The organism is Thermodesulfobium sp. 4217-1, assembly GCF_039822205.1.
Taxonomy (GTDB): domain Bacteria; phylum Thermodesulfobiota; class Thermodesulfobiia; order Thermodesulfobiales; family Thermodesulfobiaceae; genus Thermodesulfobium.
Map to the genome: position 1 here is coordinate 1 of NZ_JBAGBW010000001.1, position 57,671 is coordinate 57,671.

Below are 57,671 nucleotides of genomic sequence, written 5' to 3' on the forward strand. Positions count from 1 at the left end.
CTGCTAAAAGGGCTCTATTGACAAAATAATAAACTTATATAACAATAAACATTGTAATAATTACTGCTAAAAACTAATATTTAGGGGGTAAAAATGTTCAAAAACATGTCTTTGCAAGCCAAGCTAATTTTAGCTTCCACGCTATCATTCGTAGTTATCGGTCTTTTAGTTATTTGTATAGTATCCTTCCAGATGAACAGCTACAATCAAACTATGATGCAAAAAGTTACTATTCTTTCTGACAGAATGATAGACAAGGATGTAGGCGGAATTGAAAATTATGTAAGAGGCTTAACAAAAGACGTTGCAAATACTCAAAGGATCAAGGCAGATATACAGTCAAACAACATGAATGCCCTATCAACCCTCGTAAATTCATTTTTAGATTTAAAAGAAAATCCAGATTTCTTTTGCATAGTTACCGATCAAACTGGCAAAGTAATATATACCACTCTTGGACAAAATTTTGTTGGAACCGATCTTAGCGCTCAACCCCCGATAAAGGCAGCTCTGTCAGGAAAGTCGGGAGCAGGCTTTGAAACTGCAAAACTAGTAAAGCTAGCAATAAGGGCTTATGATCCTATTTACGACGACAGCGGAAAACTTATAGGAACAATACACATAGGCAGAAAGATTTCTGACTCTAATCTATTCGTAGACCAGCTAAAAAAAGATACCGGTTCAGATGTAACCTGGTTTCTGGGAGATGAAAGGGTAGCCACTACTTTTGAAGACATTAAAGTAGGCACGAAACAAGAGAGTCAGAAAATAATAGAAGAAGTCTTGAAAAAGGGCGAAAGTCCTATTGTAAAAACTGAACATGGCGGCAAGAGCTACCTTACACGCTTTGGGCCCATTAAGGATACAAGCGGTAATATAATAGGTATGAATTCTACTTCAATAAACACTGCAGAATACGATAATTATTTTAGAAATATAGTTCTGTCGTTAATTGGCGCAATAATTTTAGTATGTATCGTCTTGATAGGCATTTTCTTCGCTTTTATAAAGAGATCTATAGCAAAGCCTATCAACTCTCTTACCAAGGGCATAGAGGATCTTTCTACTGGCGACTTTACGCTTAAGCTCCCTGAGATGAACAAAGACGAGCTGGGAAGGATAAAGGATGCCACAGAAAAGTTAAGGCTTTATCTGGTAGAGATACTGTCAAAGATAAACGTAATACAAAGCGAAATACATTCGTCTAGTAAGGATATGCTGGTATCTTCGAACTCTTCCAAGCTCGCAGCAGGAGAAAGCAAGAAGGCAAGCGAGAATATGGCAGATGCAGCTACCAATCTGTCTCAGAGCGCTCAGGAAATATCAAATCAGGTTCAGCAGCTTCTGAGTGCAATAGACTCTATCGCATCAGGTTCTGAGTCACTGGCAAAGAGCGCCACAAACCTGTCAGAAAAGACAGGCGCAATAGCTGACAGATCTGAGCAGATTGCAACAGATGCAAAGGCAGTAGACGATCTTACCAACAACGTAAATAAGGACGCAAGAGAGGGCGCAAAGATAATTCAGGAGACACAAAACACTATGAACGCTATAGTCAATTCTGTAGAGAATCTCTCAAGCGTGATGAACGGCCTCAAAGAGAGGTCTCTTGAAATAGGCAAGATTGTGGACGTGATATCAGGAATAGCAGAGCAGACAAATCTACTTGCCCTAAACGCAGCAATTGAGGCAGCAAGGGCTGGAGATGCGGGAAGAGGCTTTGCAGTGGTAGCTGACGAGGTTAGAAAATTAGCTGAAGAGTCACAAAGAGCAGCAGTTGAAATTGGAAATATGATAAATCAGACGATAAAAGAGACAGAGAAGGCTGCAAGCTCCATGAACGAAACGAAAGAAGGCGTCCTAAGAGGATCGTCAATGAGCGATAGAACAAGCGAGGCATTTAAGAATATATTAAACGCAATAGAGAGACTCTCTGAAAAGATAGATATGACAACACAAAATATAACTACTATTACCAAGGGAGTACAGGAAATTGAAACAGAGGTATCAAACCTTGCAGCACTTTCAGAAGAAAACAGCGCATCAAGCGAAGAGATGGCGGCAGCGGCCAAAGAGATATCCACAAACGTAGAAGGAATTGCAGCTACCAGCGAAGAGATGGCGGCATCCAGCGAAGAGGTGGCGGCATCTGCTCAGGAGAGCGAAACAATGGCAGAGCAAATTGACACCGAAGTAAATAAGCTGACTGAAAGAGCAAAAGAATTAAAGAGCGAGTTAGACAGGTATAAGTTTTAATTAAAGATACTATTGCCACGAGACAAAATACTTGTCTCGTGGCAATTTTTTACTTTGGAACGAATTCCTTACAAGCCTTTCTTGATGGAAGAAAAATTCTGTCATTCTTCATACAAAGTCCCGCATCTGCCCTAGTGCTGCCGTATGCAGAGCTCAATACAGTAAAGCCTGGAAAGGTTTTCTCAAATTTCCCAGGATCGTTCATAAAAAAAGAACACTTGGAACAATTTTGCAAACTTTTCATTATTTTAAAACGCTCCAGAAACCATAAAACACCTGTGTAGACATAAACCATCCAAGGAACACGTTTACCACAACTCCTATTGAAAATGCAGCAGTGGCAGCCCATCCAACCGACTTAAGATCCTTGAATCTGGTAGTCAGACCTATGCTTGCAAAACAAAATATAAAGGTCCATGTTCTAAGAGAAGAAATAGGAGCTATCAAGTTAGGGTTAACGTTCTTAGCGAACTCTGCAGCCGAATATCCTGATGTAACCAAAGTCATTATGATAGATGCCACAAAAAACCCTATAACGAACTTCGGAAAGCGCCACCATATCTCCATTGGAGAAGGGGCTACTCCACACTCTTCCTTTTCCCACTTCATACATGCTATAAGTGCAAAAACAAATGACCAGATACCTATCCACATATCTCTACCTATAACCTTCATCAAGGTAAAGGCATGTAGAGCCGAAGTTTCATTACCAACCATGTGACCATAGGATACTGCAGCAGCAAAGCCCGCTGCATCAGCAAACTCCGAAGTTCCAATCCATGCGCCCGCAACACCAGCAGGTAAACCAAGCGCCTTCGATACAAATGGAAGCACGATGATCATTATCAATGCAGCTATAACAACCAAAGTGACCGTAGAGTAAAGGTGTTCCTTCTTCGCTCCAACTGCACTAGCTCCAGCCATAGCGGCCGAGACGCCGCATATTGCACCGCCCATGCCTAAAATTGTTGCAAATCTCTTGTCGAGCTTAAAATACTTTGTCCCAACAAAAAATATAGTTAAACAGGTTATCACAGAGATTACTGTAGCCTGCGTCAACGCAACAGGCCCAGCAGAGACAACAAGCGCGATAGGAAATGTAGCGCCAAGAAGGACTATACCAGTCTTAATATAGTATTCAACCCTAAAGCCATCGTCCAGCCAACGTGGGATGGGCAAAACGTTTGCAAGGAGAAGACCCAGAACAAGGGCAACTAACGGGGGCTCAAGGTTGAAATATTGTGCATATTTCCAGCCACCAATAGCAAAAATTATAATAGAAAAGATATAAAGAAGGGTAAAAGATGGTATAAATTTGGAAGGCTTAACCCCCATAATTGCTGTAGAAATGGTAAAAAAGATCAACCAAAATACATACTGCATAATATACTGAGGAGCGTTTGCTCCAAGGTGTGCAAAGATCTGACCTACATTGTCCCACTTTAGACCCCCTGGATTAATAGCAATTGCTTTTACAAAAGAACTCCCCGAAGTAAAAGCAAAATATGCAGCCAAAACAACAAAAAGCCCAAGCCAAATAGCCCACCAATCTTCTTTTAGGTAAAGATCGGTCCATCTTGATTTTGGCGGAGCACTTTGTACAACATCATCTTTACTGTTTGACATGTTGAGACCTCCATCTAGATTAAGTAATAATTTAATCGCTGCAACAAAAAACATACAAACCCGATCACTCTAACATCTGCATCTATTCTAAAGCGCATAAAACCAGAATAAATTCTATAATCCACCACCTCCTAAATTACAAACATAAGTCAATTAGATGTTTATAATAAGTATATTGTATATCTTATAAAATTGATAAGTCAAATATATTTATATAAATATAGTTATATGCCCAATATAGAAATGTAGGCTATTTGTTGAGTTATTTGACCATATATAAAGAAAGTTGATATACTCATAAGAAATTGATATGTACAAATCCCAATCTAAAATATAAACTTAAATTAAGACAATCAAAACCAAGGGGTGAACATTTTGTACGAGAAGATTTCTGTCAATTCTTTAGGCACTAAATGGCACGATCTATTTAATAGATACGCAGACGATCTTTATCCTGGGAGATACACTCTGGAGATGTGCAGAGATCTTGCAGATATTTATTCAGAGATAAATGAACTAAAGAACAAAAAAGATTCTGCAATACTCTCTCACAACTACCTTTATCCTGAGTTTCATGAAATTTCAGATAGCATAGGCGACTCCTTAGGGCTGAGTCTGTTCGTAAAAGAAAGACAGTGCAAAAGAGTGGATTTTCAGGGAGTTTTTTTTATGGGCTCAAACAGCAAGATTGTAGTAGGAGAAGAAAAAAGACTATTTGTGCCAGATAGACCAGAGAATTTAGGCTGCTCGCTTGTAGATTCAATCGACATATCGTATATAAAGAGGTGGAAAGAAAAATATGATGGCATCGTAATAAGCTACATTAATAGCGACATATATACGAAATCTTTAAGTGACTATATATGTACGTCTCGAAATGCTGACATGGTAATTATAAACGCTATAAAGAGATTCAACGGGAAAAGGATATTGATACTGCCAGATAGGAATCTGGGAAGGGTAATGAAGGCAAGGGCGATAGACATATTGCAGGGAGAAGGCATAGATGTAGATCCAGATATCATAGACGTCTATGACTTGGAAAAATCATATTGCCACGTACATGAGAAAATAGATCTAAACTATATCTTAAAAGCAATAGAAAAGCACCCAGAAAGCGACTTCTTAATACACCCTGAGTCTAGTTGCAGTTTTGACCTATACAATATGACAAAAAAAGACAAAAACCTTCAAAAGAGGGTTTACATAGTTTCCACCGAACAGATGATATCATCTGCAAAAAATTCTTCAGCGAAAAACTTTGTCGTGGGCACTGAAAAGGGGATGATATATAGACTTAGGAAAGAGGTTCCAGAAAAAGGATTTTTGCCAATAGATTTCGCAGAATGCGAATATATGAAAGCGAATACATTTGAGAAACTCCTTGAATCCCTGAAAGATGACAAATATGAAATCCTAATTTCAGATACAGAAGAAACAGAAATTAAAGAAAATGTCATATACCTGCCTCAGAAAATCGCCGAAAAAGCAAGAATTGCAATAATGAGGATGTTAGAAATAAAATGAGCACAATTGAATGCGAAATTTTAATAATAGGAGCAGGTATTGCAGGCCTTACGTGCGCAATAAAACTGGCAGACAGAGGTAAGAATGTAGTAGTAATCAATCGCTCAGAGGATCCAGAAGAGTCTAACACCAAATATGCGCAAGGAGGCATAGTTTGGTGGGGAGAAGACGACTCGGTCGAACTAATAGAAACAGATATTGAGGAGGCAGGAGACGAGGTTGGAAGAGAAAGCGCTATAAAGATTATCGCAGAAGATGGCCCTGTACTGGTTAAATATCTTTTGATAGACAGGCTTAGGATAAATTTCGATAAGGACTCGTTTGGCAATCTTCACAAAACACTTGAAGGAGGCCACTCAAAAAATAGAATTATACATGTGGCAGATCAAACAGGACTTGCCATACAAAAAGCGCTTTTTCAAGAGGCAAAAAAGCATCCAAATATAAATATACTCTCGTCAACTACCGCCATAGATCTGATAAGCACAACCCACCATTCAAAAAATAGAGATGCGATATATCAAGGCACAAAAATTCTTGGAGCATACATCCTTGAGAGAGGTTCTAAAAAGATAAGCAAGGTGCTCGCTTCATATACGATCATCGCAAGTGGCGGAGTTGGAGCGGTTTACGAATACACTACCAACCCTGAAGGCGCCAGAGGCGATGGGATCGTAATGGCAAAAAGAGCAGGAGCTCACGTAATCAATATGGAATACATTCAATTTCATCCAACAGCCTTTAAGAAAGACAGCTGCAAATCATTTCTCATATCAGAATCTGTTAGAGGAGAGGGTGCAATACTGTTAAATGATAAAAAGGAAAGGTTTGTAGAGTCTGAGCTCTTGCCCAGGGACGAGCTAACCAGGCTCATATATAAAGAGATGAAAAAAGGCGGCACAAAAAATGTCTGGCTCTCATGCGAACCAATTATGAAAAGGGGCATAAAGCTCGAAGAGAGATTCCCAAAGATATTTTCTGACTGTCTTGAATGCGGGATTGACATAAGAAAAGACCTAATACCAGTAGCGCCAGCATCTCATTACCTGTGCGGCGGCATAAGGGTCGATGAATGGGGAAAAACTAATTTAGCAAGGCTTTATGCTATAGGAGAGGCATCGTGCACAGGACTTCACGGAGCAAACAGGCTCGCCTCCACCTCTCTTCTGGAAGGTCTTGTCTGGGGGATAAGATCTGCCGAGAACATCATTGGCAACTTCTCCAAAGAAGATATAGAATCCTTTCAAATATCGGATTGGGACGAAAGATTTATTTTAAAAGAGCCAGACTTTACACTAATTGACGAATATCTTTCAAAAATAAAAAATATAATGTGGGAAAGAGTAGGCATTGTTCGCTCTGAAACAGAGCTTCTAAAAGCAATGAGGGCTCTGATGATGCTTTCTGTAGAGATAGTGGAAATGTACAGAACGTCAAAACTTTCTGACGAGCTAATCGGTCTGAGAAATACTATTGAGATAGCAATAGAGATCACGTCTTGCGCAAGAAGAAATAGACTGAGCAAAGGAGCGCATTATAGGGAGGACACTTTATGAACTTCAAGGATGTTCTGAAAGAGAGAATACATCACGACTTAGGTTTTGATTTTTATAGAAAAGATGGCTATCCATATTCAAAATTTGAAATAATCTTCAAAGAGAACGCATTGATTGCAGGGACTATATTCATACCTACAATTATAAAAATTGTTGAAGAGGGATTTTTTCTTGAAGGTTTCGAGGAGTCTGAAAGTTATAAATTTGACATTATAAAAAGAGATGGAGAGAAGACTTCTTCCAGAGAGACCATTATGTACGTATCTGGAAACGCAAACGTACTTTTAAAGGCTGAAAGAACAATTTGTAATATTTTATCTGAACTGTCAGGAATAGCCACTCACGTAAACGAGGTTCTGTCAGACTCAGACCGAAGCGTATTCTTGCTCGATACAAGAAAAAACGACCCATTGTTTAGGCCAGAGCACAAGTATGCCATAAATCTTGCAGGAGGAAGAAATCATAGATCTGGTTTTTTTGACGGGATACTTATAAAGGACAACGATATAGCTATATTTGGTTCAATCAAATCTGCTATTGATAACTCGCTAAAAACATCAAAGCTCTTAACCAAAATCGAGATAGAGGTTGGCAATATTGAAGACCTGAAAGCTGTTTTGTCAGATGGCAGAGTGGACGCGATATTGTTAGACAATATGTCGGCACAGGAGCTAAAGGTTGCAACCGAGATCATATCCCAATCGAAAAAAAGGTATCTTGTTGAGGCATCAGGAATAAAGGAAGAGGATATCAAAGACGTGTCTAAAACAGGAGTAGAATTTATATCTATGTCATCTCTTATTAGAAGGGCAAGATATATAGACATATCAATGAAAGTCTTAATTTAATTTTGATAATCTTAATGTTAAAATATAAATAATTACTAATATAGCTTTAAGGAGGTATTTTATGCCAAAAATTTTAATCTTAACGGGCGATTGCGCAGAGGACTATGAAGTAAAAGTCCCCCAACAGGCCTTGATGCTCTTGGGCTATGACGTAGAAATTAGCGCCCCAAACAAGAAGGCAGGAGACACGCTTCAGCTTGTAGTGCACGACTTTACAAACCTTGATACCTACATTGAGTTAACAGGCCACAGGATACCAGTGGACATAGCCACAAAGGATGTCAAGGTAGAAGATTATTTAGGATTGGTAATACCTGGAGGAAGGGCCCCTGAGTACATCAGAAGGTACAGCGAAGTTGTAGAGGTTACAAAAAAATTCTTTAGCTTGGACAAACCAGTTGCATCTATCTGCCACGGTTCCCAACTATTAGCCGCTTGCGGTGTATTGGCTGGCAGAAAGATTACCAGCTATCCAGCATGTGCTACTGAATGTATGATTGCAGGCGCCAATTGGGTTGATCAGGACGTAGTGATAGACAAGAATCTTGTAACAGCTCAAGCATGGCCAAACCACCCGCTTTGGCTTAGAGAATTCGTCAAACTGCTCGGAGCAAAAATAGAAATTTAATATGTATCAACACAGTAAGAGGGCACAAATTATTTTTTGCGCCCTCTTATCCATAATTTCATACTAAAAAAGCAAGTGATGGCAATCCATGCCATCTGAAAGGTGGATGTGGCTCAAGTAGTGCAAAAAAGAGACCTAAACCATTCCATAGCCTACCTCCACATATTTGATAATTATAATAATTCTAACATATCAAAATTGCAAAACGATTAAATACTTCTTAAATTCTTATACAATTCTTCGTGTCCTTTTGCCTGATCGTTCAAGGTCTTCTTTGCATCTATGACAAGATCCATAACTGACGGCAACAGTATTTTATAAAAAACTTTTTGGCCATCTTTTCTGGAATCTATAATGCCTTGCTTTTTAAGAATCCTAAGGTGCTGGGACAGATTTGACTGCTCTACACCTATCTCTCTTAAGAGCTCGCATACGCACCTTTCTTGTTCACTTAACGTTAACAATATCTGAATTCTGAGGGGGTGAGCCAAAGTCTTAAAAACTTCAGATATCATTTGGTATGCCAAAACCTTCTTCATGCTATCCTCCTAACATAATATTCATAGATTTTAAGAAAAAAAATTCCAAATATTTATATTATTATATTATAAATTCTCAGAATTTAGAATAGACTTTACAATGTTTACATAGCAATTTAAATCTGTTAAACTTTCAAATGAATATATTTTCTTACGGAGGTGATTTGCATGGATGATATACCAGATTTATGCTGTTTAAAATTCTTTGAATTTGAATTTTGCAAATCACCAAAATGTAAGGAGGTATATTGTGTCTTATGTGAAACTTATTTCAGAATTTTATCTAAGCACACAGATCAATCAATCTATATTTGATAAAGATAAAAAGAAAGTTGCCAATCTTAGAGATATAGCTATTTGTTGGGACAAAAATATCCCGATTGGAAGAGGCATCAAGTTTTTAAAAGGTTCTAATAAGCTAATAAACATAAACCACATAAAAGAGTGGACTAAAGATTCAATAATTCTTGATACTACCCTTGAAAAGGCAGCTGACATCGTGGCAAGAGATGAAGACATCTACATAGTAAAGTGGATACTTGACAAACAGCTCATAAACCTTAAAGGAAAGAAAATAGTCAGGGTAAATGACATAAAAGTTTCTTTTTTTGTCAAGGGTTTAGAAAAAAAATTGATACTCCTTGCGATCGATATAGGTTTTTCAGGGATTCTAAGAAGACTGGGTATAAATTTTTTAGAAAATAAGGTCAGGCCTCAACTGATTAGCTGGAGCTATCTTGCTCCAATCAGCAAAAGGACATCGAGTCTGCAGCTATCTACTGAATACAAAGGGCTAAAGGACCTTCACCCTGCTGATATTGCCGATATTATTGAAGACCTTAGCCAGACAGATAGGGACAAAATAATAGAAAGTCTTGACATAGAAAGCGCTGCAGAGGTATTGGCAGAGGCTGATATTGAAACTCAGGTAAACGTCATTGACTCTCTTGACGCAGAGAGGGCTGCAGATATCTTGGAAGAGATGCCATCTGATGACGCAGCAGACATTTTGAGCGAGTTAGATGAAGAGAAATCTCAAGAAATACTCGAACATATGGATCCAGAGGAAGCAAATGAAGTAATAGAACTGATGAACTATGAAGACGAAGACGTAGGATCGTTGATGACAAAAGACTATATAACCCTTACTGGAGATGAGACTTCAGAAGAGGCACTAAACAAAATTAAAAAAATAGCAGAAGAAGTAGAAACCATCTATGTTTCATACGTAGTTGACAGCGAGGAAAGACTCATAGGGGTAGTATCTTTAAGAGAGATATTGATCTGTAGGCCAGACGAAAAAATAAAAGATGTTATGCAAAAAAACATTATAAGTCTTAATCATTTCGATCATCACGACAAAGCTCTTGAAATATTCGCTAAATATAATCTATTTACAATGCCTGTGGTAGATAACGAAAACAAACTTCTCGGAATGATTACGGTAGATGATGTGCTGAGACTTCTTATGCCCGATAGAAGCGATGCTGACACCTTCTCAAGGTTTGACTCACTGAAAAAGTTTTTGCGAGAAGGAGGGGAATAAGATGGAGAACAAGCTCTCAATTTTTAAAAGAATACTGCTATTTTTAGCCATAATGGGTCCTGGGATAATTACGGCAAACGTAGACAACGACGCTGGTGGAATAGCTACCTATTCTATAGCTGGTGCTACAACAGGCTATAAGCTTCTCTGGGTATTAATCCCTATGACAATCGCACTTATAGTAGTTCAGGAAATGGCTGCAAGAATGGGTGCGGTAACTCGAAAGGGATTAGCGGACCTGATTCGTGAAAACTTTGGCGTAAAAATGACCTTCTTGATACTCATAGGGATACTAGTAGCCGACTTTGGAAACACCATATCTGAATTTGCAGGCATTGCTGCAAGTATGGAAATCTTTAATATAAGCAAATACATTTCAATTCCTATTTGCGCAATATTTGTATGGTGGACGGTTTTAAAAGGCTCGTATAGATTTGTAGAGAGAATATTTTTATTTGCATGTCTTATATATCTTTGTTATATACCATCTGCCTTTATGGCGAATCCACCTTGGGGAGAGGTTGCCAGAAATATGGTTACGCCTCATATCGAATTTAGCGCCTCGTTCTTATCTATACTTATAGGCTTTATAGGAACTACCATTACCCCCTGGATGCAATTCTATATTCAATCTGCTACTGTCGAGAAGGGCCTAACAGAAAAAGAGTACAAGTATATAAGGCTAGACGTAATAACAGGAAACATAATGACAAACGTGATAGCCCTTTTCATTGTGGTTAGCTGTGCGGCAACTCTTTTTGTGCACAAGGTAAATATAGTTGATGCAAAGGACGCAGCTCTCTCTCTGGCACCTTTTGCGGGAAATTTCGCATCCACACTATTTGCAATAGGACTTTTCAACGCGTCTATTTTTTCTGCTTGTATACTCCCCCTTGCCACCGCCTATTATGTGTGCGAGGCTATTGGCTTTAATGCAGGACTTGATTTTACTTGGAAAGAGGCGCCAGTTTTCTACGCTCTAACCACTTTTTTAATCTTGGTGGGCGCAATTGCAATATTGATACCACACGCTCCCCTAATACCTATAATGTTTTGGTCTCAGGTTATAAATGGTGTAATACTGCCATTTGTGCTCCTATACATGCTAAAGATCATAAATAACAAAGATATAATGGGCGAATATACAAATTCAAGAACATTTAATATAATCGCATGGCTCACAACTATCATCTTAATAGTCTTAACCTTGCTTATGGTAATCACTTCTATCTTCCCAAATTTACTCCCATCGTAATTTTATTGCCCAGAGAGAATACAAGTTCTCTGGGCAAATTACATTCATTTAAACTTTAATTAGCTCTAAGTCTCTTATTAGCTCAAGGTCTCTTTCTATCTCTTCTCCTGGTCTGGTAAGATACCCCCCTATCATCAATGCATTGGCGGCGGAATTTAGCGCTAACTTTTGATATTTTCCAAGAATACTTTCTCGCCCAGCACAAAGCCTGATAGTAGCAAAGGGCAAAACAATCCTAAATATTGCCAGCGTTTTCAACACATCTGATTTCTCAAGAACTTTAATGCCTCCAAGAGGAGTGCCCTTAATAGGTATCAGAACGTTAAATGGCACAGACTTTATACCAAGGTTTTTGAGAGTAATTGCAAATTCTACTCTTTGATCAAAGGTCTCGCCCAAGCCTATGATCCCACCGACACATGGAGTGAGACCTACGCTCTTAACAGCCTCGATAGTCTCAATTCTCTCATCATACGAATGAGTGCTGCATATATTCTCAAAAAAACTCCTTGAAGACTCGAGGTTGTGGTGATATGTGGTAACTCCCACTTCTTTTAACCTGATTAGATCTCTTTCTTTGACTATCCCCAAAGACGCGCAGAGCCCAATATCCACTTCATCTTTAAGTTTCTCAAAAACTGGCAATATTTCATCCATCTCAGCACTTGTAGGGCCTCTCCCACTCGAGACCAGAGAAAACCTCTTGGATCCATAATTTTTCATCAATCTTGCCTTTGAAACTACATCTTCAACGCTAACTTTTCTAAAGTCCACTCCTGTATTGAAGTGAGAGGATTGAGCACAAAAAGAGCAATTTTCGGTACAGCTGCCTGTCTTGTAGCTGATAATCGAACAGGCTTCAAAAGATGAAGAATACTTATCCTTTATCTTCCTGGCAATCATAAGCAAACGATCCGTATCAAGATTTAAAAGGCCATATATAGCCGATTCGTTTAATCTATTTTCTGGATCAAAGTTCTCTATATCAAACATAGTACCTCCTTGGAATCTCTTCGATAAACTCTATAAAGCCTATCAGCAAATCTTACACAAACAAATATTTTTTTGTGTTAAAATTAAATTAATTATTGAAAAAGGGGTAAACACTTGGAAAGTTCTGAAAGCATAAAAAAAATTTATAATTTCAAAGAAATAGATAAGGACAACCTTGAATCCCTGTGCCCTGCTGCAAGACAAAACGCCGATAACTTTTTAGATGCCCTTTATAGCTTTTTGAGCACGTTTCCTGATTATAACAAATTTCTCGGCAATACTGAAGTCAGAAAAAGACACAGAGAAAGGTTCAAAGCCTGGTTTTTGGAATTATTCTGTGGCAAATACGACGAAAGCTATATTATAAGAACTCAAAAGATTGGACACGTTCATGCCGATATGGGCCTGCCTACACACTACGTTAGCGCAACAATGAGCTTTGTAAGATATTTCATTCATCAGACGATTCTTTTGTCCTGTCCAAACGAAGAGGAAAGAATAAACTGTAGAGAATCAGTCGACAAGATCTTAGACATAAATCTTGACATACTAACCAGTTCTTATGTAGACGAAAATAAAATTTATATTGCTCGAACAAACATAGAAAGCAAGATAGTTAGAATCAGCTCAAAGATATCTTATTACTTTGACATTGCCCTTATATTGGCCCTTGTGTTTACAAGCTTTATGATATTTGTCCTGTTTTTATCTGATATTTATAACTTCATAAGGAGCACTTCATCATTTGAGAGCAGCGTAATAAATATCCTTGGAGCTATGCTTATAATCTGGACAATTAGAGAGCTTTTAGAAGAAGAGCTAAAAAGGCTAAAGGGCAAAAAATTTGCCCTCAATATATTTATAAGCCTTGCAATGGCAGCTATGCTCAGAAAAATATTGATATTTTCCTTAGAACCTCACAACTCTACAGAAGTAATAGTGCTTGGCTTTCTGGTATTGATACTTGGCATAGTGTATTGGCTTATGAACCAGAGCTCCGATTAAAGGCTATTTTTCGACTCGGCAAACCTCTCGCCCATTTCATAAGCCCTTTGACAGTCTTTTGGAAACTCCTCTGCTCTCCTTTTCGCTTTTGCTTCTACGTTAAACTTTGGCGCCACATATTTCGAATAAGTGCTAAACTGATAAGTGTCTGTGACATACATAGTTTCTATAGAGCCAAATATTCTTGCAAGCGAAAATTCTGTTCTCTCAAATATCTTCTTGTAGGAGAGCTCCTCCATCATCTTCTCGTTCACGCCCATAGTATAAATAAATCCAACAGGGATCTTTCTCTTAAAAAGGGTAGAATACTGCTCATCGTAAACCAAATATGGAAACGCAAGTCTTTCTATGAAGCATCTCATCTGACCAGTTACATTGGAGAAAAAAATTGGAGAGCCTAAAATAAGAGCGTCTGCCTCTTCAATTTTTCTTAAAACAGGCTCTAAGTCATCTTTTACTGAACACCTGCCATAGCTCTTGCCATTCTTAAGCTTACAGTTAAAGCAGCTTATGCACCCCTTGTAACTTAAGTCATAAAGATGAACTATCTCAGCACTCGCACCCTTTGAAAGCGCCCCATCAACAGCCCATTTTAGCAGTGTTCCTGTATTAAAATCCTTTCTTGGGCTGCCATTCACAGCTATTATGTTCATAACAGGCCTCCTTATTTAATTTATTCTTCTTGTGCTATTTCATTAAAACTCAATTCAAAACAGCATGCAGATAAATTATATTATAAATCAGAAATTATGCCTGGTGCTTAAAAATCTATAACAAATCGTGAGGGCTAATATTTCTATAAGAAATATTATTATAACCATATTCATATATTGTGATAGAATAATATATATAAAAACATTTAGGAGGAAATTAGATTGGAAGAAATTAAATATAAGATTCATCCAATAGTCTTAGGAAGCAAAAGTTTTGACAAGAGTATGATGACGTATCAGTTTAACTATGGCAAACCTTTTGTGGTACCTATTTATAGTTGGTATTTAGAAGGTGGCAGCAAAAATATTCTAATTGACACAGGCGAGTTTATGCCCCTAAAGTCCAAAGACAGAGTTGATGCCCTGGGGACAAAAATATATAGCTTCGAGGAAGGACTCTCGAAGTATAATCTCACCCCAGAAGATATAGACATAGTAATTCACACTCATCTGCATAACGACCACTGTGAAAATGATTCAAAGTGCAAGAACGCAATATTTTACGTTCATGAAAACGAGCTAAAACAGATCCATGACCCGCATCCGCTCGACTTTAGATATATGGAAGACTTTATCTTAGATGCCGAGGAAAATAATCGGATCATATCTCTGAAAGGTGATGCAGATATCCTACCTGGTATAAAGATGATCTACACGCCTGCGCACTCGCCCGGCGGTATGTCTGTACTGGTAAACACTGAAAAAGGCAAAGTGCTAATAACAGGCTTTTGCGTAATAGACGAGAACTTCAACCCGCCACCAAATGTAATGGGGATGGGAATGGAAGTAATACCTCCAGGGACCCTGATAAATTCATACGAAGCATACGATATTTTAGTAAAAGTTAAAGAGATGGCCGACATCATAGTCCCACTGCACGAGCCAATATTTGCAAAAATAGAGACAATTTAGACACACCTAATCAGTAAAGAGCTGGCTTAAAATGCCAGCTCTTTTTTATTTTAGGCAAATTTATAATTATATTTCTTCCAAAATTTCTGAGAGACATTTAAAATGCAATATAGTCCTCAGAATTAAATATATTTGATCCGCGCTATCCCAGCAATGTTCGACAATGATTTAGATTTTTTACATAATATTGATAAATTAAATTTGACAATATAATAGCTATATAGTATCTTTCATCACAGGGAGGTAATTTAAGGGAGGTACCTCATATAAGACGGCATTAAAATCGGGGGCATATTCAGGATAATATTAATTTGATTCTTGGGAATGCTAAAAAAATTTTTAGAAAAAATCGCTTATTATTCGCTTAATTTAATTTCAGTTTTTCAAAAAACAGGGAGGAATAGTATATGGGTCAAAGTTACATTCGGGGGCATATTCAGGATAATATTAATTTGATTCGGGAAGTATTGCAGGAATGTTTTAGAAAAAATCGCTTTATAATATGTCCAATTTACTTAAAATTCTTCAAAAATGAAGGATGGAATCCTACCCCTATCAGAGATGTTTTTGCAATACCAAAAAACTCCATAAGAAAAAACATCAGAACATATATAGATTTATTTGCAGTAGGCGTTAAGGAAGAATACCATAAATCAATGCTAAAGTGCTCTAAAAGATGGGTGGAAATAAGTTCGGTGCTGTGTGGCAGAAGTGTGAAAATTTTGTTTTTCTCCCTTTCATTTCTGGCAGTTGCACAGCTATGGGGGCAGATCCCTGTCAGAGCAGCAAGCCTCACCGTTGACACGAGCGTGGGCAACTCCCCTTATAGTATCACTACGAACACTTCATACAACAATGAATCGGTTGGTCTGAGCTTGAACGGCGGAATAATGAACCAGGCGGGTTACCTAAATACAGTCTACAATACGCTCAATGTAGGCGCGCAGTACAACGCTCTTGGAGCCTACAACCTCAGCGGGACCGGCAACCTCAATGTGGTGATAACCACTGTGCCCGCTGCGTGGGAATATATAGGAGTTAGCGGCGGCACGGGGACCTTCAACCAGTCGGGCGGGACCAACAACATGCCAGGCGGCATACTGTTTGTTGGGTCAGACGTCTTGGGGTCGGGCAAGGGTGGCACGGGTACATACAATCTCAGCGCAGGAACCATTACTTCTACTAGACAGGGAGTGGGTGGAAACGCTGGGCCGGGGACGGGCGTCGAGGCAATCGGTGACAGCGGGGGAAACGGGACATTCAACCAAACAGGCGGGACCAACAACTGCAATAATGGCGTATTTGTCGGCTCTGATACCGAGTGGGTGTATAGCGGTTACAAGACCGCGCACACGGGAGGCACGGGGGTGTACAACCTCAGCGGTGCGGACAGCATCCTTATAACAAGCGGAGCGATAGCAGGCAATGCTAGGGGTGGAGAAGTAGTAGGCGACGGCGGTGGTATTGGGACATTCAATCAATTTAGCGGGACAAATAATGCCACATGGAGCGGCCTGGCTGTCGGGTCAGACGTTTACGGATCGGGCTATGGCGGCGTAGGCGTGTTCAATCTCTATGGGGGGAGCCTCTCTGCTTCCCCGTTGCCTGAATCCATCACCATTATTCCAGCCATTGGTGGCGAAGTAATTGGCACAACGCGCGGAATCGGAACGTTCAACCAATTTAGCGGGACAAATACTGTTGAGGCGGGACTCTTTGTGGGCTCCAACATCAATTACGCCCTACAAAACAACGCGCGCGGGGGTGGCACTGGTACATATAATCTCAGTGGCGGGACACTTACTGCTAATGGATACTGGGCATCAGGTTCAACTGTTTTCGCACCTGGCGAAGCCATAGGTGTAGGTGGAGGCACAGGCACGTTCACTCAGACAGGCGGGACAAATACTGTTGTGGGCGGTCTGGGTGTTGGCATAAATTACTCGGGTACGGGTACGGGAACATACAATCTCAGTGGTGGGACACTTAGTGCCACTGGAAATGGAATATCTGGCTCGGCTGACTTCATGCCTGGCGAGTTAATAGGCGATGGAGGAGGCACAGGCACGTTCACTCAGACAGGTGGGACAAATACTGTTGTGGGCGGGACAAGTACGATCACAGGCGGATTATATATAGGTTCTGATATATTCTGAAATGGTAAAGCTGGAATCGGAACCTACAACCTCAGCGGAACTGGCAATCTACAGGCACTGGGAACAAACGCTGGTTTTTCGTGGGAATATATAGGAGTCAGCGGAGGCACAGGCACGTTCACTCAGACAGGCGGGACAAATACCATAACGGGCGGCTCGATGTTTGTCGGATCAGATGTTTTCGTATCGGGTGAAACCTCAACTGGCACATATAATCTCAGCGGAGGCACAATTGTTGTTACCAGATTACTCGAAGCTTCCGGAGCTGAGCTAATAGGAGATAGCGCAGGTATAGGTACGTTCAATCAGACAGGCGGGCAAAACCTGGACAACAATGGAGTATTTATAGGATCTGACGCTGCATGGCGCTATTCTAATAAATTAGTTAAAGGAAGTATAGGCATATACAATCTTAGCGGCGGCATCCTTAACACAGGCGGAACTGCAGTAGCAGACGTTACTGCAGGAGATGGTGGCGAGGTCGTTGGCGACGCAGGAGGTACAGGGATTTTTAATCAAACAGGCGGGACAAATATAGCCACAGATGGCGGCCTGGCTGTCGGGTCAGACATTTACGGGGCAGGTGTAGGCGGCGTAGGCACGTTTAACCTCAGCGGAGGCAGCCTTATTGCTTCCGGATTGGTTGGCTCTATCGGCGGCGAAGTCATCGGTACATGTCAAGGAATTGGAACGTTTAATCAGACGGGTGGAACAAATACGGTCCTGGCAGGACTGTTTGTCGGGTCCCAAGTAACTTATCCTTTGGCTCCAACCAAAAATATCACGCCCGGCACAGGCACATACAATCTCAGCGCAGGTACGCTTACTGCCAGCGGGAACGGGACTCCAGGAACCTCGGGTTACATACCCGGCGAGGATATTGGCGATGCAGGGAGCACAGGGACCTTCACTCAGACGGGTGGGACAAATACGGTCACCAACGGCCTGCTTGTAGGTACGGACTTATTTGACTCAATTGGCGCGGGCACAGGCACGGGAAAGTACAATCTCAGCGGAGGCGTCTTGCAGGCCGATTTCGAATGGGTAGGAGGCTCTAATGCAGGAACTTTCACCCAGACCGGTGGGATCAATATAGTTACCGGCAATAATGCCCAATACGGCATCGAAATGAACAGCGGCACTTATCACCTAAACGGTGGAATACTTAGCACAAGCTCCATCGACGGAAACCTTGACAATGAAGGCGGGGTCTTTATGCCATCAAAAGCTGGGTCAATTTTTACCGGCAATTATATACAGGGCAAAAACTCAGCCTTGCAAATAGGAATAGCCTCGTCTAGCAACTATAACTGGCTCGAAATGTCCAACACTGGGACAGTTCAGTTCAATGGTGGCACGATAGAACCGGTGCTCCAGGGTGGATTTGTCCCTATCCCTGGCCAAACATTTGATATTATCAAGGACGCACAAAATATAACAGGCACGCCCACGGTTGCCAATTTCACAGCGACTTTGGTGGGAATAGCAGGAAGTATACCCGACCCAGGAATAACAATCAGCGCAGCTCGAAATTACACTAACTCGGTGCTCACTCTGACACAGAATCAACGGCAGGTTGGAAATATGCTGAACGATATTTCCGCAACCACTACAGGAGATATCGGGACTGTTTTGCACACTATCGACAGCATACCAACTTCCCAAGCCAATTCAGTTGCCAACGCCTATCAACAGATCTCACCTGATATGGCGGCCTCTTTAGCCAATCTAGGTTTTGCGGCATCCAACTTCTTCCAACAAGATATCATCGACAGAATCACAAGCGATCGATATGCCAGACTTTCAGGAGAAAATACCGGGTTCTACGGACCTAATGAGACAAAAAAGTTAAACGGTTGGAGTTTCTATGCCGATCCACAAGTTTCCTGGGGCTCTCAGGATTCTACAGCAAACGAGACAGGTTATAATTTTTCCATTGTCGGGCTTACCGTAGGAGCAGATTACAGATTAAGAAAGGACCTGCTTGTCGGCGTAGCCAGTGGATATGCCCATACTTATGCAGGCTTCAACAATAATATGGGAAATGTGCAAAACGAAACCGTACCAATCATCCTATATGCATCTTACTTCCCAGGCAAATTCTATGCCTTCGGTTCGGCAGGATACACTGTGAACTCTTTTAACACGAATCGTCAAATCTCTTTTATCAACCGTACAGCATCTGGTTCCACAACAGGCAACATGTTGAATAGCTACGGAGAAGCTGGCTACAATCTGAGAGTCGGAAACGTTGTAATCACGCCTATGGCCAGCCTCTCATATTCCAGCATCTGGATCAATGGATTTGACGAAACGGGGGCAAACTCGCTCGATCTGCAAGTTGGTTCACAGCACGCCGAATCGCTTCAATTCAGCCCAGGCGTAAGACTTGATAGCACCGTAAAGTATGGCAAGGCTTTGGTTAAATACCAATTGTATGCGAACTACGCACACGAGTTCGCCAACGACAGCAGAAACATTAATGCTAGCCTTGCACAGGTTGGAATACCATTCAATTTCCAGTCCCAGCAATTGGGCAGAGACTTCGGAATAATTGGCGCAAATATCAATGTATATTCAGGAAAGAACTTTTCAGTGCATCTCGATTCCAACACGGAGATTGGACGCAATAATTACAGCGCGTCAATGGTCGATGCAAAGCTAAGTTTCAAGTTCTAAAGAGGGCCAACAGAAAATTGATAGACAAGATCAGGAACAGTTGAGCTAATATAAAGAACAAAATAAATAGGCCGAGGAAGGTGAAATATCCTCGGCCGCATTAAATAAAAATCTGAATTAATCAAATAGATAAGAATAAACTTTTAATAACTCTTCTCAATATTTCCAGCCTATCACTTTCAGATCATCCCAATCTTGTAAATTGACAGTGCGCTATAGGACGAGTGAATCATAGGGGGAATTTAAATCCTGAATATGCAACAACTATATGTAAAACTAAAAAGTCCATAAAACATTGCTACAAAGGCATTTGTGGGCTTGTTTTATTTTATTTGCTGCAAAAGTCAGGAGCATGTAACCTTCAAAATTTCTGAGAGATATTTAAAAATGCAATAAATCTTTAAATAGCCATTTAATTTGCGATCAAAGTTGGTTTAAAAAACATTGAAAAATGGTGGTAATATAAACGAAATACTTTATAGCAAGGTATGACTGAGCAGTTTAAGTTTATTTAATAAACTTTTGGAGGGCGAAAATAGGTGAGAAAAAACAAGAAAGCAACTTTTGAGAAGATTGCTGGAAACTTAGTAAAGGTAAAATATGGCTTTTCTTATTTTACTTTCAAGGCTAAAAGTAAAATAAAAGAATTTATAATTTACTTTGGTGAGCAAAATGAATATTAAAAATTTCACAGCCGGCGTTTATAAAAAAGGCTATAAATATTCTTATTTTGTACCTGAAAAAATCAACCATACATTCGTATGGACAGATGAAACAATTAACGAGCTACTTGAGCAAGCATCTTTAAAACTAGGAGAATTAAACTCTTTTTCACGCTTAGTGCCCGATACAGATATGTTTATTATTATGCATGTATTTAAGGAAGCTGTTGTATCAAGTCGCATTGAAGGGACAAAAACAGATATTGAAGAGGCTCTTAATGATGAAAAAGATATAGATCCAGAAAAGCGCGATGATTGGAAAGAAGTTAATAACTATGTTGTCGCTATGAATAATGTTATAGAAGAGCTAAAAATCCTGCCTCTATCAAATAGGTTAATAAAAAATACACATAGAGTTTTATTATCAATTGGCAGAGGCGAACGCAAAACTCCAGGTGAATTTCGGCATTCACAAAACTGGATCGGTGGCACTACATTGGCCGATGCAGCATTTGTTCCGCCTGCGAACACAGAATTACCAGAATTACTTTTTGATTTTGAAAATTTTCTAAACAACCATGAGATTAGGGTTCCACACTTAGTAAAAATTGCTATAGCTCATTATCAGTTTGAAACCATACATCCATTTTTGGATGGAAATGGTAGAGTTGGTCGATTATTAATTACACTTTATCTTGTTGCAAATGGAATACTTGAAAAACCTTTACTGTATCTTTCAAGCTTTTTTGAAAAGAACAAAACTTTGTATTACGATAATTTGACCTTTGTCAGAACAAAAAACGACCTTGCACAATGGATAAGATATTTTTTGACCGGTATCATTTTAACCGCTAGTAATGCAGTAGAAACATTGCAACAAATAATTCGTTTAAAAGAAGATATAGAAAAAAATCGTATTTTAACAATGGGCAAAAGGTCAAAACATGCGATGGATTTTCAGCATAAGCTTTTCAGAAAACCAGTTGTAAATGTAGGAAATGTCCAAAAAATGACTGGACTTTCACCAAGAGCAGCGAATAATCTGGTTCAGGTATTTGTTGAAAAGAAAATATTGGTTGAAAAAACTGGATATCAACGAAATCGAATTTTTGTTTTTGAAGAATACATGAGATTGTTTAAGGAATAAATTTTATTTTAGAGGCAGAAACAAACAATTAAAAGGCTGGCTTTTGCGTAATATACGAAAATTTCACCCCCGCCAAATATAATTAGGAATTAGGAATGGAAGTAACGCCTCAAGGCACAGAAAATATATAATAAAATATTCTTTGTAAATCAATTAAATTTTAAAAATGTATTAATTGATACATTAAATTTGACAAAAAAAATAAATATAGTATCATTTTATCATAAAGAGGTGATTCAATGAATCAGCACCATAATCAGAGCTTCACTTAAGAGCAGATTGATTTGATTCGAGAAAGGATACAAGATTGTATCAGAGAAGACCGATTTATTGTATCAAAAAATGAAAATAGACAAGAAAACAGAGATTTTATAGTTGAATATAACCTAAACACCAAAAAAACAAAAAAAGATTTTGCTTAGCATTAAAACAATAGATTTTTGCCATTCATTGCAAAATACAAAAGAAGGGTTCGAATGGGAAGTTTTATATGTATTTTGTCCGCAGGTTCAGCTATTTAACTTCGATAGCATAGAAGAAACAATTGACATTTATATTAAATTTAATGTAATTGAAACTAAAAATAGAAAAATAGTTGTTGTAGTATCGTTTCACAAGCGCAACAAACCGATTGACTATCTTTTCCGATAATCAATCAAAAGATTTAAGAGGAGGTGTGTTATGAATAGAAAAATGACTTTTTGCGAGGAATGCAGAAGAGATGTTAAATATTCGGTAGAAACTGCATTGATCAAGGCAAGGCTCAAAGGTAAAGATTATGAATACTCTGGAAAAAGAGCTGTATGCAAAGAATGTAAGAGTGAGATTTATGTAGCTGACATAGAAGACGAAAATCTTAAGGCACTATATGATTCTTATCGCCAAAAAAACAACATTATTTCGCTGGAAAAAATATTGGAAATTCCTAAAAGATATAATATCGGAAAACGTCCGCTTTCATTGCTTTTAGGCTGGGGTGAAATGACTTTTTCGAGATATTGCGATGGAGATATGCCCACAAATCAGTATTCAGAAATTCTTCAAAGAATTTATGATGACCCTGCGTATTATAAAGAATTATTGGATAAAAATAAAGATAATTTAAGATCATCTCATACATATGAAAAAAGTAAACGAAAGGTGGATGAGCTGCTTGGAAAGCAAGCAAACTCGGGATCAAAGTTAGATTTGATAATTCAATATATGCTTTATAAATGTGAAGACATAACCCCACTGGCTTTACAAAAAGCTCTATATTATGTTCAGGGCTTTTATTATGCCTTTGAAAAAAGATTTTGTTTTGACGATGATTGTGAAGCATGGGTTCACGGGCCGGTTTACAGAGATATATACAACAAATATTCGTCCTATAAATTTGATCCCATTGAAAGCATTGGAGATTTCGACGAATCGGTTTTTACAACTTCAGAAAAAGCTATATTAGACAGTGTCATTAAAAACTTCTGCTGTTATAGCGGAAACACACTGGAAAGGTTTACCCATCTGGAAGAGCCATGGTTACATATCAGAAGTAAATTGCCTGTAGGAATGAATTCCAATATTATAATACCCAAAGAATTGATCAGTGGATACTTTATCGCAGTGAAAGAAAAATTTCATATGCTTACCCCTGGAGATATAGAAAAATATTCAAAGGATATTTTCAAACAAGTAAATTAATCTTTATAATATATTTCTTATAAAATTTAAAAGAACTTTTTCTTTCAACCTATCCCTGGGAGTTATGTTATAGCCTTCTTTATAGTGCTTGATAAAATATTTTTTAAGGATTGATATCTTCGCTTCGTATTTATTCTGCAAATCTTTTGATAATTGAGCATCATCTTTAGATTCTAATTTTAGTTCGTCTTTAAGCCTATTAAAAATATTTTTCAATATCATTTCATTAGAATCGTCATTATCAAAATCTGATAGCAGTTCCTGGATAGTGTTAATGGTACTATAAATTCCCCAGGTAGGGAGCGTTTAAATTCCCCACAATAAAATATAAAATACCTCCTATGTTAGGAGGTAAAAATATGAAGGAGATTTGTATGTACTATTCAGTAAAGAGTATGTTGGACTTAGGCAAGAATATATCTCAAATAGCACGTGACTTGCATTTGGATAGAAAGACCGTAAGAAAGATAAGGGACAAGATTAAATCAGAAGGAATAAAACCACCTATTATAGAAAGAAAGAGTATTTTAGATGATTATAAAGATTTTTTGCTTAACGGTCTTCAGAACAAACTAAGCGCTAGGCTTATGCATCAGAAACTCTTGGAAGAAAGGAATATTTCAATAAGTTATTCTGCTGTAAAAAGATATGTAGCAAAGTTAAAAGGTCCTAATTTTCCATATATGCCTGTAATTACACCACCAGGACAAGAGGCGCAGGTGGATTTTGGATATGCAGGATACTTTGAAAAAAATGGAAAGAAGGTTAAGGTCTGGATATTTTGTATGAAACTCTCATCAAGTAGATACTCTTATTATGAGCTTGTTACTAACCAGAGCGTTTCTGTTTTCATAAAGTGTCATATAAACGCTTTTGAATTCTTTACAGGAGTTCCCAGAGTAGTCAGTATAGACAACCTAAAATCAGCGGTTCTAAAAACAAGCTTTTATGAGCCATTAATCCAAAAAGAATATGCAGCACTTCTCCAACACTATAATTGCGAACCAATAACCTGCAGACCAAGGACACCAACAGATAAGGGCAAGGTAGAGTCTGGCATTAAGTATGTTAAAAATAATTTCTTAAAGGGTCTTGACACAAGAGATTATTATGATGCTTCAGAAAAACTAAAATATTGGATTAATAATATCTGCAATACAAGACTTCATGGGACAACAAGAAAAATACCTAAAAATGAATTTGAAACAGTAGAAAGAATGCACCTTACAGCTCTGCCTCTTGAAAGATATGAAATTGTTGATATTCAAAAAAGGACTGTTAACGCTTACTCCCATATATCGTACAAATACAACTACTATTCTGTACCAAGAGAATATATAGGACAGGAGCTTACAATAAAATCAAATGGTTCTTTGTTAAGAATATATGATAAACACTTAAGAGAAGTTGCAGTCCACTCGATATCTTTATCTCAAGGTGAATTCATAACAAACAAAATTCACAATCCAAAGTTAGAACACTTTTTATCAAGGCCATATGAATACGAAGAAAAGATGAGAGAAATTGGTAAAGATGCCAAAGATTTTTTCTTCAAATTAAAATCTTTAAAACCTAATAGTTATCATAGAATTATCTCTGGCATACTACACCTAAAAGATATATACAGCAATGAAGTTATTAACCAATCTTTAAAAAGAGCAAATCTCTATGGCATATATAACTATCTATCCATAAAGAAGATAATTCAGGAAGGTATATACAACAATAAAGAGACCAGTGGTATTTGTTTAGCAGGTGGTTTTGCTAATGACTTATCAATCTACGATAGGCTTACAAGAGGTCAAGAGTGAAAGATATAATAAACAAACTATCAAAGCTAAAACTTCAAGGTATAGCAAAATCTATAGAAGCAAGAAATGCCTTTGCAATTGAATCTAATTTAAGCTATATAGATTTTTTGTCTCTATTAATAGAAGATGAATTTACCAACAGACAGACTAATTCTTATAAAAAGAGATTTTCAAGTTCAAAGCTTGATCCTAATAAAACACTTTTAGATTACGATTTCCTCTATCAACCAGAACTAAATAGAAAAATGATATTGGATCTATCTTCTTGCAATTACATTAAAGAAAAGAAGAACATAGTGTTTATGGGTAATCCAGGAGTAGGAAAAACTCACCTTGCAAATGCTTTAGGCATAGAAGCTATAAAGCTTGGATACAAAGTTATTATGATACACACGAGCGATCTTTTAAACAAACTCTTAATTGCAAAAGGAGATGGTACTTATTACAACACTTTAAAAGATCTACTCGATGTTCATCTATTAATTATTGACGAAATAGGGTTTAAAAGGATAGATACAAATGCAGTAGATGAGTTCTTTGAAATAATAAGAAGGAGGTATGAGAATGGCTCAATTATAATAACCACGAATAGACCGTTTGAGGAATGGGCAAATGTATTTGGGGATGCAGTTCTCGCATCTGCTATAGCAGATAGAATCATACACCACTGCTATGTTTTTAAAATAACTGGTAAGAGCTACAGGATGAAGGAGTTGATAAAAAAGTAAGTAAGACAAACTGGGGAAAATAAATGCGCCACAGGTGGGGAATTTAAATTGACTTTAACATCTCTGTAGGAAAAAAGCTCTTCTCTTCGTGGGAAGAGTCGCAATCCCTTATTCTTCAGGGAATTCTTCTAACTAGGCCGCTTGTTAGAGTTGGAGCCACGTGGGTAAGTCGCAATCCCTTATTCTTCAGGGAATTCTTCTAACCGTGGTTTAAGGAAGAAGACCCATTTAGTGTAGTGCCCTTTACGTCGCAATCCCTTATTCTTCAGGGAATTCTTCTAACAAAATGTTGTCTTATTTACTACAGGGGGCAATATCCCGTCGCAATCCCTTATTCTTCAGGGAATTCTTCTAACTCGACGGTAAAGAGGTTTTAAGCCTGCCATACGTGGGTAGGTCGCAATCCCTTATTCTTCAGGGAATTCTTCTAACAAGGATAGTAGCACCGGTAAAAATGTTATCCTGTTTACTACCGGGTCGCAATCCCTTATTCTTCAGGGAATTCTTCTAACTAGAAATGATGAGTAAGGGAGAAAGATTTGTAGTATTCGAGTCGCAATCCCTTATTCTTCAGGGAATTCTTCTAACAAGCTCTACAGGTAAAAACATAATTTTATTCACAACAGGGGGGTCGCAATCCCTTATTCTTCAGGGAATTCTTCTAACTAAACGGGGAGGTAAACCTATACAGGTTAAACGAAATGTTAGTCGCAATCCCTTATTCTTCAGGGAATTCTTCTAACTGGTCCATATAAGGCCAGCTGTCAAGGTTGGAAAATGGACAAGTCGCAATCCCTTATTCTTCAGGGAATTCTTCTAACCAGGGCTTTTATTCAAAAAAAATTTATGGGAGGTTTACAGTCGCAATCCCTTATTCTTCAGGGAATTCTTCTAACCCTGGGGTGGCAGTGCCTTTTGTAGGGGCACTGGAAGCCTTGTCGCAATCCCTTATTCTTCAGGGAATTCTTCTAACTTGGGAGGACCTTCTTAATTTTTGTAGTGTGGAAGGCTATGTACCTTAGTCGCAATCCCTTATTCTTCAGGGAATTCTTCTAACGAATTTTAAAAAACTTGCCATCGTAATTGATGGCAAAGAAGTCGCAATCCCTTATTCTTCAGGGAATTCTTCTAACCAGGACTTTAAAAAAAAAAATATATGGGAGGCAATAAAAAGTCGCAATCCCTTATTCTTCAGGGAATTCTTCTAACTTAAAAATGGACTTAGTGAGTTTGAAGAAGAGTGTGAGAAAGTCGCAATCCCTTATTCTTCAGGGAATTCTTCTAACTTGACGAATTTGAAAAAGGCAGTGAAAAAGGCCGTATCTCTCTGGTCGCAATCCCTTATTCTTCAGGGAATTCTTCTAACATTCTCTCACCCATGCAATGAAGGGGGCATTGCATGTCGCAATCCCTTATTCTTCAGGGAATTCTTCTAACCTAACCATCAGTGCTCCGTATATGATAGGGACGAGTAAAAAGTCGCAATCCCTTATTCTTCAGGGAATTCTTCTAACCTTTTTTGCTTTGCGTTCGGTATATAAGAAGACACAGCCAGTCGCAATCCCTTATTCTTCAGGGAATTCTTCTAACTTGGTAGAATGTTGGCAGGTTCAAAAAATTTTGAAAAGTCGCAATCCCTTATTCTTCAGGGAATTCTTCTAACGGGAGTAGTTTTTATCTTGGGGGAAATTTCCCCAGATCTACAGGTCGCAATCCCTTATTCTTCAGGGAATTCTTCTAACCAAAAATCGAAAAAGGGAGGTCAAAAATGTATGCAATTTTTGTCGCAATCCCTTATTCTTCAGGGAATTCTTCTAACGTACTGTGTTGATTTAAAGAACAGTCCCACTGATAAAGTCGCAATCCCTTATTCTTCAGGGAATTCTTCTAACCGTTGGGACCAAGTGGGTTACCACTTGGTTCAGAGAGGATAATGTCGCAATCCCTTATTCTTCAGGGAATTCTTCTAACTGTTACATGCAATTTTTGAAGGTAATGAGGGCCTTATTTATTGTCGCAATCCCTTATTCTTCAGGGAATTCTTCTAACCTCGTTAGTGTAGGAACCACGTGGGTTACCACGTGGTTCGTCGCAATCCCTTATTCTTCAGGGAATTCTTCTAACTCTACATAAGGCCAGCAGTAAAGGTAGGAGCCAGGTGGACAAGTCGCAATCCCTTATTCTTCAGGGAATTCTTCTAACGTTCCAGGACCCAGACAGAGTCTGGGTTGATGATGCCTGGAAAATAGTCGCAATCCCTTATTCTTCAGGGAATTCTTCTAACGGGACTCGGTTGAGTCCCTGTTCTCAGAATAGATAGAATAGGTCGCAATCCCTTATTCTTCAGGGAATTCTTCTAACAGTGGAAGTGGAAAGAATACAATCCTGTTTACCACTGGGGGGTCGCAATCCCTTATTCTTCAGGGAATTCTTCTAACAGATCAAAAAAGTAAGGTCAAGCACAAGATATCTTGACAAAGTCGCAATCCCTTATTCTTCAGGGAATTCTTCTAACCTTCTATGTCGGTACGAGGAAGAAGGGGGATGTGCATCACAGTCGCAATCCCTTATTCTTCAGGGAATTCTTCTAACCCCTTTTGAGTTTGAGGTATTTAAAGCTGTAAAGGTTGAGGTGTCGCAATCCCTTATTCTTCAGGGAATTCTTCTAACAGGTTAAACAATGAAAAACGATGCAAAAGAGATGAAGGAATTGTCGCAATCCCTTATTCTTCAGGGAATTCTTCTAACTGTGTTCCTTAAAAGTGTTTGGGGCAACCCGTTTGAATGTTGTAGTCGCAATCCCTTATTCTTCAGGGAATTCTTCTAACCAAATTCAAAAGAGAAAGAAATGAAAGAAATGGTTATCATGATTGGTCGCAATCCCTTATTCTTCAGGGAATTCTTCTAACATGGGATTTTGCAGGATTTCAATACGCCCCAGGTAAGTCGCAATCCCTTATTCTTCAGGGAATTCTTCTAACAGGCCCCATCAGGGGCCTTGGAGTCTATAAGCAAATAGACTCGTCGCAATCCCTTATTCTTCAGGGAATTCTTCTAACAGTAAAGGGGGTGGAGTATGAAATTTGCAAGTTAACCCCCGTATAGTCGCAATCCCTTATTCTTCAGGGAATTCTTCTAACAATAAGAGGGAAGGGGGGATATACCTGGTCTCACAGAGTCGCAATCCCTTATTCTTCAGGGAATTCTTCTAACTTGCTACCAGCCCTGCATTACTGCAGGGCCTACCCCCTGTCGCAATCCCTTATTCTTCAGGGAATTCTTCTAACTGTGTAGATTAGTTGATTTTACCGAATTGGTCCCCGTATAGTCGCAATCCCTTATTCTTCAGGGAATTCTTCTAACTCAGGCCAGTAGTAAAGATTGATGCCAGGTGGGTTACCATCTGGTCGCAATCCCTTATTCTTCAGGGAATTCTTCTAACAGGTTGTAACAACTTGGTTCCTTGAAGAAAATTTATGTCGCAATCCCTTATTCTTCAGGGAATTCTTCTAACAAGCCGTGTTTAGATTTGGAAATGTATTTTGAGGTTTTCTTTGTCGCAATCCCTTATTCTTCAGGGAATTCTTCTAACCAGGTGGATAACCTGGCTCCAGGACCCAGATAGGTTCTGGGTGTCGCAATCCCTTATTCTTCAGGGAATTCTTCTAACGGTCAAGTGTGAACGATCTGAATCAGATCGTTAACGATTTTAGTCGCAATCCCTTATTCTTCAGGGAATTCTTCTAACTGCTGTATGGAGTTTTTGAAGGTCATGAGGGTCGTATTTATTGTCGCAATCCCTTATTCTTCAGGGAATTCTTCTAACCTATGGGAGGCGTAGTCCATACACTTCCCATAGAAGGTCGCAATCCCTTATTCTTCAGGGAATTCTTCTAACTGTACACATCATAAACCTTTATTTATCAATAGTCAAACATACGAAATCCTCGAAAGGGGTGGGTATGATTTTCTATCATAATTTTCAACAATACCATACCCCAATCTGTAGCTTTATTAAGCCAAAAAATTTTCCTCGGATAAAAACGAATTTAAGCCATTTTTTAATACTCAATGGGATACCAGTATACAGTTAAAATAATAACGTTATTCAATTGTCAAGGTGCTCTTTTTATCTAAATTTTAATATAGCATATTATCTTGTAAAATAACAATATCTTTTTCGAACAATAAACATGATTATTTAAGAAATCCCATCTGAAAAACAGCAAAAATTAGAAACAGAACAACATTTACAGGCATATGGATGAATTAGTCCATTAGGTATAAAGGTTTTATTCTCCAAAATATCCTTAACGCTTTCAATTACCATTAATGTTTTTTCTTTCATTTCATTTGAAATCTGAGTTTTATAAATAACTACTCTTTTATCAGAAATATAATGCAACTCTACCCTATCTATGTTTGTCAATATAGAATAAATTGAGGTTTGAATGATATGAGAACTTGTTATATTAGATGGAATTCTAGTGGTAGTTTTAAAGTCTATTATAGAATCCTCAGTAATAGCATCTACGATGCCCTGAAACCTTATATTACCAATATCCATACTAAATGCTTCTTCAGAAGAGATTACTTTTAAATCTCTGGCAAATGGTTCGTAAAGCCTAAGCATAGCAAACAAATTGTTTTTAATTTTATCCTCTTCAAGCACTGACAAAGTCAATGTCTCTGGATTATAGTATCGGTATTCTTTCCATGAACTTTCTAGGTCAAAGCTGTTTGTTTTAAAAAATCTTGATAGAGTGAAATGAAATGCTGAACCTGCAACAGTATTAATATTGAATTTTGGTTGAACCTTATCTATATACTTTAACCTATATGCATACGAACAGGTTAATAAAAGATTTAAAGACGAAGGACTTAGATTCATCTTATCTCCCCCCTGCAGTTTTTATTTTAATCCTTATCTATACTTGATGGGCACAACTTGTAAGGTTTTACGTTTATAGCATACATGGTGCCAAGGCAATCGTAGAAACAAATTTTGTTAAATGTTGATTGCATTTCTCCTTCATAAAAACATATAAGCGCAATATTTCCCTTATAGCTAGCATTTGCAGTTTTTAATTGGCTTGAACTTAAGAAAAAAGTAACCAAAAAAAATACAGCCACCAACAAAAATATAAATTTAGTGTTGTTTGTCATTTTTTACCTCCAAAAATTTGATTAGAATTTGAAATGAAAATTTAGGAAACTTACAAGATATCGTATTCAGAAAGTTCTTGAGGGACACCGTTGCCCAAAACAGAAATTGCAGACTTACAACGCTTACAAAGAAGATATATCCTTACTGAGTCAGTGTCTGGATTAATTCTCTTCATTATTTCTTTATTTAATCTAATTAATTCTTTTTCTGTAAGATAACATTCAAACACGCTTTTTTGGACCCTTGTCCCTTTACCCTCCAAAAGCTTAGCTATCTTATAGCGTTTTTTGTTATCAACCACATCATAAGAAATTACATAGAATGAATAAGAGCTGATATTCATTGTCTTTGGGTAAAGGGTTGATAAAATTCATTTTTACTTATACACCTTACAAATATCTTACATTGTTCTCTTATCACCTGAAAAAGATTAATATTGTTTCCCAGAGTGCTTATATATTTACTCTTCTCTAAAAGTTCCTGAAAATATGTTATTGCTTTCTTCACCCCTTCAATGTTTAAATATACCGCCTCAACACTGTATATGTCTTTTCCTGAACTATCTTCGACATATTCTTCTTTATACCAAAAATCTTCAGAAGAAAAGATGTTTTTATTAATCAGTCTTAATACCAAACCATCAATTAATGCCCTAAATTCTTCCATTAGATCCAGAGCCAAAGAGGGTTTTGAATAATCTACAGTATGGAAAAAACCTAAATATGGGTCAAGACCACATTCATACAACGCTGATTCAACCCTTTGATATAGCAAAATATACAGAAAACTCAGTAGCGCATTAATAGGGTCAAGGGGCGGCCTTTTATTTCTACCGAAAAATTTGAATTCTTTGTGGATAAATAGATTTGATAGGGCATCAAAATAAATTGCTGCTATCTTTCCCTCAATACCTCTAATCTGTTCAATATCGTCTATAAACTCGAGTTTTGTGGCCAAAGATTTTATTTTGCTAATACAGTCTTTAACCTTATCATTGCGTCTGTCCCAGTTATATCTTTGAAGAAGATGTCTACAGTTATTTGCCTTGCTAAAGACAATCTTCTTTGCAAATTCTGTCGCAAAATTTCCATCTAAATATAGCTTGAACTGCATAATTCTAAGCTCAACATTTTTTGGCATCTGACCAATCAGTCTGCCTCTATATACTCCTTTAGAAGATAAGAAAACAGTGTCAATGTTATTTTTCAAAATATAGTTTATAGCATGTGGGGTAAAAGATGCGTTTGCCATAACCACAATACTCTCGATTTGACTGGACACAAAACTTCTTACAAGCTCTGAACCTCTATAAATATCAAACCTATCAGCGTCTTTGTGGATCCTTGTTCCGTGCTCTACAATATAAAGTATCAATTCTCACTCGAATCTGAAAGTTGCAATTTGTTTTCCTCATCAATAAAGACCTTGTAATTGCCAATCTGTCTTTCTCTCATATCTATTTTTCTTAGCTCATCGATAACAAAATTTAAAGCTAAGTTATATGCAATTTCTATTTCTTCCTTCTTTTTTGACAGATCAATCAACCTCAAGATAACCGCATCCAACTTTGAAAAATTTTCTTTCTTATACAGATGGATCAAAGGGTTTGGGTATGTGGATATTTCTTTCATATTAAAGCATTCCGAACAGTAATTGGATGTAATATTTGGGATAAGGTTTTTAATTTTGTTGCAACTCATAGGATTCGAACGAAGAGGCTTTTTAAGATAAAGTCTTGTATCTATCACGCCTGCTTTGTTTAAAAGTTCATTAACAATAAAATTTCCAAATTTCAAATTGCCAAGCGTAAATGTAATAACCTGTATTTCTGCAACGTCTAAGCCAATCCCGCTAAAAGCTTTATCACAAAGGATACCAAGAACAGGGCAGCAACTCCTTAAAATTAGGTACTCTAAATCTTCATCTATTATGAATTCTTTAGGTTCTGAATATTTTGCTTCTGGGGGAGCTAAAACTTTTACGTCTTCATCCGAAATAACTCTATCAATTTCATTTGCTATTTCTTTTTCAAAATTTTTATTCAGCGATAAGTCCAAGTTGCCTATCTGAAAGCTATCTATAAAATTTTTTAGTTTTTCTCTATCGTTTAACTTGACATCCATCAAAAACATAAGCTGATTTTCTGGTTCTGTTCCATCGGGATTTAAAAACATACTTCTTCTTCCAGATTTTATATGTATCCCTAAAGGTAATTTTACAAGATTTCCAAGCCCGCCACCTTTTACAAACGTTTGCTTTGGGAATAGCTCTATATTTATTTCCTTGGGTAAGTTACCTAACTTAGAAATTACATAGTTTCCAAATTTTTTCGCTTTGTGAGCCTGAATCCCCTGTTTCAAGAAAATCCAAACATGTCGACCCTTGTAACCAGAATCCTCTATATAAGCCAAAATATCTAATGAAGCACAGATATTGTATATCTCCTGCGCAGTGTTTAATAACAAAGAATCTATTCTTTTTCTTTCGGCTGGTTTCTGAAAATAATCTGCAAGCTTCGACTTCTCAACGTCTATATCAAAAACGATAAAACATACGCTATTGTCAATTCTTAGCTGATACGCTCCCACAGTAAGATTGCCTAATATATGATTCTTGGCTACTCCAATAGTAAAGGGTTCACTTATCGGGGAATATCCTTGATCGCCCTTTGCATTTTTCCACTGGCGGGCATACACCCCTTCTCTTCCTCTAAAAAGCTGCAAAAATTTTAAGATATGTCTGTCTTCTGGATCAAGAATTTCTTTCTCATCATCTTCTGATACAGCACCATAACTTTTTTCCCTGTCCTTTATGAGAGACTTAAAAATAGGTTCTCCTGTTATGTCTAAAGCTTTTTTATAGACTTCAATCGCAGCTTGAGTCTTGTCTTGCATTTCGAGAAAAGAGCCATATCTAACATATAGTTCAGATTCATTTGGGAGATTATCTATGGAATCAATATACAATTTTTCAGCTTTATCAAGTCTGGAATCTTCTACATAAAGATCAGCCATGGCAAATATTGCCTTCAGATTCTTCTGGTTATCCCTAATTGAGAGTTCTAATTCTTTTTCGGCAAGGGGTAATAGCTCAAAGCAAAGCAAGATCTTGTACATCTCAAAATGAAGGTCTGAATCCTTTACCTCCACAAAGGGGGCGCATGAAACAATAGCATCATACGCCTCCCTCTCCTTCCCATTAGAAAATAGTTCAACTATCTGTGCAGGTTTCATTTTTTTCGGTTAATATCGCATAGCCCAATGGCAGCATTTTATTTTTTAATTTAACCAAAAATTTTGTCTTGCCAGGCTTTATCTCCTTGCCACAACTCTTAACTGTATAGCTTAAATTTCCACAACCAAACCCAAGCCTTAGGAGATAACCTTTTTCCTTTTCGATATCTGTAAAAAAACTTTCATCAAAGCCTGGATATACGCGTTTATAGTAATAGCTCTCTTTCTTTAAAAGGCCCCTATAAAACTCATCTGTTTTTTCGAGTAAACTTTTTAGATTCAAAACTTTTAATTCTTTTTTTAGCCTGGGCATCCCGAAACCTCCACTACCCCAACGATCTCTTAAATTTGTTTTAATCGAAATAGTTAAAAAATTATTTTTCTCTTTATCCGGGACGATAATCTCTCTTACTATAGGAATTCCATTGCCTTTTGGGCCTACCCTACTCATCTCTACTACCTTAGTTTTATTTGATACAGAGACATCAGCTATGCTAACAAACTTAAAAGGATCATTTATAGGATTTTTTAAATTTCTTTCATCATCTTTTTCTAACATAAGGTTTCTTCCTTGTAAACTGTGATTGTAATCCTCACCACTATATTTCTCCGATAAAAAGTTTAGAAATGCAGTCCTAATAGCGCCTTTGATCGAGGAGCCTGGAATTATAATGTCGTCCCCTGATCTAAGTGTAAGACCAATTTGCATCTGTGCATCCGGATTAAAATATTTTTCTGGAAAGCTATTCTTAAGATTATCCTCAATTTCTATGTAGTATATATAATCATCATTATTTATATCAAAGATGTCATTGATATTTTGTGCAATAGTCTTAATATTTAGTTTTGAAACGTCTTCTTTTATTATTCTTTCCTTCAATCCTCCTCTCTCAAGAAGTTTAAAAAAGCTATCAGATGAAATCCTATAAAGTCTTTTGTCCTTATAGACATAATCCATTGGATCTATATCCTCTCCAGTACCTATGTGGATAGGAGAAAGGATTTTCAAACTATAAGTCTTGGTTTCAAAAATTTCTCTTTTATTCATTTTGCCACCTCACATAAAGGGGAAAAAGCAATGAGCACTCGTGTACAAAATCTATACTGCTATGAATATTGTCCTTCACTTTGCCATATGCAATACTTGGCTGGCCATCTTCTTTTAGTATAAAAAGCGAACCAGGCTTAAAGCTTACTGTAGGCCTCTTAAAGGGATTATAACTAATATTATTGCCAACTTTCCCGAACTTAATATCCACATCATAAAAACACCTTTTAAATTCTGATACTTTCTCAAAACCGTGAGAAAGCGTTACAAAAGAATTAGGATTCTTTGAATCTGGCAAGTTTGCATCTGAAATATCAAATTCAAATCTACCTCTTCCAACTGATGCATCTGCACCATAACCATTTTCCCCTATAAATTTAAATATTTTTTCTATATATGGCTTATCAAAAACTGACTTTACGTATATTACAGGTATAGGTTTTCCCTTAAAATAGCTGCATTCCTTTGAAAAAAGCATCCCCATTTCGACATTGCCAGTTACTCTGTTTATACTGCAGTGCCACTCATCAAATTTTATAAAATAGTTATCTATACTATCTTGCATACTGTCTTTATTAGAAAAATAGGTTTTAAAATTTTCTAAAAATGCATCAAAGCTCTCTTCTAATTTTTCGTATACAGAAATTGGTATATATTTTGCTTTTTTTAGCTTCTTTAGATCAATGTCAGATTTAGTTTTATCAAAATCTTTAATAATGCCAGGATGTCTTGGTATAGGAAGATAGCCGTCTGGGAAGGCATCAGAAACTATAATAGGAAAATTACCTCTTTTATACTCTGCTAAAAAGTTTTTTAGTTCAGATTCCCCTTTTAGAAATCTAATCGCCCAGCATATATGCCCCCAAATGGTGTCTGATCTTAATGGAGTCTGAAAAAGCGAGAGCGGTTGAAGGCTTATCTTAAAAAGATTCATTGATATCACCTCTCTTTGTAAGAAACTTAACAATATTTTATTTATAACCTTATTGATTTTAGATCTATTTTTTCCCCATTCTCATCCCTTAGATCTCTAAATTCTATTCTTCCATAACCCCTTGAACCACATCCACCTAAAGAATCATTTTCTAACAATTTCAGTCCCCTAAGGAGAATTTCCCAATATTTTTCGCCATCTTCTTTAAATTTCCTGAAGCTTAGAGAAAAATCGAACTCTGCCCCCGCAGGGATTCTCTCTACTGGCCTTGGATGTTCCGCCTTTGCAGTGCATCTGTTTATAACATTTTCGTATTTTATTTCAGTAAACTTGACTATATCTCTATCTTTAAGCCATTTTTTCGTATCTTCAGTCAAAAATGCGTCTCTAAAAATTGCTCTAGAAACCCTTGGTGAGTTTGAGTCAGCCTCAATTCTATCAGACGCACTAACTCCAAATATATTACAAATAGGACAATCAATATCCGTACACGAGTGAGTCTTTCCGTTGTTTATAACTTTACCCTGTTCCCACTCAAGTATAGATCTCACCTTGCCCTTAATAGAAGATCCTGGTATATATGGTTCATCGTTGTATGGGTTCCTGATAACTGGATTATCGTTACCCCCTATTTCCACAGAGCCAGTGCTGGTTCCAACCCTTAAGCCTGTTACACAATAAATTTTTCCTGTCAAACTCTTATATGTTAACATTATTTAGCACCTCCTAAGATTAGTCTTTTGCATAAGCATAAAAATATGCATAAATTGCTTCAAATTCCATAGCAAATCTTTTCAATGCTTCGTTAACTTCTTTTTCATTTTTACAAAGAAATATGCCTCTCTCTAATATTCCAAGCAAATATTTCTTGGCAGTTTCAGCTATCAAAAAACCGTTGCCTGATTTTCTATTAGCCAAATAAATCACTCGTGCTTGCAATAGCTTTAGCCTAAATATTATATTGTCAACCTCAATTCTTTCATCAGAGAAAGATTTCTGAAGAACCTCATCTCTTAAACTAATCACCTGATCGTAGAATTTTCTTAGCTGTGATTTGCCTAAATCTTTGCCACCATCACCTGCCAATTTTCTTGCAAACTCTTCTGATTTTTTCAAAAACTCATCAGGATCTTTATAAGAAAATTCCACAAAATCATTGTTATCTCTAGCACTTGATTGCTGAAAATTTTGCCTAGAATTTGATTGCTGCCCATTTGGTCTTTGGGCACTTGAAACATTAGGTCTGTTTGGTTTATAAGGCATTATTATTCTCCTCCTCTCAATTCATACAAAGTTAAAAATGCAGGAATCTTTAAGTTTTTCATATAAAATTGGCCTTCTCCCTTTTCATCCAATCCCATTAGAACATTAATATCATCCATTAATTTCTGTTCTACAAGTTCTCTATCCTTTCTATCCTTCACAATATTTCTCTTTATATCTCTTTTTAGAAGAGGGATATATCTAAACGAAAGAACTTTGGGATTACCAGTAAATTTCACATTGCCATATTTTTCCTCATAACCTTTAGCGTCAAGGAACATAGGTCTGTAGATATTAAGTAGTCTATACAAAAATGACTTATTGATTAGACCCTTCCCCTCCTTTTCCCCATATTTTGTGCAAAGTTCATAAAGTTTATTCCTATATTTGAGCAAGTCTTCAAATCCAAATTTATCTGAGGATCTCTTGAAAAGCCTTACCGTATTCTTAAAAATTGTAATATTTCCTTTTACATTACCTTTTTCTCTTTCATTACTATTAGCTTTGTTCTGAGATTTAAGAAGGGTATCTTCTTCGAAAGTCAGGCGACCAGATTTACTCATCTCAAGAGATTTATCAGCAATTTCCACAGCCCTACCGATTGGCAATCGAGGCCTAAACATCTCTATGCTACAAGAAAAGGTTATACAATCTCTCCCAGTAAATTTTTTAAACTCTTTGCTTAGATGTAGTGCAAAGTCAGGCAGGACAATCCATGGACCTATAAGGAAAAGATCGTCTCCCCCAGAATACACGGTGTAAATAGCGTTAAACTTTATACCCTCTACAACATCTTTTTCAATAATATCCTGAAGAACTTCTGTAAAAAAGTAATTTAGAAACCTTGACACTGTAGCAACCCTTGAGATTGAAAATTTCTCCTTCATGGAGTCTCTAAAAAGTTTACCCAGATTGTCTACGTCTGCCTTTAAAACACCCAGGTGATCCTCGCCTATTCTTTCAGCTTGGTTTTTTGATGCAAAAAATCTACTATAAGTAGCTATACACTGAAAGGTAAGCGGACCATTTTTTACATCTTTTCTACTGATCTCGTCTTTATCAGGAACCAATTTGCATTTATCAGTGCAAAAATAACAAAGCGTTCCATTCTTGGGTTCATCAGAACTGATATCAATAGGGAAATCTTTTCCAAAAGGCAGATGATTGTTTATCCATCTTCTTGCGCCAATAATAGGATCATTTTTCCCAACATCAAAGAATCTGTCCACAACAAAAGAGTCATATAGCCTCTCTTTTACTTCTTCTTCTCTTTCTAGTATTTCCAAACATACACCAGATACAATCTCATTATCACAATTTTTGTTATTTATACTGTACAGAACCCAAAATCGATCTTTGGTTAATTTTTGACCAATTTTTTCCATAGCTTTGCAGATAGAACATTTATCTTCCTCTTCCTTTGGAAAGATACCACATAAATTGCAGACATCATTACTACTTAATTTCTCACGTAAGTTATTTAGAGTTTCATCTACCAAATTATCTTCACCAAATAGACTGTAAAATTTGTTCGATTTCGCAAGCTGGTTGTTGTATCCTAACTTATTATGGATTCCAAGAAATCCTTCTTCACCCTCATCTCCCTTTATGGAGAAGTCTTTTACGCCCATCTCAACTGGCTCAGTGAGATTAAGACTAAGTAGTCCCGCAAACCTAGAAAAGAAAAATTCATCAAGCTTTCTTCTAATCTCTGATATCTTATCTTTAATAAAAGGCGTATTCGGTAAAAGAATAGAAAATTTTCCTCCCGCATCAAGAAAGATGTTTGACTGAACTACCTTAAATTCATCTATAATCTTTAAAGAAACAGCTCTTGAGAGAGCTGCAATATAAAACGATCTACCCCTAAGGGTTTTCGTTAGACCCCTTGGATTTGAACCTTCAACTTTTAAAATAAAATTTTGGATTCCTGAAACATCGCCCTGCAATACAGCAAATGGCTTTGCACTTTTATCTGATTCTAAGCTGTCCAGATCAGAAATTTTATCTATTTGCTTGTGTTTAAGATACCTATAGTATGCACAGGCTATAGCGCTGGTGGTGCTCAGGTGATCAAACAAAGACACATCTTGCTTGTCAAATTGAGTGCTAGAAGGAACTAAAGCTAAATATTTTTCCAAAATAGATAATACCGAAGAAAAGAACAGATTAAAATTGTCTCCAGCTTCAATCCTTGTAATCTCACCAGTAATCTTTTTTGCCAACTCTTCATACGCAAGCTGTGTTCCTTCTTTATCCAGCTGGTTTTCTTTCTTGAAAAAGACGCTTTCACGTCCCAACTCCCTTATCTCGTAGAACCCGTCTTCTTGATTAACTTCCTGAGAATTTTCAAATTTTAAGTTATAAAATATTGATCTCATCCTTGAATGAGTCCTATTAGACTGATTTGCATCCTCGTCTTCACTTCTTTCAGAGCTCGAAAAATTATCCGCCCTGCTGATAATGGTCGCAAGAAACTTTTCTCTTTCATCAGAAAGCTGTTTCGGTTTCAAAAGCTTGCTTGCGCCCTCATGATGATGTGATGCTATGTGAGAAAATATGCTTTCATCAACAAACTTTTTGATATTTTCGCACCTTTTCACCAACTCATCCAAAAATTGTTCAGTAAGTTCTGTATGATTTTTACTGTAACCATCCCTGGTTCTATTTAGCACCTTTCCTATATCATGAAATAGCGCTGCAAGAGCCAAAGTTTGGAACTCTTTTTTTAAATCTCCCAAATCATTTCACCTCCTTAAGATACACTATAAATAATCGAGAAATTGTTTTATTATTTATTTATCTCACCCCTTTCAAAATGAGTTTGGAGGAATTTCAAAATGCAAAAAGCAAAGGCAATGATAATAACATTAGGTGGAACAATAGAACCTGTAATAAAGTCCATCAAGAGCCACAAACCGAAATATATTTCTATTATCGCAAGCCAGGAATCTATAAATCAAATTAGTTCTATATCTCAAGAAATAAAAAGCCCTAGTACAAAAATTAAAAAATTTATCATTGACGATCACCAATCTATTGAAGAGACTTTTTGTAAGGCAAACGAGGCATACGATTGGATATCTGGCTATGCAGCTCCCGAAGAAATAGTAGTTGACTTTACTCCTGGCACAAAAGCAATGTCTATAGGACTTTTTTTGGCTATGTCTAATAAAGGAGTGAAGTTTTGTTATATCGGCGGGAATAAAAGGACAAAAGAAGGAGTTGGCGTAGTCGAAAGCGGCCACGAAGAAATAATAGAAATAAAAAATCCGCTCGAGACTTTCCAACAAGATAAAATTAATCAATTTGTGGATTTTTTTAATTCCCAGCTCTTTGCGGCAGCAGACAGAGTTCTGGAAGAAATTATAGAAAACACAAACAAAAAAACTCTTTTCAAGGCTATAAGAGAGATCAACAAAGGCTTTTATTTCTGGGATCTCTTCCGCTACAAAGAAGCTATCAGATGTTTTAGGCCTACAGTAATGGAAAGAATATTCGAAGAAAAGAAATTTAAAGACCTTTACAACGCTATCGAAAATAACAGAAAGTTTCTCGAAGTGATATCCAGCAGCACAAACAAGTTTAAAAACTATTCCCTTGAGCTTTTTTCCGATGTATACGAAAATGCACAAAGGAGGGCAAGAGCAGGCCACTTTGACGATGCAGTGCTGAGACTTTATAGGCTTACCGAGATGATTGCTCAAGAAAGATTGAAAGCCAGATATAGCCAGGACAGCTCCACAGTTAACTTTGACACTCTCAAGATATCTGAAGAAAAAAGATTTATTTGGAAGGAGACTTATAGAGGGAAGAAAGGGCTCGGACTTAACGCGATATATGATCTCCTGTATGACTTGAATGACGAGCTTGGGATAGCATTTCAGAATAATAAGGAATCTTTTAAAAAAGTTCAAGACTCGAGAAACCTCTCCTTCCTTGCTCACGGCATACAACCTTTAGATGAAAAGACATATACAGAAATAGATGGTTTTATTAGAGAAATATTTATATCAGAGCTCAAGATTGGCCTAATAGATGAAAGAGCAGTGTTTCCAAAAATAGATAAAAACATTTTTACAGACATTTAGTAAGGATTGTGATCAAATATTACAAAATCTTTTATTACAGGAGATGAATATCTTAGACTCTTTGCTTTTCCATGAAGAGCGTGAGCAATATATAGATACATCCAGACAGGTGCGTTGCCTGTCAAGGTTACGTTTTTACCATCTCCAGCTATTTCTAAAACTTTATCCCTATACTCTTCTATTTCACCAACTTTTGCAACATTTTCATAAAGCTTGCCAAGATCTATTTCAACAGAACTTTTATTGTTCAAGAAATTTCTTACCTCCTTTATATTTTCTTCAGAGATTGCGACCTCTATAAGCTTAATCAAATCTCTGATATCGCTTTCTATACTCTTCTCATCAAGCAAATTCTTGTTATAGCCGCAATGAGCTATCAAATTTCTTAAATTATTCACCTTATCAATAGATTTAAAAAATGGATTTTTAATGTCTGTAGTATTGGCCAAATAATTGCAAACATAAGAGATCTTTTCTCTTTTCTCTCTGTCGGTCAATTCGTTCTTATCTTCGATAAAAACGTTTACCAATGCCTCTCTTAGTAACAAAATTGATTGTGTCAAAAGGCCATGTTCAAGGCACCAGTGAGCTTTACGAATGGTTCCTCTAGCATATACAAAATCAGTAGCTTGTTCATCAGAGATTAAAAATTTATATTCTTCTTTGATCCTTTTAAAAATCTTCTCAAACGGTTTTGCGAGATAATTTGCCTCTTTTATTAGATCATCCTCTTTTTCTAAATTTTTTAGCAAGTCATCCGTATACTTATTAATATTTATATCCTGAGCCAGGTTTAAAGAAGACGAAATAGACTCAAAATTGCCCGCTATTGTTTGCAAAATTTTTGGCTTTATAGAACTATTGTTTCTATATGCCCCTGCGTGAATTTTTCTTACAAAATCTCTTGCATCCTTTGAAAATATTCCAGTTTTAACAAAAAATCCTGAAAAGTTTATCCAGCTTAAGATATCCAGAACTTCTCCAAGGTTAATTATGGGACTTTTTTCTTTGTCTTTGTCATATAAGCCATAATACAGACCACCCAGGTCGATGCCCCTTATATTTCTCAAAAACTCAATTGTCAAAAAAACATAAAATGGTATAAGTCTGTAAGAGTGTGTGATGTCAAAAGAAATTTGATTCATAGATTCTGTACAATCGATAACCTTGTCCCAGATTTCCCACCTTTCATTTTCTGTAAGCCCTTCTGGAATATCTCTATCCTCTACCTTCACGCATAAATCGTTTGCTTCTTTTTTAAACTGTTCAAAATGTTTATTTCTTGACTCTTTTGTAACAAGCAATATAATTTTCTCTATATTAGCAAGATTAGCTATAGCTATAGGGGCATACTTTGTAGAAAATACCTTTTCATCATCGCCATTCATAAAATACTTTGTAACCTTATAGTCCCCTACACCCAAAAAACTTATTAAAACGTTCCCCACCATTTATGCACTCCTTAAAAATAGTATTAAATTAAAATTTACAAAATAGTTAAAAGGTATCTCCCAAATCCAAAACTTGTGTTTCTTCCTATAGAAATCTCTTTTGCGCTGTCAATTAGAGAAATCAAACTGTTAGGCACATTAGAAAAAGTTATATCACCAACTAATCCCATATGGTTAATTAGTCTCTGTTGCCTACCAGAAAATCTTTTCAAATTTTCTAAATATGTATTATTTTCTAAAATTTTTACCTCAAGTGATTCGTTTATGCATTTCTTTATAAAACTTGATTCAAAAGATGGATATCCATAGAAGAACTCAAGCAATGAAACTCTTCTCAACAAATTTCTTATCAATATATGAAATTGAGGAAGAGAAACTGTTTTTCCTTCAAATCTAAGAGACAAAGGAGACAAGAAATCAATTTTTAATCTTTTAAAACCATTGTTTTCTGAAGAATATATCCTATCAAGGCTTAACAAAGATGGGTCTTTAGCAAATGAATTAATTGTTTTATGTTCCTGGTCGAATAACTCACCATTTACATCCCTTACACTAACCACTTCGAATCTTGCCCTATCTTTACCAAGGCCAATTTCTCCTAACTTGATAAACGTATAAACAAAAAATGGTAAATTTTCAATACTGTCACCCATCAAAACTAACCCAAAATCAAAAAGATCCTCTTTATCAAAAGATGTTTCATAATTTTGAGAAAATATAATAAAGGGGTGGGGGATATATGGATATTTAGTCATTTTCATTGCGCCCTGAGGCCTTGGGCTATCAAATATTTTTCTATAAATACAACTCTCATTTAATATGCAATCGCTACAATCCAACGCCTTTTGAACGCAGGCAATACTTTTGAAAATATTCCCAAATCCCCCTCTTAGCGTTATGCTTTTGTATTTCGGCAGTGATGTAAAATCACGAAGCTTAAGCGTTATTTTAAATTTTTTAAATTTTAACATATGACATTGTTACCCCCTAATTAAGAAAAAAAATCTTAAATAAGTTAATTTTAGCAGTCTATATTCAATTGTCAAGGTTCACTTTATATGCTAATTTAATATTAGATTGTATTAAAAAATTTAAAAGGAAAGATGTTGTATGAGATAAAATTATGCCCAAAGAAGATAAACAAAAATTGTTGAAGTTCTTAAAATTGATAAGTTTAGAAATGGGCATTAATTCAAAAGATAACCTTATGAGGGTTTTTGGCTCATTAGGAAGCCTTGAAAGCACGCTTAGAAAAATCAGAAAAATCAGATTGGAATCGGCAATGTCTCCTTTGATTAGCTTAAAGTCAAAAAAATATCTATATGATTCTGATTCAGTCCTTGATGAATATTTAGGAATTATACTGTCAGGCCAGATAAAAGAAACAGAGGCAATAAGGTATGCAAAGATAATAGAATTATTAAAAAGAGACAAACTATCCATTGGTGAGATAACCGATAAGTTAAACGATTCCTTGTGTCAAGACGAAAGCTCTCTTTTAGAGTTAAGAACAATAAGAAATTATCTTAAGATTTTAGTCAGCGATGGATTTGTCGAAAAAGTAAAAGACAAAAAATATATAAAATATAAACTAAAAAAGAGCTTGGCACTATTGCCAGAACACTTATTGGTAAAACTTTATCTTTTTACTGATTTTTTTTCTAATACAGGGCTTTTGGCAACCAGAAGCTTGATATTAAAATATTTTTTAGAGAAGAGACTTGGAACAAATAAGCTAAAAAAAATTAAAAATATTATTTGCTACAAGCATTCAAAGCCGCTAAGGGTGTTCGACGATCTAAATGTTCTGTATATCTTAAATTTATTAGAATGCAAAAAAGCCTGTTCGCTTGAATTAAGTTTATTGCCAAAATCCAAGAATAAACCTTCAGAGAAGGTAACAGTTATGCCTCAATTTTTACTATTTGATTATCAACTTGCAAGATGGTATCTGATTACTGATGGTGATACTAAAAGAGTATTGATTGACAGAATTTTTAAGTTCGGAAAAGTTATAAGGGAATCGGATATTTTAGATAGCCATCTTGAAAAGAGATTAGATAATCTCAAGAAATCCTGGTTAGTTGAAGAAGATGCGAAAGAAAAAGAGATAATAATAAAATTCTATTTCGACAGCAGCAAAAGTTCAAAAAATTTTATACTAAACAGGGTCAAAAAAGAAGCAATGGATGGTCAAATAGAGATTATCGATAAAAATAGTTTTATTCTTAAGATATTGACAAGAGAATTAAACGAAATAAAACCATGGATAAGGAGTTTTGGCTCAAGCGCTCAGGTATTAGAACCGCGTTCTCTAAGAAACAGTTTAATTGAGGAGTTCATTGACCTAAAGTCTACTTACGAATCAATTATAAGTGAAGGCTCACTATGATATCTAAGATATATAACCTTGAAATATTAAATAAGATAAAAGAGTTTACAAATGATGATTTTTGTAATTTAAGCAATGAAGAATTGGAATGGTTAAAATATTTAATTAACACTGATGAGTCAGGCTTTTTCTTTAATGCAGAAGACAGAAAAGAATTAAAAACTTTTTTAGCTGACACAAACACATCGAGTCTACCGAAAATAATAATAAAAAATAAACCAGAGAGAAATAGAAAGTCCTGGACTCTTTTAGAGCCATTGTTCACAGCTATTTTTGAAGAAAAAGACTTAATTCTAAGATTTCAAATTTCTGATTCTGAACAATTTAAGGCAAAATGCTTCCCTTACAAAATAGAATTTGAATTCTACAGGGATGAATGGTACCTCTTGTGGCTAAATTTGAGCAAAGACAAGAAAAAGATGAAAACCCCATTTGCGTCTATACTTTCATTTGAAATAATAGATAGAGAAAATGAATTATTCGAAGAAGCAGAAAAAATTTTTCTTGAAGAGTATCATTTTGCCAAATTTAGGGTTGACAAACAATATCTTGAAGATCTAAAAAGAATACTATTAACGCTTATTGATTTTAAACCAATTCTTGAAAAAGACATTCAAAATAGTCTTATTTTCAAAATAAAATACAAGCCCTCCGAAGAGGGCTATCTGCTCCAAAAATTCAGACAGCTTGGCAAGAGGGCGATAATATTTGAGCCAAGATTCTTAGTCGAAAAAATGTTGTTTACTTATAGAAAAAGCTTAGAAAGATATTCAAAGAACCAATCATAGCTATTTGCAATAAAAGATCTATTTATTTCCCATAAACTGGTCTTTTGACCACTTCCCTTGATAAACTACATTTCCATTTTTGTCATAATAGGTACCGTATCCGTCTCTATAAAAATCCACAAAGTCGCCTACATACTTTGCCCCATCAACCCATATATACGTGCCCTTACCTGTAGCTGAATAGTTGACAAAGTCTCCAGTATATTTATCTCCATTTGCCCAGGTGTAGGTGCCCTTACCTGTAGCTGAGTTATTCGAGAAGTCGCCTACATACTTGTCGCCATTGGTCCAGGTGACTACTCCCTTGCCAACCTTCATATCGTTTACAAAGTCGCCTACATACTTTGTGCCTTCAGACCAGGTATATGTGCCCTTGCCCGACATCTTCCCATCTACCATAGTGCCTTCATACTTATCGCCTGGTTGTCCATCCTCATACCAGATCAATACCCCCTGACCGCTTGCATAGCCGTTTGAGTCAGCTCCTCCAGTCCAGCCTGGAATTTGGCCTTCCTCAGGATAGGCATCCCAGACCTTTCCGTTGTTAGTCTGCACATAGACACCCTTAGCAAAAGACGGAACGCTGAAAATAAATAAGATACTGAAAACGATAGAAAACAAGATACAAAATCTAACTAATTTGCCCACTTTACCCTCCTCCTAAGATGATTAAACTTAATAAGTTTAATCAATATGTTAGCATAAAAAAAGATATTGTCATAATAAAAAAACCCTCCTTCAGGTGACAGGAGGGTTTGAAAGATTTTTCTTAGTGTTATGGGAGCAGGTTGGCTATTGCGTGAGCCAACTGCTGTCTTAATACTGGTTCTACATCATCAAACTTAAGGTTGGTGCCAGAGGCTTCAGATACCACTCTGTCTCTATATATAGCCCAATCTTTTACAGAAGCGTTACTCGATGTCTCTGTGGTAGAAGTTCCCTGGGTCACATTGGTAGAAGACTCTGTCTGGGTACCAGGCTGTCTTTGTTCAAGCTGTATGTCCACAACCATCATATACTTATCAGAATTGTTAGCATTGGCAATGGCAGCTCCAGCAAGAGCACCAATAATGCCGCCAGCTATCGTGCCTGTATAGCTTCCACCAGAATTAAAGGCTGATCCTATTAAAGCGCCGCCAAAACCGCCAGCCAGGGCGCCAGTCGCAGTGTAGTCTTTCGTTTCTTTGCCAATATAGAGAACGTTCGACATCAGCATAAAGTTGGCATCGTCTGGGTTGTCAGTTATCTGGTATCCCTCATTCGTCAATTCGGTAACTAGCTCTTTCCTAAAATCCAAACCAGTAGCACTTGAAGTGTTTCTCGCGCTTACATACACAATCTTTTTGTCTGGCGAAACAGGCTGCAAAAATATACTTGAGCTCATCTTAGTGCTCAGCGCTATCTTGCCAGAGGTCAAACCGCTCGAATCAGCATTTGCTATGCCAGCAAAACCGAATGCTGTAAGCAAAAGCAGGAACAATAAAACATTAAATCTCTTAATAGCAAATTCCATTTAATTCCTCCAAATTTTCGACCTAAGAACTCATCTTCTTCTAAAAATAATTATACAGTCTTAATATTAAGTGTCAATTAATACATTTTAAAGGGGTCTCTCTTAATGGCCTTTATGAGTTCGTTTATACGTTCCACCATACGTTTGTCGTTTTTTTGCCAATAAAGATAGTCTTCCCATGCATTTGATGAGAAAATAATGTCCATTTATTATTCCATCAAGTTATGCTTTTCGCCTTTGTTTTCCAGTAATCCCTGAGTAGACTCATGCAACCTTGTTGCGTTATTAATGCTTTTTAACAAGTAAGCGGTTTCTTCGTATGAGCGTAAATTCTCTTCAGATATCAAAACGACATTGCCCTTTTTTCTACGAACTATAGTTATTGGCGTATGGTCTGTTGTAACTTTGTCCATTATTTTTGCTAATTTAGATCTGGCTTTAGAATAAAATATTGTTTCCATAAACTCACCTCTCTTTTAATAGACTTGTACATATTATTGTACATTTTAAATAATCAATCTATCTTTTACAGTTAGTAATAATTAAAAAGTCCGTACTTGTTGAAAATACGGGTTTTTTTGATATTCGATTGTGTATAAATTATGTTGTGCTACAAAAATATTTTTTAGGAATTTATTGAACACCCCTTGTCCTATCTTTTACAGCTAGTAACAATGAAAAAGCCCATACTTGTTAAAAATACGGGATTTTTTGATACTCGATTGCGTATAAATTATGTTATGCTACAAAAAATTTCCACACAGTTTTACAGCAACCAACTAAAACCTACTCTCCTTGAATCTTTCGTGACTAAAATCGTAAGCTTCCAACCTCACAATTAAAATTTCCTGCACAAATCGTCCTCGCAAATTGCTAATTCCACAGTTGTAAATTCGGACAGTTTTATTTCTGGAAGTTGCAAAACCCAAAATATGCAACAACTCTATGTAAAATAAAAAAGCCCCTAAATGCCTTTGTATTAAGGATTTAGGAGCTTTTTTTATTTTATTTGCTGCAAAAGTCATGATACAGTCTTAGTGCTAAGTGTTAATGTAAAAAAATTACTTACTTAATAAACTTGTCTTTGGACCAATTGCCCTGCATTATTATAGTTCCATCCTTTGCATAGTATGTGCCATATCCGTCTCTGTACCAGTTCACAAAGTTGCCTTCGTAATAAGTTCCATTCGCCCAGGTATATACCCCTTTGCCATTGGCTGCATTATTTGCAAAATCTCCGACATAGCTGTCACCGTTTGGCCAGGTAAATGTGCCCTTGCCAGACTCAGCATCGTTCACAAAGTTGCCTTCATACTTGTCACCGTTTGTCCAGGTCAGAGTGCCCTGTCCATTTCTTTTGTCGTTTTGGAATCCACCGACATATTGCGTGCCGTCTGACCATATCAGAGTGCCCTGTCCCGATCTTGAGTCATCTATAAAGTTCCCAATATATTTGTCGCCATTTGCCCAAGTAAGGGTGCCCTGTCCATTTCTAAAATCGTTTGAAAAAGAGCCCACATATTTCGTCCCGTCTGGCCAGGTGAAGGTACCCTGTCCTGACATCTTGCCTTCCAACATCGTCCCTTCATATCTTTCTACAGGTTTAGAATCCTTATACCACTGCAAAACCCCTTGGCCTGTGGCATAACCATTGGCGTCCACACTCCCGGACCATTTTGGTGTTTCTTTGTATTCTGGAGATGAATCATAGACCTTTCCATTGTCTGTCTGAACATAGGCGCCTTCTGCAAAGCTAGGTGTTTTGAAAAAAGATAGTATACCAAGAACAAAAATTGCTAAAACACAAAGCCTGAGAAATCTCTTCATTTTCTCCTCCATAAATATTTTTTTATTAACATATCTACTTTATAAAGTATAAAATATAAACAGGAATAACACAATAATCTTTTCGATTTAACTTTTAGAAATTTACTTTAGTTTATAATATAAATAAAAAGATTAATCAAATCATTTTGAACCAGGAGAGTAAAGTGGATAAGCCCTGTATAGATGAAGGTTGTATAAAAGATAGCCACTCAGAATTATCGCCCAGCCTGGAAAACTATCTGAGAACTATATTCGACATAGATCAATCAAAAGGCATTGCCAGAGTGAGAGACCTTGCAAAGCAGCTAAAGGTAAAAACCCCCTCTGTGGTTGCAGCCATCGAATCTCTGAAGAACAAAGACCTGGTAACCCAGGAAAAGTATGGTCACGTAGAACTTACAAATAAAGGTAAAATTCTTGCACAGAATCTCTCAAAAAGGAAGAATACGATAGTAAATTTTCTGGTCAGAATTTTAAGGATTGAAGAGAACTTAGCCCAACAAGATGCCTGTCTGTTAGAACATGATTTTAGCCAAAGCACCTTTAGAAAAATGGAAAGGATGATTTCTTTTATAGAAATGCTTGAAAAAAATCATCCTGATATCTTCGACGAGTTTAAGAAGTTTATTTTTGATTCAGGTGAAAGATATGTAGTACACGAAACCAAGAGCCTGTTTGAGTTACAAGACAATGAAGAGGCCATAGTGGTTCACATAAATCTTGACCAGATTAGCAAGGAAAAACTGGCAATATTGGATCTGAAAAGGGGTTGTAATATAAAAAGGGTGCAATCCTTTAAAGATATAGTAAATTTTCAGATTGAAGATAACTTTATAGCTCTCACATCAAAAGAGTGTAAAAATATTTATTGCAAAACGATATAAAAAAAGCCGCAAGAATTTACAACCTCTTGCGGCCAAAAAGATAAAACTAAGTTTTAGTGAATAAATATTGAGGGCAAAGTACCCAATACAATTACTATTATAGAAAGGCTAAGAACCAACCCTTTCGTAAAATCGCTTGAAACAACTTCTGCCTCTACGGTTGGCTCTTTCATATACATATTCATCACAACCCTTAGATAGTAAAAAGCACTGGTTATGCTCATCAAAACTGCAACAATCACCAATGAAGTAAGCCCTCCATTTACAGCTGCCAAAAATAGCTGAAATTTTGCAATAAATCCAACAGTAGGAGGTATCCCTGCAAGAGAGAACATAAATATCATCATTATTCCAGCAAGATATGGATATCTTTTTGCAAGACCATTATACGTATTCATATCGTCGCCATTTTTCAACATAAATACTACCCCAAAGGCGCCAAGATTCATTACCGCATAGGCAACCAAATAGGTTAGAATTGCGTTCAAACCTGCCTGGGTCCCTACAATTATCCCAAGAAGCATATAGCCCACATGAGACACTGATGAGAAAGCGAGCATTCTCTTAATATTATTTTGCGAAAGAGCCAAGAGGTTTCCGCCAACCATAGTTAATATTGAAAGGACTATGAATGCTGTTTTTGGTTCAACCCAAATAGGAATCAAGCTGCCAACAAAAAATCTTCCAAATGCCAATAGGAGAGCTGTTTTCGGAGCTGTAGCAAGAAATGCCGTTATTGGAGTAGGAGCCCCTTGATAGGTATCGGGAGTCCAGGCATGAAATGGGATTACCGAAGACTTGAAGCTAAAGGTCACAATCACAGCTATAACTCCTGCGATAAACATCGGGTCAGACACAACCTTTGCAGTAGATAGAGATTTTGCTATCTCGTAAAAATTCGTAGTGCCAGTTGCGCCATATATTAGCGCTATGCCGTATAGCAAAATAGCAGTTGCCACTGTTCCCATCAAATAATACTTGAGCCCTGCCTCGCTAGACAACTCATCTCTCCTATAGAAAGAACACAATATATATAGAGACAAAGATAGAGTTTCCAAGCCCAAATACAGAACAATCAAGTCCCTTGAACCAATCATAAATAGCATTCCGACGACAGAGGTCAATATAAGCGTCAAATATTCGCCATAGCTGGTATCTGGTATTACAAGATCGTCAATTGAAATCAAGATTACATAAATAGCTATTAGTATTATGATCCAGCTACCCAGAACGTCAAAGGGGTCCACAGAAAAAGATAAACCAAATCCTCTGCCATAAAGTGAATATTTCCAAACTCCAGTTATCAAAAGTCCCAATATTGCAAAGATCGAAAAAGTCTTCCTGTTTTTAACAAAGAGAGCAGACAAAAAGATAAATATAGAACAGGCAACCAAGAAAAGCTCAGGAGCAATAATCTTAAATGTCATCATCTTATCCACCCCACTAAGGGTAAAGTGTGAACCGCCATAGCAGAACTAAACTTCGTAGCAATCAAATTTGACACTGAAGCCTGCATATAGGAAGTGAACACGTCTGGTTGAAATCCTATATATAGAACCAATAAGAGAAGGGGTATCAGAGTAATTATCTCTCTTGGGCCCAGGTCATATATCAAATCTTTAATTTTTTCATTTAAGTTTCCATACGCTACCCTATAATAAAGCCATATCATATAGGTGGTGCCCAGAAGAACGCCTATGACAGCAAAGGCACCCAGGGGAACATATCTCAGGAATGCGCCGCAAAGAATCAGAAACTCTCCCATAAAGGAGTTCGTCCCAGGAAGTCCTATTGCAGCAAGGGTAAAGAAGGTATAAAACAAAATAAATATAGGCAAGGTAGGCTTCAGGCCGCCATAATCAGAAATCTGCCTGGTATGCGTTCTTTCGTATATCATGCCAACCAAACAAAATAGGGCGCCAGTTACGATCCCGTGATTGATCATCTGTAAAATTCCGCCAAGCATCCCTATCTGGGTAAGGGTAAACAGCCCCAGAGTTATGAACCCCATATGAGATACCGATGAGTAAGCAATAAGCCTTTTAAGGTCTGTCTGCTTTAACGTTACAAATGCACCGTATACAATGGCCACCACTGAAAGAACCTGAAGGAGGCCTAAAAATATCATAGTAGCCTCTGGAAAAAATGGCATAGAAAATCTCAAGAAGCCATAAGCGCCCAGCTTCAGCAAGACCCCAGCAAGTATAACGCTGCCTGCTGTGGGAGCCTCAGTGTGAGCATCAGGAAGCCAGGTGTGAAGGGGGAACATTGGCACCTTTACCGCAAAAGCAAGGGTAAAGGCAATGAACAAAAATATTTGCATGTTCACTGGCAAATTGAGCTTTGTTAGCTCAAGAATATTAAAAGTATGACCTCCTGTAAAATACAGCACCAATATAGACACCAGCATCAACACAGAGCCAGCGAATGTAAACAAAACAAACTTTATAGACGCATACACCCTATTTGGACCACCCCAGACGCCTATAAGAAGGAACATAGGAACAAGCATAGCTTCCCAAAAAGCGTAGAAAAGTAAAAGATCAAGGGACACAAAAACGCCAATCATAGAAGTTTCCATAAGTAGTATCATTATAAAAAATTCTTTTACCTTCTTGTTTATCGCCTTCCATGAAACGCTTATGCTTATGACAGTAATGATCGTAGACAGCAGCACAAACAGGACAGAAATGCCATCAACTCCCACCGCATATTGTGCATTTATAAGAGGTATCCATGGATGAATCTCCACAAACTGCATAGCATGAGACCCCTTGTCAAACAAGAACCAAAGGGGGAGAGAGATGAAAAAGTCTATCAGCGCCACCACCATCGCAGTTGATTTTATGAGCGTTGAGTTTTTCATAAAAAGTATAAGAATAGCGCCGATAACAGGAACTAAAAGAGTAAGAGATAATATTGGATAGTTCATTTAAATCCCCCCTCTCAACAGTATAATTACGCATGCAAGGATAAGTATGCCTATTACAAATAAGATCATATAATCCTGAAGATTGCCCGTCTGAAGCTTTCTCAAGGATTTACTCACAGAATATGTCGCTTTTGCGCTGCCATTGACCGTCCCATCAACCACATAGGTATCAACGCCCTTAAAAAACCTTGCAAAAAACATAATAGGATTTAAAAATAGCCATTCGTATGCAGTATTTACAATCTTGTCTTCAAATACAACAATTACTTTTCTATCAAAACACATAAATAACTGAAGACTTCTTCTATAAACCCAATCGAAATCGAGATTTATAGCCCTCATTTCAGGCGGATATATGCCTGAGAGCATCAGCAGGGTAAAAGCAAGGGCAGAGAAACCTAAGAGCTCTACCATCTCCATAACGTGATCTGGCGCATAGGGAACATAGTGAACGGGAAATGGCAGTATAGAGTAGAGAGCCCATGGATAAACGCCTATTGCTATGCAAAGGAATGCAGCTATGCCCATAGCAAGGAGCATGTGAAATGGAGCTTCTTTCGGTCTGAGCCCTGAATCGTGCGAGAAAAATGCAAAAAATGGAATCTTGATGCCTGAATGGTGGAAGACACCAGCAGATGCAAAAAGTAATATGAACCATACAATAGTAAGACCCTGATGCGCAGATGCTGCGACGATCATAGACTTACTTATAAAGCCGCTTGTTAATGGGACACCAGATATGGACGCAGCGCCCACAATACAAAAAGTCAGCGTCCACGGCATAGTCCTAAACAAACCACCCAATTCTGTAGCTTTTATCTTGCCTGTCTGTTTAAAGACTGCTCCCATAGACATAAAGAGAAGCGCCTTATACAGTATGTGGGCAAACGCATGAGCCACAGTTCCATTTAGAGAAAGTTCAGTGCCTATCCCTATACCCGTTACCATAAACCCAACCTGGTTGATAAGAGAGTAGGAAAGGACCTTTCTCATATCGTTTTCAATAACAGCAAAGAATATTGGGAAAGCAGCCATTATAACGCCAACTACTATCAATGCCTCCGTGCCAGGGAAGGCTCTTGCAAGGGTGTAGACTGCAGACTTTGTGGTGAAAGCACTAAGCACTACCGTGCCAGCATAGCTCGCCTGTGGATATGCATCAGTAAGCCAGGTGTGAAGAAGTGGAAATACAGCATTTATGCCAAACCCAATAAGTATGAGCAAAGATGCCAAGTTTGTAAGCCCCAGATAGTTAAAAGCTATTGAGCCCGTTTGATGGAAATGAAGGAGTATCCCGCCGAGCAAAAATACGCCTCCAGTAACGTGCATCAAGAGATACCTAAATGAGGCCTTTAGAGATCCCTCTCTGCCGCCTATTGCCACCAAAAACGATGTAGACAGGGCCTTTAGCTCCCAAAAGAAAAACAAGGAAAAATAATCTCCCGCAAATACCACCCCGAGAGCAGCTGCCTCTGTCAAAAGCGCCGCTACGTGATGACGATAGTCATCGAGTCCGTAAGCATAAATAGAGTTTAATAAGCTTATAATACAAAATATCAAACCAAAAACGTATGATAGCTGATCAATTCTTATTGGAACAAGATCAAGCCCTATAAAGTGGATATCGTAAACAAAGCCCTTTGGCAATATAAAAGCGTTTACGAGAGCTAATGCCGGGACAATAATAATCCACCACTTTAGCACCTTTCCTCTCAGAAAAAGCGCAAAAAATGCCCCAATAAGAAATATCAAAAATGGCGGCATGAAGCTAATCGTCATAATAGTCCTCCTTGCGCTTCACAAATGGCCTTAGAACGAATTTTGCTACAAGAACCAAAACCACACACGCGACAAACCCATAAACAGAAAAAAAGGAGGGAAATTTTTCAAAACCATATTCTGCGCTTCTCTTTATTACAAGATCCAGCACGGTAACTATGGCCAGAAATGAGAACAATACGATAAGAGTTATCTTCAAGCTATTTGGTTTTTCAAAAAATTTATATGGATTCAACTTTTTTCCTCCTTTCCTTAATGGTTTGAAACTATCATATAATTTCCATTTAGCAAGATATACCCAAGGTAAACAAGACCTATCACAAAGGCTATCGCAAACACAAGAGGATATCCAGGCTTTGGATCGTGTTTTAACTCCATCAAAGGTTCTTCATGATTTTGTTCCATAAAACCCTCCTTGAATTCAAACTCTTTATTGGACATTTAGAACCCCGCGAGAACCATACTTGCAAGATGTAAAAATATGCCAGGGAACCAACCTAACAAAATGCTGATTGTAGCCGTTATAAGTAATGGCACAGCCATAAAGGGATTTTCTATAATGTTTTTCGTATAGTGATGAGAGTGCGCATCCGCCTTCTCCTTTTCAAAGAATGCCTTATAAGCCACAGGCAGAAAATATCCAGCGTTCAATACCGTACTGAAAAGGAATATGAACAAGAGAATTGTAGAGTGCATTTCCATAGTACCGTTTAAAAGAAACCACTTCGATATAAAGCCGCCAGATGAAGGAATGCCTATCATGCTTAAAGAGCCTATAAAAAACGCAGTCATAGTTATAGGCATTCTCTTGGCAAGACCGCTCAGCTGGCTAACCTCAGTTTTATGTGAGCAAACTATGATAGAACCAGCGCAGAAGAATAAAGTAATCTTAGCAAAAGCGTGAGTAGTGATATGAAATATGCTGCCCATAATAGCGCTTGGTGTCAGCATAAATGCGCCCAATAGAATATAAGAGAGCTGACTTATAGTCGAATACGCAAGTCTTGCCTTCAGGTTGTCTCTCGTAAGAGCTATGATAGACGCCAGAGTTATAGTAAATGCTGCCATAAAAATTGCCACATCTCTCCCCCAAAGGGTGGTTAGGGTTTGTGCGCCGAATATAAAAAGCGTAACTCTTAGCACTGTAAATACACCAGTCTTTACGACTGCCACAGCGTGAAGAAGGGCGCTAACGGGAGTGGGAGCTACCATAGCAGCAGGCAGCCAACCGTGAAGAGGCATAATAGCGCATTTCGCAAAGCCATATATAAACATTAGATATAATATTGAGAGTAAAAATTTCTGGGCAATAGCTGCCTGAGGGAAGATGCCGCCATAATGAAACTCTAAAGTGCCTGCAAGGTTATAGGTTATAACAATCGCCGCAACCAAAAGAAGCTTAGCTGCTCCCAAAAGATATATAACATATTTTCTTGAGCCTCTTTTGGACTCATCGTCTGTTCCGTGACCGACTAAGGGATAAGTTGCAAGAGTCAATGCCTCGTAAAAGAGAAACATTGAAAACAAGTTGGCAGAAAAGGCCACGCCCATTGTGGTTGAAAGAGCTACTGCAAAAAATGAAAAATACCTTGTTTGGTTGAGCTCTTTGTGACCTCGCATATACCCAATAGAGTAAAAGGTCGTCAAGATCCACAAGAAAGATGCGCCCACAGCGAAAAGAAAGCCTAAGGCGTCAACCCTGAATGAAAAAGAGATTCCAGGCAGGAGTTGGAATAAAGTAATATGGTAATCTTTCCCCTGTAAAACAGATGGTAAAAGAGATAAAACAAGCAAAAACATTATTACACCAGCTAATACCGACCAAAATTCTCTTAGATTTCGATTTTTCTCACCACAGTAAAAAATAAAAGGTATTGCAAGTAATGGAGTTAATATAATAATCAGAGGTAAATATTCCATAAGTTAACCTCTCAAATTCCTAAAAAGATCTATCTTCACGGTCTTCTTCAGTCTATATGCATTTATCAGTAAGGCTAGACCTGTAGCCATACCTGCGCCTGCATTAGCGATAATCAAAAGAGCGATAACCTGGCCCATAAAGTCTTGCATGTAATGACTTAAAGAGATCAGGGTTATGTTTA

Annotated in this window: 49 protein-coding genes, 2 pseudogenes and 1 CRISPR repeat array (1 of these 52 running past the window's edge); of the genes and pseudogenes, 21 read left to right on the forward strand and 30 right to left on the reverse strand. The window is 37.3% G+C overall.

The features are described 5' to 3' along the window. The first annotated feature begins 93 nt into the window (after positions 1-93). Positions 94-2,256 (forward strand): methyl-accepting chemotaxis protein, encoded by a 2,163-nt coding sequence (locus V4762_RS00005; RefSeq protein WP_347313709.1) that lies wholly within the window; start codon positions 94-96, stop codon positions 2,254-2,256. Between the two features lie 49 nt (positions 2,257-2,305). On the opposite strand, the gene V4762_RS00010 is transcribed toward V4762_RS00005, so the two are convergent. Further along, positions 2,306-2,500: a hypothetical protein gene (locus tag V4762_RS00010; RefSeq protein ID WP_108309989.1), complete on the reverse strand. Its 195-nt coding sequence runs from the start codon at positions 2,498-2,500 to the stop codon at positions 2,306-2,308. Then, positions 2,500-3,882 (reverse strand): YeiH family protein, encoded by a 1,383-nt coding sequence (locus V4762_RS00015; RefSeq protein ID WP_347313710.1) that lies wholly within the window; start codon positions 3,880-3,882, stop codon positions 2,500-2,502. The genes V4762_RS00010 and V4762_RS00015 overlap by 1 nt, the downstream gene beginning before the upstream one ends. Before the next feature lie 375 nt (positions 3,883-4,257). Between V4762_RS00015 and V4762_RS00020 the strand changes: the two genes are divergently transcribed. The 4 genes from V4762_RS00020 (at position 4,258) to V4762_RS00035 (ending at position 8,441) form a co-directional block, all read left to right on the forward strand. Next, complete coding sequence (locus tag V4762_RS00020) at positions 4,258-5,409, forward strand: quinolinate synthase (protein ID WP_347313711.1); 1,152 nt, start codon at positions 4,258-4,260, stop codon at positions 5,407-5,409. Continuing rightward, complete coding sequence (locus tag V4762_RS00025; RefSeq protein ID WP_347313712.1) at positions 5,406-6,965, forward strand: L-aspartate oxidase; 1,560 nt, start codon at positions 5,406-5,408, stop codon at positions 6,963-6,965. The genes V4762_RS00020 and V4762_RS00025 overlap by 4 nt, the downstream gene beginning before the upstream one ends. Next, the gene (locus V4762_RS00030; protein ID WP_347313713.1) at positions 6,962-7,813 is read left to right on the forward strand and encodes a beta/alpha barrel domain-containing protein; all 852 of its coding nucleotides are present in this window, start codon (positions 6,962-6,964) and stop codon (positions 7,811-7,813) included. Before V4762_RS00025 ends, V4762_RS00030 begins: the two co-directional genes overlap by 4 nt. Positions 7,814-7,874: 61 nt before the next feature. Further along, positions 7,875-8,441: a DJ-1/PfpI family protein gene (locus V4762_RS00035; protein ID WP_347313714.1), complete on the forward strand. Its 567-nt coding sequence runs from the start codon at positions 7,875-7,877 to the stop codon at positions 8,439-8,441. Between the two features lie 209 nt (positions 8,442-8,650). On the opposite strand, the gene V4762_RS00040 is transcribed toward V4762_RS00035, so the two are convergent. Continuing rightward, positions 8,651-8,980, reverse strand: a complete 330-nt coding sequence (locus V4762_RS00040; protein ID WP_347313715.1) for an ArsR/SmtB family transcription factor — start codon at positions 8,978-8,980, stop codon at positions 8,651-8,653. 250 nt (positions 8,981-9,230) lie between these two features. Here V4762_RS00040 and V4762_RS00045 point away from each other — a divergent pair, with 250 nt between their 5' ends. Both V4762_RS00045 and V4762_RS00050 read left to right on the forward strand, forming a co-directional pair. Then, the gene (locus tag V4762_RS00045) at positions 9,231-10,526 is read left to right on the forward strand and encodes a magnesium transporter (RefSeq protein ID WP_347313716.1); all 1,296 of its coding nucleotides are present in this window, start codon (positions 9,231-9,233) and stop codon (positions 10,524-10,526) included. A 1-nt stretch (position 10,527) separates the two neighbouring features. After that, positions 10,528-11,781 (forward strand): Nramp family divalent metal transporter, encoded by a 1,254-nt coding sequence (locus V4762_RS00050; RefSeq protein WP_347313717.1) that lies wholly within the window; start codon positions 10,528-10,530, stop codon positions 11,779-11,781. Between the two features lie 48 nt (positions 11,782-11,829). Here V4762_RS00050 and bioB read toward each other — a convergent pair whose 3' ends face one another. Further along, positions 11,830-12,774, reverse strand: coding sequence for a biotin synthase BioB (bioB, locus tag V4762_RS00055; protein WP_347313718.1), 945 nt, complete (start codon positions 12,772-12,774; stop codon positions 11,830-11,832). Between the two features lie 114 nt (positions 12,775-12,888). Between bioB and V4762_RS00060 the strand changes: the two genes are divergently transcribed. Continuing rightward, positions 12,889-13,779: a protoglobin domain-containing protein gene (locus V4762_RS00060; RefSeq protein WP_347313719.1), complete on the forward strand. Its 891-nt coding sequence runs from the start codon at positions 12,889-12,891 to the stop codon at positions 13,777-13,779. Here the strand turns inward: V4762_RS00060 and V4762_RS00065 are convergent. After that, positions 13,776-14,432 (reverse strand): flavodoxin family protein, encoded by a 657-nt coding sequence (locus V4762_RS00065; protein ID WP_347313720.1) that lies wholly within the window; start codon positions 14,430-14,432, stop codon positions 13,776-13,778. The genes V4762_RS00060 and V4762_RS00065 overlap by 4 nt on opposite strands. Before the next feature lie 231 nt (positions 14,433-14,663). On the opposite strand from V4762_RS00065, the gene V4762_RS00070 reads away from it, so the two are divergent. The 7 genes and pseudogenes from V4762_RS00070 to V4762_RS00100 all read left to right on the forward strand — a co-directional run bounded on the left by V4762_RS00070 (position 14,664) and on the right by V4762_RS00100 (position 23,728). Then, a complete protein-coding gene (locus V4762_RS00070) occupies positions 14,664-15,404 on the forward strand; it encodes an N-acyl homoserine lactonase family protein (RefSeq protein ID WP_347313916.1) in 741 nt (246 codons plus the stop codon). Between the two features lie 407 nt (positions 15,405-15,811). Then, entirely contained in the window at positions 15,812-17,560 is a 1,749-nt protein-coding gene (locus V4762_RS00075) for an autotransporter outer membrane beta-barrel domain-containing protein (protein ID WP_347313721.1), read from the forward strand. A 159-nt stretch (positions 17,561-17,719) separates the two neighbouring features. Then, the gene (locus V4762_RS00080) at positions 17,720-20,239 is read left to right on the forward strand and encodes an autotransporter outer membrane beta-barrel domain-containing protein (protein WP_347313722.1); all 2,520 of its coding nucleotides are present in this window, start codon (positions 17,720-17,722) and stop codon (positions 20,237-20,239) included. Positions 20,240-20,778: 539 nt separating this feature from the next. Beyond that, positions 20,779-20,922 carry a hypothetical protein gene (locus tag V4762_RS00085; RefSeq protein WP_347313723.1) on the forward strand — a complete coding sequence of 48 codons (144 nt, stop codon included), beginning with the start codon at positions 20,779-20,781 and terminating at the stop codon, positions 20,920-20,922. Beyond that, positions 20,912-22,048, forward strand: a complete 1,137-nt coding sequence (locus V4762_RS00090) for a Fic family protein (RefSeq protein WP_347313724.1) — start codon at positions 20,912-20,914, stop codon at positions 22,046-22,048. The genes V4762_RS00085 and V4762_RS00090 overlap by 11 nt, the downstream gene beginning before the upstream one ends. A 278-nt stretch (positions 22,049-22,326) precedes the next feature. Beyond that, positions 22,327-22,699 (forward strand): annotated as a pseudogene (locus V4762_RS00095) (hypothetical protein). A gap of 30 nt (positions 22,700-22,729) precedes the next feature. Further along, complete coding sequence (locus V4762_RS00100) at positions 22,730-23,728, forward strand: type II toxin-antitoxin system antitoxin SocA domain-containing protein (protein WP_347313725.1); 999 nt, start codon at positions 22,730-22,732, stop codon at positions 23,726-23,728. A 3-nt stretch (positions 23,729-23,731) separates the two neighbouring features. Here V4762_RS00100 and V4762_RS00105 read toward each other — a convergent pair whose 3' ends face one another. Next, complete coding sequence (locus V4762_RS00105; RefSeq protein WP_347313726.1) at positions 23,732-23,950, reverse strand: hypothetical protein; 219 nt, start codon at positions 23,948-23,950, stop codon at positions 23,732-23,734. Between the two features lie 137 nt (positions 23,951-24,087). Here V4762_RS00105 and istA point away from each other — a divergent pair, with 137 nt between their 5' ends. Both istA and istB read left to right on the forward strand, forming a co-directional pair. Continuing rightward, positions 24,088-25,539, forward strand: a complete 1,452-nt coding sequence (istA, locus tag V4762_RS00110) for an IS21 family transposase (protein ID WP_347313727.1) — start codon at positions 24,088-24,090, stop codon at positions 25,537-25,539. Continuing rightward, a complete protein-coding gene (istB, locus tag V4762_RS00115) occupies positions 25,536-26,267 on the forward strand; it encodes an IS21-like element helper ATPase IstB (RefSeq protein ID WP_347313728.1) in 732 nt (243 codons plus the stop codon). The genes istA and istB overlap by 4 nt, the downstream gene beginning before the upstream one ends. Positions 26,268-26,364: 97 nt before the next feature. Next, positions 26,365-30,165: direct repeats of the CRISPR family, unit length 36 nt; unit sequence GTCGCAATCCCTTATTCTTCAGGGAATTCTTCTAAC. Positions 30,166-30,468: 303 nt separating this feature from the next. Here the strand turns inward: istB and V4762_RS00120 are convergent. The 10 genes from V4762_RS00120 to cas10 are packed head-to-tail and all read right to left on the reverse strand — an operon-like array spanning position 30,469 to position 40,653. Continuing rightward, entirely contained in the window at positions 30,469-31,158 is a 690-nt protein-coding gene (locus V4762_RS00120) for a PD-(D/E)XK nuclease family protein (RefSeq protein WP_347313729.1), read from the reverse strand. 26 nt (positions 31,159-31,184) lie between these two features. Continuing rightward, a complete protein-coding gene (locus V4762_RS00125) occupies positions 31,185-31,433 on the reverse strand; it encodes a hypothetical protein (RefSeq protein WP_347313730.1) in 249 nt (82 codons plus the stop codon). A 50-nt stretch (positions 31,434-31,483) separates the two neighbouring features. After that, positions 31,484-31,777, reverse strand: a complete 294-nt coding sequence (cas2, locus tag V4762_RS00130; protein WP_347313731.1) for a CRISPR-associated endonuclease Cas2 — start codon at positions 31,775-31,777, stop codon at positions 31,484-31,486. Continuing rightward, entirely contained in the window at positions 31,774-32,808 is a 1,035-nt protein-coding gene (cas1, locus tag V4762_RS00135) for a CRISPR-associated endonuclease Cas1 (protein WP_347313732.1), read from the reverse strand. Before cas1 ends, cas2 begins: the two co-directional genes overlap by 4 nt. Then, the gene (locus V4762_RS00140) at positions 32,805-34,667 is read right to left on the reverse strand and encodes a CRISPR-associated primase-polymerase type A1 (protein ID WP_347313733.1); all 1,863 of its coding nucleotides are present in this window, start codon (positions 34,665-34,667) and stop codon (positions 32,805-32,807) included. Before V4762_RS00140 ends, cas1 begins: the two co-directional genes overlap by 4 nt. Next, positions 34,645-35,715 carry a type III-A CRISPR-associated RAMP protein Csm5 gene (csm5, locus tag V4762_RS00145; protein WP_347313734.1) on the reverse strand — a complete coding sequence of 357 codons (1,071 nt, stop codon included), beginning with the start codon at positions 35,713-35,715 and terminating at the stop codon, positions 34,645-34,647. Before csm5 ends, V4762_RS00140 begins: the two co-directional genes overlap by 23 nt. Beyond that, a complete protein-coding gene (gene csm4, locus V4762_RS00150) occupies positions 35,708-36,649 on the reverse strand; it encodes a type III-A CRISPR-associated RAMP protein Csm4 (RefSeq protein WP_347313735.1) in 942 nt (313 codons plus the stop codon). Before csm4 ends, csm5 begins: the two co-directional genes overlap by 8 nt. 41 nt (positions 36,650-36,690) lie before the next feature. Further along, positions 36,691-37,362 carry a type III-A CRISPR-associated RAMP protein Csm3 gene (csm3, locus tag V4762_RS00155; RefSeq protein ID WP_347313736.1) on the reverse strand — a complete coding sequence of 224 codons (672 nt, stop codon included), beginning with the start codon at positions 37,360-37,362 and terminating at the stop codon, positions 36,691-36,693. A gap of 19 nt (positions 37,363-37,381) precedes the next feature. Continuing rightward, a complete protein-coding gene (gene csm2 / locus V4762_RS00160; RefSeq protein ID WP_347313737.1) occupies positions 37,382-37,912 on the reverse strand; it encodes a type III-A CRISPR-associated protein Csm2 in 531 nt (176 codons plus the stop codon). Positions 37,913-37,914: 2 nt separating this feature from the next. Then, positions 37,915-40,653: a type III-A CRISPR-associated protein Cas10/Csm1 gene (cas10, locus tag V4762_RS00165; RefSeq protein WP_347313738.1), complete on the reverse strand. Its 2,739-nt coding sequence runs from the start codon at positions 40,651-40,653 to the stop codon at positions 37,915-37,917. A 99-nt stretch (positions 40,654-40,752) separates the two neighbouring features. Here cas10 and V4762_RS00170 point away from each other — a divergent pair, with 99 nt between their 5' ends. Next, positions 40,753-42,003: a TIGR02710 family CRISPR-associated CARF protein gene (locus V4762_RS00170; RefSeq protein WP_347313739.1), complete on the forward strand. Its 1,251-nt coding sequence runs from the start codon at positions 40,753-40,755 to the stop codon at positions 42,001-42,003. Here the strand turns inward: V4762_RS00170 and csx2 are convergent. Together csx2 and cas6 are read right to left on the reverse strand one after the other, a co-directional pair. Beyond that, positions 42,000-43,454, reverse strand: coding sequence for a TIGR02221 family CRISPR-associated protein (csx2, locus tag V4762_RS00175; RefSeq protein WP_347313740.1), 1,455 nt, complete (start codon positions 43,452-43,454; stop codon positions 42,000-42,002). The genes V4762_RS00170 and csx2 overlap by 4 nt on opposite strands. A 35-nt stretch (positions 43,455-43,489) precedes the next feature. Next, positions 43,490-44,425 (reverse strand): CRISPR system precrRNA processing endoribonuclease RAMP protein Cas6, encoded by a 936-nt coding sequence (gene cas6 / locus V4762_RS00180; RefSeq protein WP_347313741.1) that lies wholly within the window; start codon positions 44,423-44,425, stop codon positions 43,490-43,492. A gap of 152 nt (positions 44,426-44,577) precedes the next feature. Between cas6 and V4762_RS00185 the strand changes: the two genes are divergently transcribed. Together V4762_RS00185 and V4762_RS00190 are read left to right on the forward strand one after the other, a co-directional pair. Then, the gene (locus V4762_RS00185; protein ID WP_347313742.1) at positions 44,578-45,846 is read left to right on the forward strand and encodes a WYL domain-containing protein; all 1,269 of its coding nucleotides are present in this window, start codon (positions 44,578-44,580) and stop codon (positions 45,844-45,846) included. Beyond that, positions 45,843-46,634, forward strand: a complete 792-nt coding sequence (locus V4762_RS00190; RefSeq protein ID WP_347313743.1) for a WYL domain-containing protein — start codon at positions 45,843-45,845, stop codon at positions 46,632-46,634. Before V4762_RS00185 ends, V4762_RS00190 begins: the two co-directional genes overlap by 4 nt. Before the next feature lie 18 nt (positions 46,635-46,652). Here V4762_RS00190 and V4762_RS00195 read toward each other — a convergent pair whose 3' ends face one another. The 5 genes and pseudogenes from V4762_RS00195 to V4762_RS00215 form a co-directional block, all read right to left on the reverse strand. Continuing rightward, complete coding sequence (locus tag V4762_RS00195) at positions 46,653-47,282, reverse strand: MORN repeat-containing protein (RefSeq protein ID WP_347313744.1); 630 nt, start codon at positions 47,280-47,282, stop codon at positions 46,653-46,655. Between the two features lie 127 nt (positions 47,283-47,409). Further along, positions 47,410-48,147, reverse strand: a complete 738-nt coding sequence (gene traT, locus V4762_RS00200) for a complement resistance protein TraT (protein WP_347313745.1) — start codon at positions 48,145-48,147, stop codon at positions 47,410-47,412. Positions 48,148-48,233: 86 nt separating this feature from the next. Then, a pseudogene (locus V4762_RS00205) lies at positions 48,234-48,353 on the reverse strand (type II toxin-antitoxin system YoeB family toxin); the annotation flags it as partial. Positions 48,354-48,356: 3 nt separating this feature from the next. After that, positions 48,357-48,608, reverse strand: a complete 252-nt coding sequence (locus V4762_RS00210) for a type II toxin-antitoxin system Phd/YefM family antitoxin (RefSeq protein ID WP_347313746.1) — start codon at positions 48,606-48,608, stop codon at positions 48,357-48,359. 604 nt (positions 48,609-49,212) lie between these two features. Next, entirely contained in the window at positions 49,213-49,974 is a 762-nt protein-coding gene (locus V4762_RS00215; protein ID WP_347313747.1) for an MORN repeat-containing protein, read from the reverse strand. Between the two features lie 164 nt (positions 49,975-50,138). Here V4762_RS00215 and V4762_RS00220 point away from each other — a divergent pair, with 164 nt between their 5' ends. Then, positions 50,139-50,858, forward strand: a complete 720-nt coding sequence (locus V4762_RS00220) for a metal-dependent transcriptional regulator (RefSeq protein ID WP_347313748.1) — start codon at positions 50,139-50,141, stop codon at positions 50,856-50,858. 53 nt (positions 50,859-50,911) lie between these two features. Here the strand turns inward: V4762_RS00220 and V4762_RS00225 are convergent, their stop codons facing one another. The 7 genes in view from V4762_RS00225 to nuoK are tightly spaced (at most 36 nt apart) and all read right to left on the reverse strand, a layout consistent with a single transcriptional unit that may run on beyond the window. Further along, positions 50,912-52,288, reverse strand: coding sequence for an NADH-quinone oxidoreductase subunit N (locus V4762_RS00225; protein WP_347313749.1), 1,377 nt, complete (start codon positions 52,286-52,288; stop codon positions 50,912-50,914). Next, entirely contained in the window at positions 52,285-53,790 is a 1,506-nt protein-coding gene (locus V4762_RS00230; RefSeq protein ID WP_347313750.1) for a complex I subunit 4 family protein, read from the reverse strand. The genes V4762_RS00225 and V4762_RS00230 overlap by 4 nt, the downstream gene beginning before the upstream one ends. Then, the gene (locus tag V4762_RS00235) at positions 53,791-55,569 is read right to left on the reverse strand and encodes a Na(+)/H(+) antiporter subunit D (protein ID WP_347313751.1); all 1,779 of its coding nucleotides are present in this window, start codon (positions 55,567-55,569) and stop codon (positions 53,791-53,793) included. After that, entirely contained in the window at positions 55,559-55,804 is a 246-nt protein-coding gene (locus V4762_RS00240; protein ID WP_347313752.1) for a hypothetical protein, read from the reverse strand. The genes V4762_RS00235 and V4762_RS00240 overlap by 11 nt, the downstream gene beginning before the upstream one ends. A 17-nt stretch (positions 55,805-55,821) precedes the next feature. Further along, the gene (locus V4762_RS00245; RefSeq protein WP_347313753.1) at positions 55,822-55,974 is read right to left on the reverse strand and encodes a hypothetical protein; all 153 of its coding nucleotides are present in this window, start codon (positions 55,972-55,974) and stop codon (positions 55,822-55,824) included. 36 nt (positions 55,975-56,010) lie between these two features. Then, on the reverse strand, positions 56,011-57,489 hold the full coding sequence (locus V4762_RS00250; RefSeq protein ID WP_347313754.1) for a monovalent cation/H+ antiporter subunit D family protein: 1,479 nt from the start codon (positions 57,487-57,489) through the stop codon (positions 56,011-56,013). 3 nt (positions 57,490-57,492) lie between these two features. Further along, on the reverse strand, positions 57,493-57,671 hold the 3' portion of the coding sequence (nuoK, locus tag V4762_RS00255; protein ID WP_347313755.1) for an NADH-quinone oxidoreductase subunit NuoK. Its footprint extends 124 nt past the window's final position; the window shows 179 of its 303 coding nt (coding positions 125-303); its start codon lies beyond the right edge, outside the window; the stop codon is at positions 57,493-57,495.

What these genes read in the sequence shown, in the direction of transcription:
- V4762_RS00005 (WP_347313709.1), top strand. Translation starts at nt 94, where the DNA reads ATGTTCAAAAACATGTCTTTGCAAGCCAAGCTAATTTTAGCTTCCACG.
- V4762_RS00090 (WP_347313724.1), top strand. Translation starts at nt 20,912, where the DNA reads ATGAATATTAAAAATTTCACAGCCGGCGTTTATAAAAAAGGCTATAAA.
- V4762_RS00245 (WP_347313753.1), bottom strand. Translation starts at nt 55,974, where the DNA reads ATGGAACAAAATCATGAAGAACCTTTGATGGAGTTAAAACACGATCCA.
- V4762_RS00015 (WP_347313710.1), bottom strand. Translation starts at nt 3,882, where the DNA reads ATGTCAAACAGTAAAGATGATGTTGTACAAAGTGCTCCGCCAAAATCA.
- V4762_RS00185 (WP_347313742.1), top strand. Translation starts at nt 44,578, where the DNA reads ATGCCCAAAGAAGATAAACAAAAATTGTTGAAGTTCTTAAAATTGATA.
- csm3 (WP_347313736.1), bottom strand. Translation starts at nt 37,362, where the DNA reads ATGTTAACATATAAGAGTTTGACAGGAAAAATTTATTGTGTAACAGGC.
- V4762_RS00215 (WP_347313747.1), bottom strand. Translation starts at nt 49,974, where the DNA reads ATGAAGAGATTTCTCAGGCTTTGTGTTTTAGCAATTTTTGTTCTTGGT.
- csm4 (WP_347313735.1), bottom strand. Translation starts at nt 36,649, where the DNA reads ATGAATCTTTTTAAGATAAGCCTTCAACCGCTCTCGCTTTTTCAGACT.
- V4762_RS00065 (WP_347313720.1), bottom strand. Translation starts at nt 14,432, where the DNA reads ATGAACATAATAGCTGTGAATGGCAGCCCAAGAAAGGATTTTAATACA.
- V4762_RS00190 (WP_347313743.1), top strand. Translation starts at nt 45,843, where the DNA reads ATGATATCTAAGATATATAACCTTGAAATATTAAATAAGATAAAAGAG.
- V4762_RS00080 (WP_347313722.1), top strand. Translation starts at nt 17,720, where the DNA reads ATGTTTGTCGGATCAGATGTTTTCGTATCGGGTGAAACCTCAACTGGC.
- cas6 (WP_347313741.1), bottom strand. Translation starts at nt 44,425, where the DNA reads ATGTTAAAATTTAAAAAATTTAAAATAACGCTTAAGCTTCGTGATTTT.
- V4762_RS00235 (WP_347313751.1), bottom strand. Translation starts at nt 55,569, where the DNA reads ATGACGATTAGCTTCATGCCGCCATTTTTGATATTTCTTATTGGGGCA.
- V4762_RS00035 (WP_347313714.1), top strand. Translation starts at nt 7,875, where the DNA reads ATGCCAAAAATTTTAATCTTAACGGGCGATTGCGCAGAGGACTATGAA.
- csm5 (WP_347313734.1), bottom strand. Translation starts at nt 35,715, where the DNA reads ATGAATAAAAGAGAAATTTTTGAAACCAAGACTTATAGTTTGAAAATC.
- V4762_RS00225 (WP_347313749.1), bottom strand. Translation starts at nt 52,288, where the DNA reads ATGATGACATTTAAGATTATTGCTCCTGAGCTTTTCTTGGTTGCCTGT.
- V4762_RS00010 (WP_108309989.1), bottom strand. Translation starts at nt 2,500, where the DNA reads ATGAAAAGTTTGCAAAATTGTTCCAAGTGTTCTTTTTTTATGAACGAT.
- cas2 (WP_347313731.1), bottom strand. Translation starts at nt 31,777, where the DNA reads ATGAATATCAGCTCTTATTCATTCTATGTAATTTCTTATGATGTGGTT.
- V4762_RS00120 (WP_347313729.1), bottom strand. Translation starts at nt 31,158, where the DNA reads ATGAATCTAAGTCCTTCGTCTTTAAATCTTTTATTAACCTGTTCGTAT.
- bioB (WP_347313718.1), bottom strand. Translation starts at nt 12,774, where the DNA reads ATGTTTGATATAGAGAACTTTGATCCAGAAAATAGATTAAACGAATCG.
- V4762_RS00140 (WP_347313733.1), bottom strand. Translation starts at nt 34,667, where the DNA reads ATGAAACCTGCACAGATAGTTGAACTATTTTCTAATGGGAAGGAGAGG.
- V4762_RS00105 (WP_347313726.1), bottom strand. Translation starts at nt 23,950, where the DNA reads ATGATATTGAAAAATATTTTTAATAGGCTTAAAGACGAACTAAAATTA.
- csx2 (WP_347313740.1), bottom strand. Translation starts at nt 43,454, where the DNA reads ATGGTGGGGAACGTTTTAATAAGTTTTTTGGGTGTAGGGGACTATAAG.
- V4762_RS00075 (WP_347313721.1), top strand. Translation starts at nt 15,812, where the DNA reads ATGGGTCAAAGTTACATTCGGGGGCATATTCAGGATAATATTAATTTG.
- csm2 (WP_347313737.1), bottom strand. Translation starts at nt 37,912, where the DNA reads ATGCCTTATAAACCAAACAGACCTAATGTTTCAAGTGCCCAAAGACCA.
- V4762_RS00100 (WP_347313725.1), top strand. Translation starts at nt 22,730, where the DNA reads ATGAATAGAAAAATGACTTTTTGCGAGGAATGCAGAAGAGATGTTAAA.
- V4762_RS00125 (WP_347313730.1), bottom strand. Translation starts at nt 31,433, where the DNA reads ATGACAAACAACACTAAATTTATATTTTTGTTGGTGGCTGTATTTTTT.
- traT (WP_347313745.1), bottom strand. Translation starts at nt 48,147, where the DNA reads ATGGAATTTGCTATTAAGAGATTTAATGTTTTATTGTTCCTGCTTTTG.
- V4762_RS00040 (WP_347313715.1), bottom strand. Translation starts at nt 8,980, where the DNA reads ATGAAGAAGGTTTTGGCATACCAAATGATATCTGAAGTTTTTAAGACT.
- V4762_RS00170 (WP_347313739.1), top strand. Translation starts at nt 40,753, where the DNA reads ATGCAAAAAGCAAAGGCAATGATAATAACATTAGGTGGAACAATAGAA.
- V4762_RS00025 (WP_347313712.1), top strand. Translation starts at nt 5,406, where the DNA reads ATGAGCACAATTGAATGCGAAATTTTAATAATAGGAGCAGGTATTGCA.
- V4762_RS00230 (WP_347313750.1), bottom strand. Translation starts at nt 53,790, where the DNA reads ATGAACTATCCAATATTATCTCTTACTCTTTTAGTTCCTGTTATCGGC.
- istA (WP_347313727.1), top strand. Translation starts at nt 24,088, where the DNA reads ATGAAGGAGATTTGTATGTACTATTCAGTAAAGAGTATGTTGGACTTA.
- V4762_RS00050 (WP_347313717.1), top strand. Translation starts at nt 10,528, where the DNA reads ATGGAGAACAAGCTCTCAATTTTTAAAAGAATACTGCTATTTTTAGCC.
- V4762_RS00250 (WP_347313754.1), bottom strand. Translation starts at nt 57,489, where the DNA reads ATGGAATATTTACCTCTGATTATTATATTAACTCCATTACTTGCAATA.
- V4762_RS00030 (WP_347313713.1), top strand. Translation starts at nt 6,962, where the DNA reads ATGAACTTCAAGGATGTTCTGAAAGAGAGAATACATCACGACTTAGGT.
- V4762_RS00210 (WP_347313746.1), bottom strand. Translation starts at nt 48,608, where the DNA reads ATGGAAACAATATTTTATTCTAAAGCCAGATCTAAATTAGCAAAAATA.